41 protein-coding genes, 2 tRNA genes and 3 pseudogenes (2 of these 46 only partly in view) are annotated in these 57,671 nt (G+C 32.2%); 23 read left to right on the top strand and 23 right to left on the bottom strand.

Features of this window, described 5'->3' with window-relative positions; genetic code table 11:
* A protein-coding gene (locus tag EAG08_RS07800; protein ID WP_129534954.1) for a SusD/RagB family nutrient-binding outer membrane lipoprotein crosses the window boundary here: on the top strand, positions 1 to 419 show its 3' end. It extends 1,069 nt beyond the left edge of the window; only the last 419 of its 1,488 coding nucleotides appear in the window; its start codon lies beyond the left edge, outside the window; it ends in the stop codon at positions 417 to 419.
* An 85-nt stretch (positions 420 to 504) separates the two neighbouring features.
* Positions 505 to 2,622, top strand: coding sequence for an arginine--tRNA ligase (argS, locus tag EAG08_RS07795; protein WP_129534953.1), 2,118 nt, complete (start codon positions 505 to 507; stop codon positions 2,620 to 2,622).
* A 41-nt stretch (positions 2,623 to 2,663) separates the two neighbouring features.
* Here argS and EAG08_RS07790 read toward each other — a convergent pair whose 3' ends face one another.
* The 4 genes and pseudogenes from EAG08_RS07790 to EAG08_RS07775 all read right to left on the bottom strand — a co-directional run bounded on the left by EAG08_RS07790 (position 2,664) and on the right by EAG08_RS07775 (position 11,717).
* Complete coding sequence (locus tag EAG08_RS07790; RefSeq protein ID WP_129534952.1) at positions 2,664 to 3,596, bottom strand: YihY/virulence factor BrkB family protein; 933 nt, start codon at positions 3,594 to 3,596, stop codon at positions 2,664 to 2,666.
* Positions 3,597 to 3,862: 266 nt separating this feature from the next.
* Positions 3,863 to 6,213: pseudogene (locus EAG08_RS07785) on the bottom strand (BamA/TamA family outer membrane protein).
* A complete protein-coding gene (locus tag EAG08_RS07780; protein WP_129534951.1) occupies positions 6,213 to 11,246 on the bottom strand; it encodes a translocation/assembly module TamB domain-containing protein in 5,034 nt (1,677 codons plus the stop codon). Before EAG08_RS07780 ends, EAG08_RS07785 begins: the two are co-directional and overlap by 1 nt.
* A 400-nt stretch (positions 11,247 to 11,646) precedes the next feature.
* Positions 11,647 to 11,717 (bottom strand) — tRNA-Gln (locus tag EAG08_RS07775).
* A gap of 388 nt (positions 11,718 to 12,105) precedes the next feature.
* On the opposite strand from EAG08_RS07775, the gene EAG08_RS07770 reads away from it, so the two are divergent.
* From EAG08_RS07770 to EAG08_RS07735, 8 genes are all read left to right on the top strand, one after another.
* On the top strand, positions 12,106 to 13,197 hold the full coding sequence (locus EAG08_RS07770) for an AAA family ATPase (protein ID WP_129534950.1): 1,092 nt from the start codon (positions 12,106 to 12,108) through the stop codon (positions 13,195 to 13,197).
* A gap of 229 nt (positions 13,198 to 13,426) precedes the next feature.
* Entirely contained in the window at positions 13,427 to 14,224 is a 798-nt protein-coding gene (locus EAG08_RS07765) for a DUF4435 domain-containing protein (RefSeq protein ID WP_129534949.1), read from the top strand.
* Positions 14,211 to 16,100 (top strand): DUF262 domain-containing protein, encoded by a 1,890-nt coding sequence (locus EAG08_RS07760; RefSeq protein WP_129534948.1) that lies wholly within the window; start codon positions 14,211 to 14,213, stop codon positions 16,098 to 16,100. Before EAG08_RS07765 ends, EAG08_RS07760 begins: the two co-directional genes overlap by 14 nt.
* A gap of 422 nt (positions 16,101 to 16,522) precedes the next feature.
* Complete coding sequence (locus EAG08_RS07755; protein ID WP_129534947.1) at positions 16,523 to 17,332, top strand: hypothetical protein; 810 nt, start codon at positions 16,523 to 16,525, stop codon at positions 17,330 to 17,332.
* A gap of 250 nt (positions 17,333 to 17,582) precedes the next feature.
* Positions 17,583 to 18,566 carry a hypothetical protein gene (locus EAG08_RS07750; RefSeq protein WP_129534946.1) on the top strand — a complete coding sequence of 328 codons (984 nt, stop codon included), beginning with the start codon at positions 17,583 to 17,585 and terminating at the stop codon, positions 18,564 to 18,566.
* Between the two features lie 200 nt (positions 18,567 to 18,766).
* Positions 18,767 to 19,372 carry a hypothetical protein gene (locus EAG08_RS07745; RefSeq protein WP_129534945.1) on the top strand — a complete coding sequence of 202 codons (606 nt, stop codon included), beginning with the start codon at positions 18,767 to 18,769 and terminating at the stop codon, positions 19,370 to 19,372.
* Between the two features lie 21 nt (positions 19,373 to 19,393).
* On the top strand, positions 19,394 to 21,274 hold the full coding sequence (locus EAG08_RS07740) for a hypothetical protein (protein WP_129534944.1): 1,881 nt from the start codon (positions 19,394 to 19,396) through the stop codon (positions 21,272 to 21,274).
* A complete protein-coding gene (locus EAG08_RS07735) occupies positions 21,274 to 22,956 on the top strand; it encodes a hypothetical protein (RefSeq protein WP_228446822.1) in 1,683 nt (560 codons plus the stop codon). The genes EAG08_RS07740 and EAG08_RS07735 overlap by 1 nt, the downstream gene beginning before the upstream one ends.
* 354 nt (positions 22,957 to 23,310) lie before the next feature.
* Here EAG08_RS07735 and EAG08_RS07730 read toward each other — a convergent pair whose 3' ends face one another.
* Positions 23,311 to 23,622, bottom strand: a complete 312-nt coding sequence (locus EAG08_RS07730) for a DUF6922 domain-containing protein (protein WP_129534943.1) — start codon at positions 23,620 to 23,622, stop codon at positions 23,311 to 23,313.
* Positions 23,623 to 23,662: 40 nt separating this feature from the next.
* Entirely contained in the window at positions 23,663 to 24,346 is a 684-nt protein-coding gene (locus tag EAG08_RS07725) for a nucleotidyl transferase AbiEii/AbiGii toxin family protein (RefSeq protein WP_129534942.1), read from the bottom strand.
* Positions 24,347 to 25,082: 736 nt separating this feature from the next.
* Here EAG08_RS07725 and EAG08_RS07720 point away from each other — a divergent pair.
* Positions 25,083 to 28,265 carry a P-loop NTPase fold protein gene (locus EAG08_RS07720; protein WP_164998543.1) on the top strand — a complete coding sequence of 1,061 codons (3,183 nt, stop codon included), beginning with the start codon at positions 25,083 to 25,085 and terminating at the stop codon, positions 28,263 to 28,265.
* A gap of 38 nt (positions 28,266 to 28,303) precedes the next feature.
* Positions 28,304 to 30,136, top strand: a complete 1,833-nt coding sequence (locus EAG08_RS07715) for an NERD domain-containing protein (protein ID WP_129534940.1) — start codon at positions 28,304 to 28,306, stop codon at positions 30,134 to 30,136.
* A gap of 83 nt (positions 30,137 to 30,219) precedes the next feature.
* Here EAG08_RS07715 and EAG08_RS07710 read toward each other — a convergent pair whose 3' ends face one another.
* Both EAG08_RS07710 and EAG08_RS07705 read right to left on the bottom strand, forming a co-directional pair.
* A complete protein-coding gene (locus EAG08_RS07710) occupies positions 30,220 to 31,167 on the bottom strand; it encodes a restriction endonuclease (RefSeq protein ID WP_129534939.1) in 948 nt (315 codons plus the stop codon).
* A gap of 117 nt (positions 31,168 to 31,284) precedes the next feature.
* Positions 31,285 to 31,689, bottom strand: a complete 405-nt coding sequence (locus EAG08_RS07705) for a helix-turn-helix domain-containing protein (RefSeq protein WP_129534938.1) — start codon at positions 31,687 to 31,689, stop codon at positions 31,285 to 31,287.
* Positions 31,690 to 31,868: 179 nt separating this feature from the next.
* On the opposite strand from EAG08_RS07705, the gene EAG08_RS07700 reads away from it, so the two are divergent.
* The 6 genes and pseudogenes from EAG08_RS07700 to EAG08_RS21970 form a co-directional block, all read left to right on the top strand.
* On the top strand, positions 31,869 to 32,408 hold the full coding sequence (locus tag EAG08_RS07700) for a hypothetical protein (RefSeq protein WP_129534937.1): 540 nt from the start codon (positions 31,869 to 31,871) through the stop codon (positions 32,406 to 32,408).
* An 84-nt stretch (positions 32,409 to 32,492) separates the two neighbouring features.
* The gene (locus EAG08_RS07695) at positions 32,493 to 33,137 is read left to right on the top strand and encodes a hypothetical protein (RefSeq protein WP_129534936.1); all 645 of its coding nucleotides are present in this window, start codon (positions 32,493 to 32,495) and stop codon (positions 33,135 to 33,137) included.
* Positions 33,134 to 34,783: a hypothetical protein gene (locus tag EAG08_RS07690; RefSeq protein WP_129534935.1), complete on the top strand. Its 1,650-nt coding sequence runs from the start codon at positions 33,134 to 33,136 to the stop codon at positions 34,781 to 34,783. The genes EAG08_RS07695 and EAG08_RS07690 overlap by 4 nt, the downstream gene beginning before the upstream one ends.
* An 85-nt stretch (positions 34,784 to 34,868) precedes the next feature.
* Positions 34,869 to 35,132 (top strand): helix-turn-helix domain-containing protein, encoded by a 264-nt coding sequence (locus tag EAG08_RS07685; RefSeq protein WP_129534934.1) that lies wholly within the window; start codon positions 34,869 to 34,871, stop codon positions 35,130 to 35,132.
* 521 nt (positions 35,133 to 35,653) lie between these two features.
* Complete coding sequence (locus EAG08_RS07675) at positions 35,654 to 35,821, top strand: DUF2624 family protein (RefSeq protein ID WP_129534933.1); 168 nt, start codon at positions 35,654 to 35,656, stop codon at positions 35,819 to 35,821.
* 110 nt (positions 35,822 to 35,931) lie between these two features.
* Positions 35,932 to 36,837: pseudogene (locus EAG08_RS21970) on the top strand (recombinase family protein); the annotation flags it as partial.
* A gap of 619 nt (positions 36,838 to 37,456) precedes the next feature.
* Here the strand turns inward: EAG08_RS21970 and EAG08_RS07665 are convergent.
* Positions 37,457 to 37,527: transfer RNA gene (locus tag EAG08_RS07665), tRNA-Gln, on the bottom strand.
* Positions 37,528 to 37,625: 98 nt separating this feature from the next.
* Here EAG08_RS07665 and EAG08_RS07660 point away from each other — a divergent pair.
* The 4 genes and pseudogenes from EAG08_RS07660 (at position 37,626) to EAG08_RS07645 (ending at position 40,851) form a co-directional block, all read left to right on the top strand.
* Positions 37,626 to 38,655: pseudogene (locus EAG08_RS07660) on the top strand (AMP-binding protein).
* 89 nt (positions 38,656 to 38,744) lie between these two features.
* Positions 38,745 to 38,891 carry a peptide chain release factor family protein gene (locus tag EAG08_RS21965; protein WP_228446821.1) on the top strand — a complete coding sequence of 49 codons (147 nt, stop codon included), beginning with the start codon at positions 38,745 to 38,747 and terminating at the stop codon, positions 38,889 to 38,891.
* Positions 38,892 to 39,183: 292 nt separating this feature from the next.
* Positions 39,184 to 39,852, top strand: coding sequence for a hypothetical protein (locus tag EAG08_RS07650; RefSeq protein ID WP_129534931.1), 669 nt, complete (start codon positions 39,184 to 39,186; stop codon positions 39,850 to 39,852).
* A 27-nt stretch (positions 39,853 to 39,879) separates the two neighbouring features.
* Positions 39,880 to 40,851: a deoxyhypusine synthase family protein gene (locus tag EAG08_RS07645; protein WP_047444737.1), complete on the top strand. Its 972-nt coding sequence runs from the start codon at positions 39,880 to 39,882 to the stop codon at positions 40,849 to 40,851.
* Positions 40,852 to 41,113: 262 nt separating this feature from the next.
* Here EAG08_RS07645 and EAG08_RS21335 read toward each other — a convergent pair whose 3' ends face one another.
* Positions 41,114 to 41,260 carry a hypothetical protein gene (locus EAG08_RS21335; protein WP_164998542.1) on the bottom strand — a complete coding sequence of 49 codons (147 nt, stop codon included), beginning with the start codon at positions 41,258 to 41,260 and terminating at the stop codon, positions 41,114 to 41,116.
* Positions 41,261 to 41,504: 244 nt separating this feature from the next.
* On the opposite strand from EAG08_RS21335, the gene EAG08_RS07640 reads away from it, so the two are divergent.
* Positions 41,505 to 41,801 carry an MGMT family protein gene (locus EAG08_RS07640; RefSeq protein ID WP_129534930.1) on the top strand — a complete coding sequence of 99 codons (297 nt, stop codon included), beginning with the start codon at positions 41,505 to 41,507 and terminating at the stop codon, positions 41,799 to 41,801.
* Positions 41,802 to 41,986: 185 nt separating this feature from the next.
* On the opposite strand, the gene EAG08_RS07635 is transcribed toward EAG08_RS07640, so the two are convergent.
* From EAG08_RS07635 to EAG08_RS07575, 13 genes are all read right to left on the bottom strand, one after another.
* Positions 41,987 to 42,235, bottom strand: coding sequence for a tetratricopeptide repeat protein (locus tag EAG08_RS07635; protein ID WP_164998541.1), 249 nt, complete (start codon positions 42,233 to 42,235; stop codon positions 41,987 to 41,989).
* The gene (locus tag EAG08_RS07630) at positions 42,232 to 43,494 is read right to left on the bottom strand and encodes a serine hydrolase domain-containing protein (protein WP_129534928.1); all 1,263 of its coding nucleotides are present in this window, start codon (positions 43,492 to 43,494) and stop codon (positions 42,232 to 42,234) included. The genes EAG08_RS07635 and EAG08_RS07630 overlap by 4 nt, the downstream gene beginning before the upstream one ends.
* Positions 43,495 to 43,560: 66 nt before the next feature.
* A complete protein-coding gene (locus EAG08_RS07625) occupies positions 43,561 to 45,012 on the bottom strand; it encodes a serine hydrolase domain-containing protein (RefSeq protein WP_129534927.1) in 1,452 nt (483 codons plus the stop codon).
* Positions 45,013 to 45,078: 66 nt separating this feature from the next.
* A complete protein-coding gene (locus EAG08_RS07620) occupies positions 45,079 to 46,515 on the bottom strand; it encodes a serine hydrolase domain-containing protein (RefSeq protein WP_129534926.1) in 1,437 nt (478 codons plus the stop codon).
* Positions 46,516 to 46,609: 94 nt separating this feature from the next.
* Positions 46,610 to 47,746 (bottom strand): helix-turn-helix domain-containing protein, encoded by a 1,137-nt coding sequence (locus EAG08_RS07615; protein WP_129534925.1) that lies wholly within the window; start codon positions 47,744 to 47,746, stop codon positions 46,610 to 46,612.
* 103 nt (positions 47,747 to 47,849) lie between these two features.
* Positions 47,850 to 49,745 carry a molecular chaperone HtpG gene (htpG, locus tag EAG08_RS07610; RefSeq protein WP_129534924.1) on the bottom strand — a complete coding sequence of 632 codons (1,896 nt, stop codon included), beginning with the start codon at positions 49,743 to 49,745 and terminating at the stop codon, positions 47,850 to 47,852.
* Positions 49,746 to 49,994: 249 nt separating this feature from the next.
* Positions 49,995 to 51,002: a recombinase RecA gene (recA, locus tag EAG08_RS07605; RefSeq protein ID WP_129534923.1), complete on the bottom strand. Its 1,008-nt coding sequence runs from the start codon at positions 51,000 to 51,002 to the stop codon at positions 49,995 to 49,997.
* Positions 51,003 to 51,328: 326 nt separating this feature from the next.
* Entirely contained in the window at positions 51,329 to 52,528 is a 1,200-nt protein-coding gene (locus EAG08_RS07600) for an oxygenase MpaB family protein (protein WP_228446820.1), read from the bottom strand.
* A gap of 67 nt (positions 52,529 to 52,595) precedes the next feature.
* Complete coding sequence (locus EAG08_RS07595) at positions 52,596 to 53,258, bottom strand: response regulator transcription factor (protein WP_228446819.1); 663 nt, start codon at positions 53,256 to 53,258, stop codon at positions 52,596 to 52,598.
* Positions 53,259 to 53,719: 461 nt separating this feature from the next.
* On the bottom strand, positions 53,720 to 54,910 hold the full coding sequence (gene sucC / locus EAG08_RS07590) for an ADP-forming succinate--CoA ligase subunit beta (RefSeq protein ID WP_129534921.1): 1,191 nt from the start codon (positions 54,908 to 54,910) through the stop codon (positions 53,720 to 53,722).
* A gap of 332 nt (positions 54,911 to 55,242) precedes the next feature.
* Complete coding sequence (locus EAG08_RS07585) at positions 55,243 to 56,520, bottom strand: chloride channel protein (protein ID WP_129534920.1); 1,278 nt, start codon at positions 56,518 to 56,520, stop codon at positions 55,243 to 55,245.
* Positions 56,521 to 56,695: 175 nt separating this feature from the next.
* A complete protein-coding gene (locus EAG08_RS07580) occupies positions 56,696 to 57,082 on the bottom strand; it encodes a DUF423 domain-containing protein (protein WP_129534919.1) in 387 nt (128 codons plus the stop codon).
* A 1-nt stretch (position 57,083) separates the two neighbouring features.
* Positions 57,084 to 57,671: the 3' portion of a hypothetical protein gene (locus tag EAG08_RS07575; protein ID WP_129534918.1), read on the bottom strand. The gene runs 483 nt beyond the window's last position; only the last 588 of its 1,071 coding nucleotides appear in the window; the start codon falls outside the window, past its right edge; its stop codon occupies positions 57,084 to 57,086.

Raw genomic sequence — 57,671 nt, 5'->3', positions numbered from 1 at the left:
TATTGGCAGAGGCTGCTGAAAGAGGCTATACCGTAGGTTCTGCCGCCACACATTATGAGAATGCTGTGAAAGCTTCACTTACTTTTTGGGGAGTGAATAGCGCAGATGCTACGACCTACTATAATCAGGCTGCTGTTAATTACAACACTGCAACCGGGAATTGGAAGGAGAAAATAGGAAATCAGGCGTGGGTTGCTATGTATAATAGAGGTTTTGAATCTTGGACGTTTTTCAGACGTTTAGATTTTCCAAATATTGTTGCACCTGCAAGTGCATATCCTGTTGCAGAAGGAAAAATTCCTGTGAGATTAACGTATCCATCTACAGAACCTAACATCAACGGAGCTAATTATCAATCGGCTTCTTCTGCAATAGGTGGAGATAAATTGACAACAAAGGTATTTTGGGACCTCAATTAATACTTAATCACTTTTAACATTCATATTAAGAACCGCCTTAGTGCGGTTTTTTTATTTCCGTATATTTGTACTTCAAATTAGAATAATGAATATTAAAGATATCATAGAACAGAAACTGGCAGAGGTTATCCTTAATGTCTATCAGTTAAAAGATATACAACTCGAGATTCAGGAGAATAAAACTGAGTTTGAAGGCGATTTTACCATCGTTACTTTTCCTCTGGTGAAACAATTAAAGAAAAATCCTGAAAGCATTGGAGTAGAATTGGGGCAGGCTTTAACTGAACAAACTGAATTGCTTGAAAGTTTCAAGGTGATTAAAGGATTTTTAAATGTAAAAGTTAAAAATCAATTTTTTGTAGATCAATTTAGAACAGTTTCAGAACAATTTTCAAACATTGAAAAGAAAAATGAAACCGTAATGGTGGAATATTCTTCTCCGAATACTAATAAACCGCTTCACTTAGGACATGTTAGAAATAATTTATTGGGTTTTTCTGTGGCTCAGATTTTAAAGGAAGCTGGTTACGATGTGATTAAAAGTCAGATTATCAACGATAGAGGAATTCATATATGTAAATCGATGTTGGCTTGGGAGAAATTTGGTAAAGGAGAAACACCCGAAACTGAAAATATAAAAGGAGATAAATTCGTAGGAAACTATTATGTAAAATTCGATCAGGAATTAAAAAAACAATTAAAGACTCAAGTTAATATAGAACTTGGGGATTTTTTTACTAAAGCTTTTGAAAATAATACGTTGGGATTGCTTAACATAGAGAATGAGCCTATAAGTAAAATAATTCACGATGCACAGGAGAAAGCTTTAAGAATTTGGATAAAAGAGACTTTGAATCTTGATCCGAAATATATTAATAGTAAAGTTTTTCTTTTAAGTAATTTTATTTTAAATGAATATGATGAAATTGACTCTCAAATTATAGCTAAAAAAGAAATATTTGGTAAAGTTTTAGAGAAAAATAATAAAAACATATTAAATATAGATAATTATAACGATGGTGAAGAAAGTATAGCTAATATTCTTAATAAAGAATATGACAATGCAAGAAAAGAACTGGAGAATGATAAAAATATAATTTCTAAGGTATCTATTTTAAAGGAAGCTCAACAAATGCTTCTCGATTGGGAAAATGGTGACGAAAAAGTGAGAAATCTTTGGAACGAAATGAACTCATGGGTTTATAAAGGTTTCGGTGAAACTTACAAGAGACTTGGAGTAAATTTCGATCAGGTTCAGTACGAAAGCAATACCTATATTTTAGGAAAAGATCTTATTCAGGAAGGTTTAGATAAAGGTGTTTTGTATCAGAAAGAAGATGGTTCGGTGTGGTGTGATTTGACGGATGAAGGTTTAGATCAGAAACTTTTGCTTCGTTCAGACGGAACTTCTGTGTACATGACGCAGGATTTGGGAACGGCTGTGCAACGTTTTAAAGAAAATAATCTTCAGAAATTAATCTACACGGTAGGAAACGAACAGGATTATCATTTCCAGGTTTTATTTAAAGTTTTAAAAAAGCTGGGTTACGAATGGGCAGATCAGTTGTTCCATTTATCTTATGGAATGGTTGAGCTTCCGAATGGGAAAATGAAATCGCGTGAAGGAACTGTGGTAGATGCGGATGAGTTGATGCAGGATATGTTTGATATTGCTAAATCTAAATCTGAAGAGCTGGGAAAACTGGAAAACTTTACAGAAGAAGAAAAGAATATCAATTACGAAAGCATCGGGATTGGAGCGTTAAAATATTTTATGCTGAAAGTTGATCCTAAGAAAAAAATGCTTTTCAATCCTGAAGAAAGTATTGATTTTAACGGAAATACAGGACCTTTTATTCAGTACACTTATGCACGTATTCAATCTTTGTTGGCGAAAGCAAATTTTGTAGCAAAAGAAACTGAAGCTATCGAATTAAGCCAATCTGAAAAGGAATTAATCATGCAGCTTTCCAATTATAAAGCAGTTGTAGCTAGAGCGGCAGAAAGTTTAAGTCCGGCATTGGTTGCTAATTACCTATATGATTTGGTTAAATCATATAATTCGTTTTATCAGAATAATCCAATATTGATTCAGGAAGATGAAAATATAAAACAGTATCGCTTAAATCTGTCTGATTTAACCGGAAAAACAATACAAAAATCATTACAATTACTCGGAATACAAACGGTAAACAGAATGTAAAACAAAAGCCTCTCAGGATTTCTGAGAGGCCTTTTTATGGTTTAAACTTGAGGAGTTTCAGTTTTAATCTGACTTTCCCTATATAATTTTGCACTGCTCCATTTGGCATGTTTTGAAGGAACAATTCTGTAACCTTTTCTTAAGGTATATACTTTTGTAAATTCGGCTCCAAAGAATACCAGCATGCAGGAATAATTAATCCACATCATAATCAAAATCACTGTTCCGGCGGTTCCGAATGCTGAGGTTGGTTTAAATTGTCCAAAGTAAAGACTTAATAAAAATTTACCTAAAGTAAATAATCCTGCGGTCAATAGCGCACCTTTCCAAACTGATTTCCAGCTGATTTCAACGTCTGGTAAAACTTTAAACATCAAAGCAAAAAGCACGACTACAATCCCGAAACCGATGGCAAAGTTAATAAGCTCTACAATGATATAGGTTTCCAAACCAAAATATCTGGTGATTAAATCATTAAATAACCCAATTAATGAAGATAAAACCATTGTAATCATTAATAAAAATCCTAAAATCAGAATCATTCCCAATGAATTGGCTCGGTCTAAAAGAAATTTAACCAAAGCTTTTTTAGGCGCAGCTTCTACATCCCAAAGGTTGTTCAAAGACTTCTGTAACTGAAAAAATAGGGTAGTAGAACCATACACCAAAGATCCGATTCCTACGACTTTCATAAAAATATTTTCTTTATCGATTAAAGCTCCGGCAATCATATCCTGAATACTTTTGGCAACATCCTGTCCCATCAATCCGCTGATCTGACTGCTGATCTGGCCACGAATAGCTTCTTCACCAAAGAAATATCCGGCAATCCAGATGATGATAATCAGCAAACCTGGAATCGAAAAAATGGCATAATACGCCAAACTCGCAGAATCATTGGATGCGGAAGAATTGTTCCATTCCGTAAATGTTTCTTTGACAGTTTCCCAGAAAAATTTTAGTTCCTTTAGCATAATTCAATATTAATAAGTGTGATTTGGTCGTTGATATTTATCCTTAAAAGAATACAAGATAATTTCTTGTATTAACGCAAAGACTATTCCTTTAAATAAGTTTTTACGATTTTTTAAAAGAACTTCCGCATATAAATTTTGGCTAAAGCCTAATGAATTGTATTAAATTAAAAACGGGCTAAAGCCCGTTCCTATTGATATTTTATTGTATTATTTTATACATGCTTGCATAAGCCAAAAGCTATTCGCTAGTTTCCATCCGCCTTTTAGAATGGATAACCAATTGCAATATTCAAAATCAAATTATCTCTTCTCCAGCTTGAATCTCCAAAGTTGATTCTGTCAAATGCCCATCTTTCGCCCTTTTCATAGTAAGGTACTCGCAAAGGCATTGCCAAATCAAGTCTTAGTACAAGAATAGAAAAATCAAGTCTTAAACCTACACCAGCACCTACTGCAATCTCGCTCAAGAATTCTTTAGAAAATTTCCCCCCAGGTCTAGTATTAATACCATTTTTATCGATCTCATCATTAATTAACCATATATTTCCGGCATCAACAAATACGGCAACATTTAAGAACTTATAAAGATTTGCTCTGTATTCTGCATTCAGTTCTAATTTTACATCACCTGCCTGATCAAAAGCAAAACCACCATTTTGTTGCTGGGTTCTTGGATCAAAACTTCCTGGTCCTAATGTCCTAGCGCGAAAAGCTCTGATACTGTTACTTCCACCCACAAAAAACTGTCTGGAAAAAGGTATGTGCTCCGAATTTCCATAAGGAACGGCGACTCCGGCAATAAATCTTGATGCAAAAGATGTTTTCTCTGTAAATTTGTGATAGAATCTTACATCATTTTCAATTTTTGCATATTGGCTAAAAGGAACTCCGAAAATTGTTTTTTCTTTTCCTTCTTTCGCATTAGCTCCGGTAACAAGACCTGTAATATTTCCTGCTAAATCAAGCATTCCTTTATAATAGAATGTATTTTTTCGAGGAAGCATCGTTGTCGAGTAAGTGTAAGAATAAGTTGGTCCGAAAATAAGTTGTTGCTGAGTAATTCTTTGCTGATAAGGATTATTTCGTGAAATTGAATCAAACTTTGCAGTCACATCAGCTGGACGAATCAAAGAAACATCAATGATATTGAGCTCATGTTCCTTCCTTACATTTTCTTTCCATTGGTAGCCAAATGAAGCATTAAAAGTATTTAAAGAATATAATGTGGTTCTGTTTTGAAATTCATAACCCAATTTAACATTGGTTCTCGGTACAAATGCACTCGAAGAATTAAAACGGAACGGCGCCACAATTCTAGGAATGGATAGCTGTGCATTTGCTCCTGCTCTGAAAATATTTTCAGCATCTGCAGGCCCACCGATCTGAACATCAAAAGCTCCATAAACAGAAGCTTTAAATTGTTCTGCGCCACGGAAAAAGTTTCTCTGTGTCCAATTTAAATTTAATTCACTTCCTGCATAATTGGCAGAATTGGTTCTACCTAAAGCTTCCAGACGTAGTGACTGTAGTTCTCTCGGAGTTAAAACGTAATATGCATCAAACTTATGATTCAAAGAATCTGAAACAACAAATTCATTTTTTACAAATTTAAAAACACCCAAACTGATCAATCGGTTCAGTGATAAATTGTGATCTTTTCTGTTGTAAATGTCTCCTCTGTCAAAATATAATGCACGGTCAAACATTCTTGGTTTAAATTTCTTTTAGGATCAACTACGTAAATATCATTGTACTCATAACCTTTCAGTGAATCAGGATTCATTGGAATATTATACAATCCTTTTTTTGCATCACGAAGATTATAATTAGGAAAAACTACCACTTTGTCAATCGTAAACTGCTCGGTCGCAAGCTTCGGCGTGTTGTCTTTTAACTTGACAATCATCTCTACTTTATGATCTTTGCTAACTGTGCTGTCGGCCTGAACGATAATATTATCAGGATTGAAATAATAAAAACCTTTATCTTTCAAACCGTCATCAATTCTCTGTCTTTCAGCTTTAATGACATCTAAATCAAACGGGTTTCCCGGTTTTAATAAAGTTTTGTCTTTGAAACTTTGAATTTCACGATTAACTAAAGTAGAATCTTCTACAAAATTGACATTGCTGATCAAATACTGAGCTCCGGGATTTAAAGTATAAATAACCTGTGCTTTTTTATTTTTCGAAACCGTATCATACTTCGCTTTTGCATTGAAGTAACCTTTGTTTTCAGAATAATTTACGATGATATCTTTGTTAAACTCTCTGTCAACATCGCCCAACAAAACAGGTTCCTCACCAAATTTATATTTCAGCCAATATCTTAAACCTTTTTCTTTTTTTGGCTCTTTTGTAACATTATACGCATACAGTTTTGGTCTTAAACCAAGAAATGATGAATTGGGTTTTGGCGTTAAATTTTCTTCAAGAGCAGCTTTCAGTTCGTTCTTTTTCTTTTTTGGAAGCGTATCATTTTCAATCTTTACTTCGGCTCCCGTGTAGAGCATCTGTCCGTCTTTCAGAAACTTCGTATTGCTGCAAGAAACCACAGCCGCCGTCATTCCCGATGCCAAAAAATATTTATAATATGTATTTAAATTGATTTTCATTACTTAAATTCTACGACTTGGTTATCTTGTTTTTTCTTATTCTCTCTGTTTTCCTTGTTTCGATTATTTCTCGATTTTCGGAAAATATCTCTGAACTGATTATAATCTAATGTGATGATAAATCCAACCCCAGTTTCTACAATCTGTCCTTGCAACGCAACTTGGTAATCATTTTTACGGTACGCACGAAGCATGTATCTTCCGTCTCTTGAAAGACTGTAATCCACAGTCACATCACCTGCGATATTGGTCGTGTTTTCATTTTGTCTGGCTTCACCTTCCAGTCCGAAATTACTTCCTACGGAAACTTTTAACCTATCATTCAGTAATTTTTTACTTAAACCGATATTAAGATCAGTTCTCGTATTTTGTGTGCCGGTAGAGTAGTCTTCCGTAGATTCCAAATCGAAATTTAAATCAACTCCTTTGATTAAATCTGATGCTAAATTATTCAGCTGCTGAGAAAGAATTTTACTCACACTCTGTCTCGCCATCGTCTCTGCAGATACTCCCGAATTACTTTGGAAAGGATTTTCACCAATGAAACGGTTTAATAGAAGCAATGCAAAAACCTGCTTGTTCATCTCATTCGGATCTTGTCTTAGCTGAGCTAATTTTCCATCGATGGTTTCTGTAACAGCAGAAGAAACAGCATTATTTTTCTCGTCTGTTGTAATATCAAACGAAATTTCAGGCTTCAGCAATTCACCTTTCAGAATCAATAAAGTATTGAAAGGAATTCTCTGTTTATATTGATTCAAATCTGCATCGCCAACTTGCTGTTCGACAAGGTCAATTGGTGCAGTTTCGGTTTTGTAAATTGCCGTAATATCAAGATTGGCAGTCGTCGGTTCGCCTGTCCAGGTAATTGTACTTCCTTTTTGAATGTCGAATTTTCTTTTCAGAACACTTACCGACATTTCGTAGCTTCCTTTTTCAACCTGGTAAACACCTACCAAAGTGGTTTTCCCTGATGGATCAATTCCTCCTGTCAGATCAGCTTCACCCTGAAGTTTTACAAAATCTCCGGCAGCTTTATCAATGACGATAGACATTTTTGCTTCTTTATCAACCTCAATATTTACATTGACATCTAATCCTTTGATCGGACTTTGACTGTCAATAGAATCTGCTTTAATGGTTTTACTTAAAGCTACCTGATCCTGATCAATAAATTCTACAATTCCGTCTCTTTCCTGTAATGAAGGGCTCGATTGTGGAAGTACAAATGTAAAATCTGTTGTTTTTGAAACGGCTAATCTTCCGTCAACTTTTGGTAAATCTAAATTTCCTCTTACTTTTAAAGCTGCATCAATCGCCAAGATTCCGTACATCATCGCATCGTTGGATTTCTCTGAATTCACAACTTTAAAATCTTTCGCATCCAAATCAAGATTAAATGCAAAATCTCTATAAGTTTGAGTTAAAACCTGTCCATCGATGTTTAAAGAATTTCCGTCTTTGTCTTTGATTTTGAAATCGTCAAACTCAATTCCTCGGTTAGTAAATCCTATTTTATCATTAATCCCTCTGAAATCACTTCCGGTCTGGGAAATCATTAGTCCGACATTATTCATTTTAATATCTCCAAGAATCTTTGGAGCAGTCGTCGTTCCGCTAATTTTTAAATCTCCCGAAAGATAACCTTCAGTATTTGTAATCGCATTCATCGAGAAGCCTTGGAGCGTCTTCATTTGAAGCTGATTCATATTTAAATCTAAATCAAATGTGCTGGAAGAAGTATTGTAATTTCCTAAAATTTTCACATCATTACTGTTCCCCGAAAGTGCAATATCTGCATTCAGAAGATTCGCAGATTGGTTATTAACTTTAATGTCTAAATTTCCAACCGGACTTCCATAAACAATCAAATCAGAAACATTGATGTCTGACGTAAAGGTCATATTTTGGGTTAAATCCCTAAGCTGCGCGGTTCCGTTAATGGTTCCTTTGGCTAAAAGAGAATCTTTTTTAATGATTTCAGTAATGGTTTCAATTTTAAAATCTTTCAAAGAAACATTCAGCGGACTGCTTGGAGAATTGCTTTCAGATTGTAAAGAAATTTCCGCTCCCGAATTGGAAAGGGTGAAATTATCCGCTACAATTCCCTGACTGAAAATGGATATTTTGTTGTTTTCAGCAACCGTCCAATCCATATAATTCAGTTTTAAACCATTTGGATTTAAAGAAATTTCTGTGATGTCATTCATCGACTTGGCATTTCCGGCAATTAGGAACTGCGTTTCGTCTTTATCGTCTTTTGTTGTGATATTGTAATTGATGATATTTTGTGCAACATCACCATTGATATTTACTTTTTTAAGCGCAAAACTTTCGCTGGCTAATGACGCAACACTCAAGTCATATTGTAATGCCTGATTTTCGTTGGTGATTTTTAAACTTGTATTTTCCAGCGTATTGGTTCCATATAAAACCTGAGGTATCTGCGCATCTAAAAGGATTTGCTGAGAATCTGCATTATAATTTCCGTTTATGTTGATCGTTTCAAAACTTTTCAGTTCGGGAACAAATTTTCTGATCAGATCATCATTTTTTATTTTAGCATTGAAAGTAAAAAACTGTCCGGCATCAATTTTCTGAGCAGCACCAGGCTTTTGAAACTGATAATATTGATTGACGGTTTGCATTAACGCACCAAAAATCTGAGTCAGTTTATATTTTCCGTTCAGCTCGACATCGGCAATCTGGGAATTGAATTTAATTTGAGTAGAATCTGCCGTTGAAACCGCCAGCAAATTCACTTCCTGAATTGGGTAAACTTCTTTTGTATCTGAAATTGCAAAGTCTTTTAAATTCAAATATCCATTCAGATTATCCGGATCTAAAGTTTTAAAATCACCATCGATTACTCCTGCGATAATCATCGGCGAGCTGTAGAATCCGAGTTTGTTTAAATCTAATTTGTTGATATTTCCATTGACTTTTACCGTCGGGTTATCGTTGAAAACACCCGAAGCAGCAAGATGTAAATTTGCATTCGGATCTTTTGAGTTCAAATCTATATCGTAAGCACCACGGTTGATTTTCCCTTTCAGATTCATATTCTGATAGGTGTAGCCCTTGTAGGTCGCCGATCTCACGTCGCCTGAAAGAACCGCAGACATTGTTTTCGGACCAAAACCTTGTCCTTTGGCATTGATTTGAGCTGTAATACTTCCCAAATCTTTATTCTGAATCAGTTTTCCGATTTGCAGCCCCTGAAGATTGGCTTTTACATCGAAAGTTTCTCTATTTTTTCTACGTAAATCAGCTTTTGCGATAATCGCCGCATTTCCTAAAGTGGAAGTCAGGCGTAAATTGGTGTCAATTAATTGCGTTGTCCCTTTTGCCGTTCCACGAATCGTGAAGAAAGAAGGCAAGGTTATGTTTTTCGGAATGGTATTTTTAGGAACTAAATTGTAGATCGTTTTGGATGACGAAGAAAGTTCTGCAACTTTCAAATCATAATACAACTGGTCCGGATTCATCGCATTCTTGATTTTCCCTGAAGCTAAAACTTTCAATTGATCTAAACCTGAAACTTTCAGATTCTGAATTGCCAGATCATTGACTGTTCCTCTGATAAATGCGTTGACATTTAAAGTAGCATTCGGATATTTGTTGAAAGGTGCTGTGTTTCTTAAGGTCGGAACTAAATTTAAAATATCAGAAAACCCGATTTTAGAATCTCTAATGTCAGCTGAAATTTTCACCGCTCCCAAATTGGAAGATAATTGCTCAATGGAATTGTAATTTAAAACAACTTCATCTCTTAAAATCGTTTTCGGAGTCTGCAGATAAAGGTTTTTTAAATACGCTTCTTTTTGAGCGTAAACAAAATCGGTATTGAATTTTTGCACATTCAAGCCTCTCGCTTCCTGAATTTCCGCTGATTTTACAGATCCTGCAAAACCGTTGTTTTCCATTTTAAAATTTCGGACGTCTAGATTTAATTTAGCAAAATTGAGATGATTAAAATCCATTCCTGAGCGGGTAGGAGCAACAGCCGTGTTGTTGTACGCAACTTTTACATCATCCAAAAATAATTTACCTAAAATCACTTTCATCGCTTTTTCTTTCGCAGAAACCGTAGAAACTTCAGGCTTTTCATCCTTTTTCGCATTGGCATTTTCTGTCGGTAGGAATAAGTTGGCATTGATGTCGGCGCCTCTCAAATAAAGATTTCCAACATTGTAGTCATTGTTTTCAAGGTCGATGCTGTTGACTTTTGTGCTTAATTCTTTAAACAAAACTTTTGCGAAAGTTTTAGAATTGTCATCACCGTAATCGATATTGAAATTAGTTAGCTTGATTCCGTTTAAGCCTAATTTCATAGGCTTTTTCTGATTCAGGGAATCTACTTTTTCTTCAACATTTTTGGCCACTTCTTCTACTAAATCCTGTTTCAGCTTTAATCTTAATCCGTCCAAATTAATGTCATTAACTGCGTAGGAATTATTTTGAAGGTCAAACGTTTTTACTCTCGTATCAAATGAATTAAAATAAACTTTAATATCGTTTCTGGATTGTTGATCATTGAAAGTTAGCCCAATATCCTTTAATTTAATTTTATCTAAAGAAATGATGAACGGTTTTGAAGTGCTTTCTTCTTTATCCGAGGTCGCAAAGGCATCAATGATATAATCGAAATTGAATTTTCCTTTTGGATCTCTAACCACATTGGCACGTACACCCTCCAAATCTATCGACGTGATATCAGCTTTTGAACTCATCAATTGCCACATATCTAAACCGACATCGAATTTTTTTACCGCTAAAAGGGTATCTATATTCTGACCTTTTAAGTATAGATTTTCCATCACTAAACTGTTTGGAAATCCTATGTAAACTTTGTCGAGACTTACTTTGGTTTTGATTTTTTTCTCTAAATAAACAATCAGTTTATCTTTTACGTAATTCTGTACTGCGGGAAGTCGTAAACTTAAAATCAGCAGGATAATTAAAATGACAATAGAGATCATTGTAATAACAATACCTCTGAGAATTTTTCTTTTGTTGAATTTCAGTTTCAAAATTTTCTGATTTAGACCAATATACAATATTTAATGGAGGTAAATTTTAGTTTTTACCGCTGTTTAATTTTATAATAAAGTCCTATATCTTGAAAATCTGAAGCTTAATAAGTGTTACCATGGTGATTTTGTTTGTAATGGCTTATTAATAATAGCTTTGTTTGATTTTACGAGCAATATGTTTGCCAACCGTTCCTTTTTGTGTGAATTTATGTTAAATGTGGTATGTTAAATGTGGTATGTTTAATTGAACAGATATGACACTCTGAAAGAATGTTGATGTATTAAATTAGCAATGAGTGAAGAATTTTTACCAGTTATTTCTAGTAGAGCAAGATAAAGATATTTGGTTATTTTAATTATAGACATAAAAAAACCATCCTTAGAAAAGGATGGTTTGTAGACCCACAGGGATTCGAACCCCAACTGATGGTACCAAAAACCAGAGTGCTACCGTTACACCATGGGTCTCTTTATTTTAGTGGTGCAAATGTATCTATTTTTTTCTTTACCGACAAAAAAATATTGAAGAAATTTTAAAATTTTCTTATTTCCATAAAAAACAAAAACCATCCTTAGAAAAGGATGGTTTGTAGACATAAATGAGCAAATGTCGAAACATATTGTAAATGATATAATACTCATTAACTCAATTAATTTTCTAGAAATAATTACTACTTAATAAACAGAGTTGCTATCAATTAAGAGTTCTAGTTAGCGAGCTTTAAAATCTCAAAATTTTTCTAATATAAATACTTATATTTGATATATATTAAATACTAATGAATATAAAATCATTTACAGTTTTTAAACTTTTTGGTAAAAAAAATTTGACCTTCATTTTGAGGATAATAAATTAATTATCGTTGCTGAAAATGGGTCAGGAAAAACAATATTATTAAGGTTGTTTTTTTTATTTTTTTCCAAGCAATGGAATGAACTAGCAAAGTATGACTTCGAAGAAATAATTGCTTTTGTTAATGATAAAGAATACTCTTTTAAGAAGAATGAATATAGATCGTCTGAAATCCCTAATTATGTAATAGAAAGGCTATGTGATCTATATCCTACTTACAGAGATTTCATTCGTAAAGGATTGATAAATTATAAGGTTGACGAAATCTTAAATGATGAATTTTTGTTAGGAGATATTGAAGCTAAATATGATGTTCCACAAAGCCTACTTCTATCAATTTTAAATGAAGTCTCGTCAAATAATATAAGTGATAATAAGTACGATTGGTTAGGATCATTTCTTTATCTTCCAACTTATCGCAGAATAGAACGAAGTTATCGTGATTTGTACGGTGATATGGCGAAAAGATTAGAGCAACATTTAAGACAATTAATTCCAGAAATTGACTTGAGAATTAATGATGAAAAGATGTTTAATAAAAGTTCTTTTAGCGAAACTGAAAATGATTTACAAAAGGTTTTTGATACTATTTGGTCTAATAGAGATTACGAAAGATGGGCTTTTAGGAAAGAATATTTTAGTATGGAATTGGTCGAATTCGATATGTTTGATATTGAATTTAGAATTTCAAAACTTTTAGAAGATAAGACCTTTTCATCCTCAGAAGTGTTCCAAAGATTTATTAAAAAATCTAATAAATATCTTAGCAATGATAAAACGGTTATTTTATCAAAAGATGGAAAATCTATTAGAATAAGTATTGATAATAAGTCTCTACCTTTAACAATCTTATCAGCGGGGGAAAAACATATAATATCTCTTTTTAGTTATTTACTATATAATCCTCAAAACGTTTGGTTAATTATTGATGAACCAGAAATCTCTCTTTCAATGGGCTGGCAAGAAAATTTGATTAATGATATAATGGACTTTCATATTGATGGTATTATCGCGGCAACACATTCTCCTTTTATAGTTCCTGAAAATTTCAACAATTACACCTATGGACTTAATGAGTTCAAAGAAATTTTATGACTAAGGACTTATTTTTTGCTAAGAAGGAAGCGATAATTCCAAAAGCACGATATTTTAACCTTAAGCAAAACTATATGTCATCAGCGAAAGATGTGCATATATTTACAGAGGATGATGATGATTATGAATTTTATAGAACATCTATAACTAAAATTTATACTGATTACAAACATCATAAATATTTAATGAAGGGTAAAAGTAACTTATTAGAAGTTTATGAACTGATTGATTGGACAAGATATTCAAATCTAAACTATTATTTTTCGCTGATAAGGATTATGATGATATTGTCGGAGTGAGAATGATAACAGAGCCTAATCTGTTTTACACTAAATATTACTCTATTGAAAATTATTTAGTTACGGAGGAAGTATTTTTAATAATCTTAGATAGATTTTATGTTAATGATATTGCAGAAGAATTGCGAAACAAACTTCTAGATTTATATCGATTATCATATAAAAAGTTTATTATAAAACTTAGAACTTTGACCTGGTTCATTTTGATAGATAGATTATCGTCAAAAAAAGCAGTTTTAGAAGAATTAAAACCTCAACATCTAATTTATTTCGACAAGATGCAGCTCTTTGAAAAAAAGCTTGTCTCAAAAGAAAGGTATGAAAGAATTATGCGTTCTAATGATAGCTTAAGAAAATTACAGATTCGTGATATGACATTGAAGGATATATTGGTTAATAAATGTGGAGCAGTAGAAAATGAATATCATTTCGAAAATATTATGCACACTAGACAATTAATTATGCCTATATCTAATCACAAATTGTTTCTAAGAGGGAAATATGATTTATGGTTTCTTCTTGAAATTTTGAAAACTGTTGATAAAACTATTGAGAATATTTTTATTACTGAAAGTATTGAGCGATCACCTGAAAACCCTATGCCAAGAAAGAAGTTCGATATTACTACTCTAAATATATTTGATTTAGTAAGCTCAAAAATAACACAACCTACTGATTTATTGAATTTTTTAACCACTAATTATACTGCTTTAAATGCAAACAATTAAAACAATATTTAATAATAAAATATTTAGAATACCTGATTACCAGAGGGGTTACTCGTGGGAGAATAATAATTTGGATGATTTTTGGCAAGATCTTAATAATCTTCAGCACAAAAAAGTCCATTACACGGGTATGATTAGTGTCGAAGAAGTTAGCGAAGAAGAATATTCTAATTGGAGCGATGATCAATGGTTAATAATAGGAAAGGGTGAAAAGCCATATTTTATTGTAGATGGTCAACAGAGGATAACGACAATAATTATTTTGATTTGGGTAATCTGTCAAAAAATGCCTGAGGGGAGTCAGATTAATTTTAGTAGCAAAGAGGAAATTATTAACAAATACATATATACCGAAAATAAACAGCGACAGGAAAAAAGTTACTTATTCGGCTATCATCGGGATAATCCAAGCTACGAGTTTTTAAAACGCGAAATATTCGAGCAAAATGATAACTCAGATAATGATATAGAAGAAACTGTTTACACTAACAATCTTCTTAATGCAAAACGTTATTTTATTGATAAGGTTAAAAAAATGTCTTTAAATGATTTGGAGATACTATTTAGCAAAATAACACAACAACTTAAGTTTGATTTTAAAGAGTTGGAAAAAGAGCTTGATATATTTATTGTCTTCGAAACTATGAATAATAGAGGAAAGCCTCTTTCAAATCTAGAAAAGCTTAAAAATAGACTTATATATTTATCAACGCTTTTGAAAGATGAAAGTATTGAGAGAAAAGTGGATCTCAGAGATAAAATTAATGAGAGTTGGAAAACAATTTATAAATATTTAGGTCTTAATAAGGAACGAAAATTAGACGATGATGCTTTTTTGCAAAATCATTGGATCATGTATAAAAGATATGATAGAAGAGAACCTGAATTTTATGCCAATGATGTTTTCGACAGGTTCTTTACATCTCATAATATTCTAAATGGAAAAGAAGGTTATGAATCAATACAAAGGTATATTAAGAGTTTAACAGAAAGTGTTAAACAATGGTTTTTAATGAACAGTCCAAAACACCCACAAGCAAATGAGATTTGTAGATCAAAGATTGTAATTACTTGGCTAACGAAACTAAATCAGCTGGGTTTCAAATCCTTTGCTCCTTTGATAATGGGTGCTTTAGTTACAGAAAACGATAAAGAAAAAACTATAAAGCTATTACAATTAGTTGAATCCTATATATTTTTAATTTTTTCCGTTTCATTCAGACGTTCTAATACTGGAACATATCATTTTTTTGCTAAAGCGAGCGAACTATACAATGGTGAAATCGAAATTGAAGATATACTTACAGATCTTGAACTATGGATATATGGGAAACCAGACTATAATGGTTATTACGAAATTAGTGGGTTTTATTCATTCTTGAGAGATTTATTTTTGCGAGAAAATGCAAAGGGTTATTATGACTGGAAATTTTTAAGATATTTTTTATATGAGTATGATGTCTACATCGCCCAACAAAATAATTTAGAACATGCTTCATATGACGACTTGACTAGTGTACAATACATATTTCCTGAGAAGCCATTACTAATGTGTTGGAAAAACATGGAAGTAAAAGATTTCTCTTATCAAGAAATAAAGTATGTCGTAGGAAGTCTAGGAAATTTTGTTTTGGTAAGAAAGAACTCACATGAGCAAGATTGCTTCATTGACAAATTATCTACTTATAAAAATTACAATAATGCTAAAAATGTAGTTAGTTTAAATGAATGGAATGAAAGAACAATATTAAATCGTGGGCTTGAATTATTGAGTTTTATGGAGAAAAGATGGAATATAACAATTGGTTCTAAAGAAGAGAAGAAAAAATTATTGTTTTTAGATTTCTTAGAATTTGACAATTATATAGAAAAATAAAAAGACTAATTAAGAAAAATATATGGCATCAAAAATATTTCAATAAAACGCAAAAGCTTTCTGTTTTATAAAAGATTTGACATAATCTAACTAGTATTAAAACTGGTTGGGTTATTTTGTTTTATGCAGTTTTATTAAAAAATTGGATAAATTTTGCCATTCTTTTCTTGAATCCCATAAATTACAGAATGTTGACTGTTTCTTTTTTTCCTCATAATAGATCAAGCAGAAACTACACAGAGAAATTAGGAACGCATTAGCAACTTTGAAGGTCGTGCCTCAACACAAACTTTTTAATTATCTTAGCTATGCTATCAATTAGTTGGAAAAAAAGATTTGATTTTGTAGATTAACATATCAAAAACAATTTTTTTTCCAAGACAAACTTCAAAAATTAAAAACTAAAAACCAATTGATAACCTATGAGTTTAATTGCCAATATTAAATCAGATGCTAAACAGAAATTTCCACTCATTTATTCTGCAAATAATAACTTAGTAAAAACTTTTTTATTTAGACTTTACTCGTTTAATTTCAAAATGTTATTCTTTGTTTATTGTCTAATTATTATAATAATAATATTTTACACGCTATTTATAGATTTTGGTTTTCTAAAAATTTTAAATATAAATTTTGAAGATGCTATTAAAACCTTTACAACCACTGTTATTACTTTAGTGTCGATGAATTTATTTGTTACTAATCTTTTATTAACCCATCTGAAAGATGAGAGGGACGATTTACAATCAATTATTGATAAAAGAGTTAATTTTAAATTCATAACTTATTTAGGTTTTTCAATAATTATTAGCATATTGATTTTGTATTTTTTATCTCCTTCAATTACTAACCCAGAAATAAAATCAAATATTTTAATATTTATCTTCTCTACATTCATAATTTATATAATTTTCCTGATTTCATTATATAACAACGTTTTTAATTTTATTCATAAATCAAAAAGGAACGAGATAATTAAATCAGAATTAGAATTAGAATTTGATAGAGCATTTTATAATAATTTCCTTAAGAAAGAATTTAAAACGAGATACATAGAATTTATTCAAAATAGTGGATTTGTTAGATACAATAGTTTTGCTCCCTTAAATGATAATTTAGTGGCAATATACAAAGCAGGAAAAAATGATAGATTTTTATGCGATATTAATACAGATAAACTAAAAAACATGCTGGTCAAAATAGTTGATGAAAAAAATATTATGAAACTTTAGAACTTAATAAAAAATTAGAAAAAAATAATTCATATAGATTTCTTTTATTTTCTAAAAAGCATCCGAAAAATTTTCTAAAGTGCTTTACTTTAACTAAAACACCAATTTTAAAAGAGACTTTAGGAAATGAGAATCTGGAAAAATTATTAAAGAAAGTCAACAATAACACACTAAGCAATAAACATATAGATTTAAAAGAAAATCTCAAAAACTTAGAAGACATTTACACAAAATATATAGATTTAAATTCATGAATTGGGGATTAATTAAATATACTGAAACTATCTCTTTCGATTATATTAATGAGATCTTTTATTCAGTACAAAGAAATATTATTTTATCAGCTTCAAATAATTATCAGGAATCTTTTAATGAGCTTCTTGATTTCACTTTATCATCACTTGTTAGTAAATCATTCGGAAAATCAGAAGCATCCTTTTCTAAATCGGCTACTTTTTTAATAAACATTTATTCAAATTTACCTCAACAATACAAAGAAATTTTTGTTGAAAGGTCTGTTTCTCGATTATCTCACATGATAACTATAGCCAACTATTCAGAAGAAATCAAAAATGAATACGCCAGTTTGAGTTATTTATCCTTAATAAACATTTTAAAAGTTGCATTGGAAGAAGATAATCATACTGTATTTAATATAATATCCAAATCTATTGGAGATGACCTACAGAACTTAAATTTTGATCAAAACAATTCTGCAGAAGATTTGCTATTCAATTTTAATGTTACTTTATTATCTTGGATGTATTACTTAAGATTTAGCAATGTGATTGACTATTCTAAATATGATGTACGCTATTTAGAAGCATATTTCGATGAACTTTATTTTAACAGCAACGATAGTTTCATTAGTCGATTCTATAAGCTTTATGATGAAATAGATAAAGGATTGTGGGCTATAAATGAATGGGAAATCAATAAACCTCCTACTGATCAGGCATATTTTACTTTAATGACTAGCCAATGGCTACCATTTGGATTATTAATAATTCTTCTAAAATATGATGGGCTAATTAGTACAAATAATGATTATTCAGATATCCCATTAAATCCTAGATTTAAATATCAATTAAATAATATTAAAGAAAATCTTGATATAATTAATAATAATAAAGATATTACTAGATTTTTATCAGAGCAAAATTTTGATGAAAAAGAATTAAATAATGAATTAAATTACAGGAAAGAAAAAATTATAGAATTATTTACTTTTTAAAGAAAAGAGAAGAGATTGAGAATTATAAAATTATCAAGTCTATTCCTCTTTCACAAAAGAAAATTGAAAAATTTAGAGAGAATGTTGGGAGGTTATGGGAGGGTAATATTAAAATAATATCAATTTTAAAACACTTTGGAAATATTAAATATATCGAAAATCTGACAGAGAAAGATGGGTTAGGATATTTTAGAACTCTTTTGAAGTCAAAATTTGCATTTATTGATGGCGAAAACTTTCAAGAAATTGGAGGATTAAGTTCTTTTGGAACTCAGTTAGCAAGAGTAGTTGATACTCAATTTTTCAAAGAGGCTTTACAGATTAGTAAAGCAGTACAAGTTGAAAATATTAGTCAAAGTATTAGGGATTTCATTGATAAAGTACAGGATAGAAGCAAGATTGTAATATTTGCTGGCATACATTCTCAAAGAAAATTAGAAGATGTGAAATATTCCAATAGTGGAATCTTACCTTACTCTTATAATACTTTTTACAATATACCGATAATCAATTCATTCAATAAAAATCATATTTTCGTAATTGACTTTAATAAAGTCAAAGTGAACATTTATACAAGTAATTCAAAAAAATGGTATAATGGACAACTCTTAGTAGATATTACTGAATATCAAAAAGAAATTATAACAAATGATATAATTACCAAATGGAATGAAAACGATGGTTATGATTATAATATTGAGGAGATCGATATTTTGGAAAGTAATAATGTCAATATGAAGATTTTGTTTAAAGGCGACTATGTTTTGAAGATTCTAAAAATATTTTGGTTATTGATTGTGGTCTAAGTAGCGAGACACTTTAAGCTTATGGAAAAATACTTTGATGAATTATTTAGTTTAATATTTAAATTTGACAAATTACAGTTTAATTTTAAAGACATTCAATATACGAATGAGCTAATTAAGGAAAACATACTAACCCAAGAGGGAAATCTCCTAAACGTTAATCTTGAAACGGATTTACTTTTTGAATATTTAATTAGTTATGCTGAAAATATTCTAAACATGCCGCTTCCTCAAGAAATTTCTGATTCACTTCTATTTCATGAAAATTTTCACAACGAAATAAAAAGGCTTAATAATGCTCCTTTTTCAAATTCCTACCATGCAATTATTGATAATTTAGGTGCTTTTATTTTAGTTAAACGAAATCGTGATGGAAAAGATATTACAGAATTTTTGTTAAATCTAAATGATGAGATAAGACAAACAAACAGACATCTCTACAGCTATGAAAAACATTATTACAATGCATTAGTTAAACTAAATGTAGATCTTGAATTGGTAAGTGATGCTATACAATATTCTTTAAATGATGAGATCCATAGACATTACTCTAAAACCTACTGTAAAAAAATATCTGTTAAAAATCCGGTTTTCGCAAATAAACTTGTTGAATACTGGAGCAACGAAAAATTCGACCTGTCATTTAAATATTTGCAAAAAGACATCTTAGTAAATTTATATAGACAAGACAAAAAAGCTTTCAAAAGAGCATTTAAAGTTTTCAAAAATTCGCCTAAAATCCTGATAGACTTTCTTGTAGAAATAGATTATCAGAATGATGATGACTTACAAATTGCAATAAGAGCTGTTGAAAACATAGAATCAGATGGCAATTTCTATGGTTCTGAAATAGTTCAGTTTTATGCTAAATTATTAGAAGTAAAACCCGATTCATTAGAAATAATAAATAAAGTTTTTGATAAATTTTATGAATATTATGAGAAAGAAGATGAAGAAATCAGAGGTTGGATTGTTCATATCATATCAAGAGGAATTGATGGATTCGAGGATGAACGTTATAACTTTTTACATCACATATTGAATAAAACAGGAAACATTAGAGTAATAAAATATTTTTTTGAAAACTTTAAAGAACCTAAGTATTACTTTCATTTTTTTGAATTTGCATATACTAAATTAGAATTTAGGACTAATTTATCATTGTTTGAAGGTGGAATAAAACATTTCTGGAAAAGTAATAAAAGTGAAACTGAAGAATTTATTTTGAAATTTTTATCAAATGAAAATATTAAAAAGAGAATTGGAGGTATTCATTTGATTCTAATGGGTGTATTTGCAATAGATGTTTTACATATCGACTCTGAAATAGGTCAATTACGCTCAATAGAAGCATTTGAGAGATTTCCACACAGCATCGATAAAATAGTACCATTATTATTACAATTTAGAAGCTCCAAATATAAAGCTGTTAAAGAAGAATGCAAACTGACATTAAGTCGGCTAATTTTTGAAGCTTATCACGAACACATTTATAAAATTATTTTAAATCATCTATCCAATTCAAAAGCAGATAAAAGTCTAAAAGAATTTTTCACTAAAACTTTAGACAGCTACAATGAAATGTGTGTATTTAAAAGCAAAATCAATGACCTTTCTCCCAATCAAAATGAATATAATTTAATGGAATTGTATTACAGATTGGAGCACGAAAATCAAGCAAAAATGATGGAAGAAGTAAAAGAGGGCAAGGGAACTTTTTTAGAACATTTAGGAAAAACATCTGTAATTGTAAGGGGTAATGCCTGGAAATTGGATGGGCAAGATGAAATAAGAAAATTAGATAGTCATCAACATTCTATTCTTGTAGATGGTAGGATTTACAAAAACCCCGACCTATATGAGCACTTATTAAATTCTAATAAAAGTAAATACGATAATTAATGGATATTAAGCCAATCATTGTTAGAGAGTATTTGGAATCATTGACTGAAAGTGACGAGTTAGATTTACTTTTTCCAATGCTGCTAGAATCTAAGGGATTTACTATACTTTCAAAGCCTAAAGAATATAAGGGTTTCCCTCAATATGGAAAGGATATTGTCGCTGTAGGAAAAGATGAAGATGGTATATTAAAAAGATTTTATTATGAATTAAAAGGCGGTGAAGATAGGCATATAACCACTACAAATTTTAACAAAAAAGATGATGGTATTGTAGAATCAATAAGAGAAGCTAAGTATAAAGATTTTAAATCATCTTATAGGAATTTTGACAATCTACCATTAAAAATTATTTTAGTACACAATGGAGAGATAAAAGCAAATATTAGTGAAACATTTGCAGGATTTATTGAAAAAGAATTTCCAAAAACAGATGAAATTGAGTTTGAAAGATGGGGTATTTCAGAATTAACAAAATTATTTTCAGAAGATTTATTCGGTGTCAATTTACTAACCAATAAAAGAACTACAAAACTTTTCAATAAAGTTTTAATTAATCTAAACATCGATGATGGAATACAAAATGAATTCGAATTGCTTATTGATGCCCTTTTATTTGAAGAAGAAGTATGGATTGGATATAAAAGATCAATTCCAAGAAAATGGAAACTTATATTTGAGTCTTTAAAATTAATTTCATTTATAATATATACAGAATCAAAAGAACATAATAATTTAGAAATTGCAAAACGATATATTTCTTATTTGGTATTAAGATTTTGGTATTGGATTTTGAAAAATAGATTAGAAAAGGATAAAAAAATACTACATTATTACAATCAAGTATTTTTCTTTTATTTCAATCTTTTAACAGAGTACTTTGGAAGGACACTGCCAATAGCAAAACTAAACAATGGATTAAGCTCTGAAATTGCAGGGCGATATGAGCAAATTGGATACACAGTTAGAACATTTGATTATCTTTTTCATTTGACATTTTTTCTTAAAACGAGTATATTGTTTGACCCAAATTTTGATAAAAGAATTACACAGGACATACTAACAGGAATTATAAAAGCCAACAATGTTTCGGCTCGTCCGTTAATTGATATTCATTCATTAACAATAGTAAATGTATTGAATTTACTTATTGATATAGGGGATTTGGAGTCTGCAAAAAATTATTTGATAGAAGTTTTTGGATATGTCACTTTACGACATAAGGATTATAAAATTTTGCCTGATGCAAATAATAGTATTTCAAATGTCATAAAATTTACAGAATCAAGGATAAAACCAATTTATTACTCTGATTCGACCTCTCCACTTCTTAACGTATTAATGGAATATCTGGTTATCTTAGGAATTGAAGATAGATTTTTGTTTATGAAAAAATTCATTAATGATAATAAAATTGATTTAGGATTATTTATACCTCATCTCAATAAACACTCAACCTCTTTGGATTTGATTGAAGAAAAAGAATTGGATCTAGATGAACAACTATTTTCAAAATCTTTAAAAGATGGGTATCAATCGGAATTAAAGGTTTCAAAAGTTGATTATGAAAATATGGACTTAAATGCAGATATAAATTTTGAAGAGTTCAAGCAGAAATTATTAAAAGAAAAAATGAATTTGAATATAATTATAGAACTGACGAAGCAGGATATGGCTTCCTAAGAGATCTTGCCCATTTTCATTTCCAGACACCCTATTTTCCTGACGCTTGGCGGAAATTATTACATTTAAACTTATAATTATTTATATGTAAAATCTTCAATCTTTCTATGAAGACAAATGGGTCGCCGAGTATAAAACTTTGAAGGAGATAATATTCATATAGCTTATAATATTTAAAATGTAAGAAGTCCGCTAAAAAGCGGACACCTTATATTTTTTTCAATAGGAAAAAGAAGCTAATTTCCCCGAGTAAAGCCTCACGAAAATTAGCACCTTTTAATTTTTATTTTGAGAACCTTTATTCTCAATATTATTATTGGTTTAAATTTAGTTGAGATTAGAAAACTTCCAAAACTAAATCCAATGATAAGGTTTATCTTTTCTATTTAAATAACAATGCATCTCCTCTTTTTTAAGTTCCGGAAAAAAGTCGATTGATCGGTCAATTGCATAATCAGGCAGAAAATAAATTTCGTTTTGAATTGTATTTACAACTTTCTCATGACCATAGTATTTTATAATTTCATCAATTTCATTTTGACCTCCTCTTTCGATAATTCGAGAAATGACAGGAACATAGGCTGTCTCCCAATCTAATAAGCTAAAATCGGTGTCCCAAAAGAATTTTGGATGAATATTTGGTAAGACTTTATCTTTTATTCTCATACTATAAATATAAGGTTTTTATCTCTTTTTCGCAACAAAATCACCTTCTAAATCCTTTCCCTTTATTAATGGGAATGGCTTTTTTTGAAAGTGAACTTCCAAATTTGAGATTGGGATTTAAAACAGCTTTTTTGAGTCTTTCCTGCATTGTCTTCCAATTATTCTCTTTCCCTTGAATCATTGAAACATCATATTGTTTTCTAATACCATCAAAGTAGATTAATGAACGTGCTACTAAATTTGAATTTCCGTTATATTTTTGTTGGTAGCTATCGAGATATGACTTTAAAGGATTTTCTTCAAGAAGAAAATACATATCTACGAAATCCTTTAACCTTGCTCCACTTTGAAATATTGCGTGAAGTTTCATAGCACCAATATCATCATTTGAAATCATTCTAACATTTTCTGAAATTTTATCCATTGCTATAAGAGGATATTTGTGAGCTAAAAGGTCAACTTTTATATCTTCAATATAGGTCATAACGGTATTTTCAAAAACAATCTCATCTGTTGCCTTATATTCTTTTTGCAGGTAGCTAATTAAATCTTTTGAGTTAAAGTCTTTTGTAGTGAACAGATCAATGTCAATGGAAAATCTATGCCCTAATTTCAAGGCTAATGCGGTACCGCCAACCAAGATGAAGTCTTTTAGCATTTCATCTTTCATCAGTTTTTGAAGAATTTCCCACATTTCCCTGCTGACCGTTTCTTTGTGTAGCATAATTTCATTTTTCAGAAAATTAATCCTGAAAATGATGGCCATCTCTGAAATGGTACTAAAAGAGAGTGTTTGTCACTGATTATCGTAATACCTCAAATATGTCTATAGTAATTTAAGTTCCTAATACAATATCGACTTACAAATTCCTCTACTTTGGTAATTACATAAATACATATCTACATAGTTTCAATGTACATTATCTACATAAATAATTTAGTTTTATTGGTTTTTTATTACTAAATAATATACAGCAAATTATGTGTTCGAAGGAACACGGCAAGTTGTGTTTTGAGCATCTCGAAACGTTTCGAGATGCTCAAAACAACTTGCTCTTGCAGAGGGCTGAAATTTTCTCCGAAGTCGAAAATTTTGATTGGAAATGTAATTATTACTAGAAAGATTGTAGTTGGTAGTAAAAAATAATAAAAAGAAAACAAAGGAATAGTTTCAGATTATTAAACACAAGTTCAAGCCTGTCGGTATAAAGAAAAATCTCCACCCTTCAGGTAGTATTTTGCTTTATAAACTTGTTTATTAAAATCTGCAACAATGATGGAAGGGCTTTCTTTTTTTTCCTTTTTTCTTTTAGATTAATTTTTAAGGAAGAGATTACCACATCTTAATTTTATTCATTAAACTCATTCCATTTTCGTATTTTTGAAATATTACGAAAGCATATATTAACAATATGCTGCACGTAAAACATTCAAAAACTAAAACCACTGGAAAACTAAATATGGAAGAAAATTCTAAAAAACACCAAGAAAAAAAATATAATTTTTTAACTAATCACCCTTTAGGTGAAGATTTATTTAAGAACAAATCCCAAGATAAAATTGCCACAGTCATAAGTGAAAAAATTATTAATGAGAAAGATTTTAAAATTATCGGAATAGATGGTGCTTGGGGTTCGGGAAAAAGTAATCTGGTACATTTGATAGAGAAGAAGGTAGAAAAAACGCATAAATTCTTTATTTATGATGTGTGGGGACATCAAGAAGATGAACAAAGAAGAGCAATTTTAGTCGAGTTAACAGAGTTTATTAAAAATGAAAAAGACCTTTTAAAGAAGAATGAGAAAGATATTTGGGACGATAAATTAAAAATATTACTCGCTAATTCCAAAGAAACAGTCACAATCAATCAACCCTACTTAAGTGTGGGTTTCATTTTTAGTTTATTATCAATTATTTACATTCCAACAGTAAACGTTTTTAAAGATTCTCTTAAAGATTTTTTTGAAATAGAATCCTGGTTTTGGAAGTTAGTATTAGTTGCTTTTCCATTGTTTATTGTAATTGGTATTTACATCTACAATCTGTTTAGAAATTGGATTGATAAGAAGGGATTTAGTAAATCTTTCCGATATGCCGCCGAAGAAACTTTTCAAGTGTATACTAATAAACAAAAGGAGGAAACTAAAATTGAGACAATTTCTGAAAATCAACCTTCGGTTCGTGACTTTCAAAAATGGATGAAGGAAATCGATGATGATTTGAATAAAAAAATAGTTTTAGTGTTTGACAATTTCGATAGATTACCTAAAAAACACATTCTAAACATTTGGTCATCTATTCATATTTTTTTTGCAGAGAAAGAATATAAAAATATTAAAGTAATACTTCCTTTTGATAGAGAACATATTCAAAATGCATTTAAGGAGCTAAATAGCGATGGTACCAACAAAACCTTTGGAGATGATTATGTCAATAAAACTTTTGATATCGTTTTTAGAGTTACATTGCCAATTATGTCTGACTGGAAACAATTCTTTCAAAATCAGTGGAGCAAAGCATTTATAAATTACGATGAGGATGAACTAAGGTTAGTAATACAGGTTTACGAGTTTCTTAGCAAAAGAATTACACCTAGGGAAATCATAGCTTTCGTAAACGAGATTTTAACCATAAAACTTTTAGATGAAAATTTCAGAGAAAGGTATATAGCAATTTTTGTTTTAAAGAAAGATGAAATTCTTGCAAACCCTTTAAAATCAGTTACAGAATTTGATTATTTAGATGGTTTAAAATCAATTTATTACAGTGATCCAGATTTTGCTAAGCATTTGACAGCGGTGATTTATCATATTGATGTCGATGAAGCAGTTGAATTAATTTATACTCAGGAATTAAAAGACTCATTAAACAAAAATGATGTTGAAAAATTTAATTCTATTTGCAAGTCTGATTTTGCAGATTCTATCTTTAGTTCTGCAATTGTTGATATTGATGTTCTAGAAAATCCTATCAAAACCTTATCACAAATTGAAAGTGAGAGCAAAATTCCAAAATTACAAATTGCTCAAGCTTGGAAAACATTTTACCATAAAGTATTGAATAGTGATCCAGTAATTGATAAACTTGAAGTAGAGGATTGGCAACTTATCTTAATAGAAAATTACGCAGATGACCAGTACTTAAAATTGTTGACGGATGAATATATTAAAATATTGAATGATTCGAATACTATGGAATACGTTGCTCTAGTTGATAAATTAACAGAGCATTTAACAGAAGAAAGAGTGTTTCCTCTCATTAGTGCCAAAACTTTAGAAGCAAAAAACAGCATTGCTTTAATTGAAAATAAAGGAGATAAATTTAATCAATATAAATTAACTACTGATGTAAAAGATTTGGACAATTACATTTCTAATCTCTTAATTGATGATATTTTACAAGTAAAAAACACCGATATACTATGTGAAAATTTCGAATTACCTAATTATATTAAACATTTAAAAACAAATCTTAGTACTGCAGTTGACGAAGATGATCTACAAAAAGCCAACGACATTCTTTCGAAGATTAAGGAAACTACAAGAAAATCTGGTGAAGTTATAAAAGACATAATTAAAGATGCTAAAATTGCTACCCTTTACAACTCTAATACATCCTCAAAATTACCACTGATAAATGATTTGATAGCTATGAGAATCGCTAAAGGAGAAAAATTCAACACTACATATAGAGATTATTTTCAAGAGGTTTTAGACGGCGATGATGTCTCTAGAGCAAAAGATATTAGTAATACAATCCTTAGATATATATCTTACGATGATCTAATGGTAAGCTCAGAGTATTTTTCAGATTCATTATTATTTAAGCAGGTAATTTTAAGTGTATTTTCAGATTCTACGCTAGATAAAAGGTCAGATATCATCAAACTTATTAAGAGATATAATAAAATTAAAGTTGCGGTAGAATTAAAAGATGATCAGCTACTCACCGAATTAAACAAGTGGGAAGTCGACCAATCTAAATTGTTATTAGAAAATTTAGATGATGAATTTATTCAAGATTGTTTCGCCTATAAGGATTTGCAAATTTCAAAAATTTTCATTGCGCAATTTAATATGGAATTTCAAAATTTAGATCAAGAGAGCATTAAGACTGCTTTTGAAAAGGATAGCAATATCCATTTTAGGTATTTTGAATTTTTGAATGATGAATCATTAACTCAATCTTCGCTTGATGCATTTACAGCACAATTGCTAGAGAGATTGTTAAATGGTTTAGCTGACAATCAATGGTGGAAAATCCTTTATAAATATGAGGCAAACCATTCTCGACTTCCAATTGCGAATGCCTTAAAAGATATTAGAGATCAATTTCTAAATAATCATATAGAGCTTAATGTTGAAACCTCTAAAAAAATCTTACCATTTTTCATTAAATATAATTTGCTAGAACCGTCTACAGATGTCTTCAGAACTATTATTAAAAACGTCTTTTTAGGTGATACAGAGTTTAAAGAAATTTTATTAAACAATGTGAGTTTTGTAAAAGATCTCTATCAAATGACTTCACAATCTCAAAAAGATGGATTTAGAAATATAATTAATGAGAAAAGAGATTCTGATAACAAAATAGAGCAACTGGCTAAACAGATTGGTATAAGAAAAACAAAAGAGCAATCGTAACAAACATTTGAAAAATATCTAGAATCTAACTAATTACAATGTCAATAGATCCTAAAATTAAGCAAGAACTACAAGATAATTTAGATTCATTGCTAAAATATCGTAAAAGCAGACGAACTCAGGAAGAGATTATCGAAGATATCTATATGCTCTTAAATAATATAAAGAAAGATACGTTTCTTCCCTTCGTACTGCAAATGATGAATGCTATACAGTTTAGAGATTCTTTGGATGCTTTTAAAAATCTAAAATCTCCGCTTCAGCAGTTTGCATATTTAATCGACTTATTTTTTTCTAAACATCATACAGAAACCGAAGATGCTCCAGATGAAAAAGAATGGAATAAATTAACAGAGCTTCTTGATGAGGTAGAAATGAATTATTTCGGGGAAATTGGTTTTTTCGATGAAAATACAGGAGATTTACAATTAGATAAAATCACTGTATCATTAAAATCTTTCTTTGACTACTACGCAAATGGACAATTATCTTTTGACGAGCAAACTATCTACCGAATAAGAACGAATTTTTCAAGATTTGATGAGGTTATTTTCGGAGAATACGGTTTTGAAACGGAGGATATAATTAAATTTTCACTATCTGTAAATATAATACTGCAAGAAAAAGCTAATAGCTGTTTCTTTTACCACCAGCATCCGGAAAAGTGGCAAGAGTTAACATCCACTTTTGTTAATAAAGGTTTAGTGGATCCTAAAGATTGGGCAGTTCAACCTGAATTAAATGATTTGTTCGAGTTCATGACTAGACCAGGATATATTTTTATATTGAAAAAAGAAAATCTTAGATCTATAGAATTACCTGATGAGAGAATATCTAACTTGATTAAATTCTTAATTTATGATGATAGTACGATAAAGGATCATACTATTTATTATGATAATAAGAGACAATATTTTGATACGCCATTGATAGCACTGAGCAACAATGAAATTCTTTTCCCTAATGGAAAGTTCTTATTAGAAGCCTTTTATAACAGAATCAGTTCGAAGTTGGCAGAACTTAAAAAGGAAAAGTACACTCAATTCAAGAATAAAATGTTAGAAAAAAAATGTTTAGAAATTTTTAAACATTTATTCAAAGAAGATGCAAGGATTTTTACTTCTTTCTACTTCGACAAAACTACAAAAGCGGAGCAAGATTTAGCTATTTTTTATAAGGGTACATTTTTAATAATTGAGATTAAAGATTTTAAGTTTAGAGCTCCGCTAAGAAATCCTCTGAAAGCTTTTGATAAAATCAGATCAGATTTTAAAAATGGAATACAAAAAGCTTATGATCAATGTAAAAGACTCGAAAGTAAAATAGAAGAGGGAAAAGAGTTTAAAATATATGATTTAAAAACTTCAAAAGAGTTATTTGAAATACGACCTGAAAAAATTAAGTCACTTTATTCCATAATTATAACACAGCATAAATATGGAGGAATTCAAACAAACTTAGAAGAATTGTTAGAAAAAGAGCATTCAGATTTATATCCTTGGTCAATATGTGTTGATGACTTAGAAATATTTTTATTGACTTTACTAAAAATTAGAAAAGAATCGGCAGAGAAAGTGTTTTTTGATTACCTCGATTACAGAGAAGCTTTTCACGAGAGACTTGTTTGTAGTGATGAACTTGAAATGTGTGGTTTATTTCTAACCTCAGCTTTAATGTTTAAAAAATTAGCATCTCAAGAAGAAATGATCACAACAAATATTAAAATGTCGGATATTTTTGACGCTCACTATTTTAATGGATTAGGTTTCGACAATGAAATAAATGTTGATCAAAAGCGGAAAACAAAGTTAAGGGACTATGCGAAAAATTTTAATTTCGATATCGTTTCAGGAGATGATTTACAATTATAAATCCAAGTTTTTTATAATAAAAAATAGATATATGCTGAAGATAGAACAGAGAATAATTTGAAGTCAGTGCAAGTTAATATTTATTACTTTTTTGGATATTCAATCTTATCAGTTTTAGGATCATAGCTGAATAGCAATCCTAGCTTGTGAGATTGGTTATCAGTAGTATCAAAAATGTGCAAATCATTATTTTTGTCAACTACAATACTACCTTCTGCTTTGTCATTTAATGTAAAGCTTAATGTTTTTGCCTTAGTTTTGTTTGTTTTGAGATTTAAAATTTCTCTCACATTTGTTTTAACTTCCACAAAATCAAATTTCACAACTGCACTCCAAGAAATACTGTCAATTTTTATGTTTTCTTTTTTATAGATTAAAAACAGATTTTCATATTTAATCTCCAAAGTAATCTCATTTTCTTCCGTTTTTTCTTTCATCCAACTGAACATTGCGTGCTTCATTATCATACCCCAATTTGGCTTTGCATACAGCTGAAAGGTTTGAAAAAAGTCTAAATCCAGACCATCGAGTTCTGTTCTAAAAATAGAATTGCTGTCAATAATTGTTTCTTGATTTAGAGGCTTTTCAAATTTAATGCCTGTCAAGTTATATTTTGCAAGTCTCGGTTTTAATTGTTTAATAGCAAATCCCAGTATTTCGAATGAATTGGCTTCGATCTCTGAAAATGAATACAATTCAATCCCAAAAACATTTGCAGCAGCAATCGCATCTTTCTGAAAACCTTTTTCTGAGATTAATATTTTTTTATTAATGTTAGGAATACGAAGACATTTTGAGTTAAAAGCTTCAATTTTTTCTACAGATACTTTTCTAGAATATTCTTTACATTCTATCGCAATTATAATTTCGAAATCATTAACCACAGATTTGATAAGTAGATCTATCTCCCTCAGATTTTCATCAAGATTTTCAATTTTATGGTTACTCAAAATTTGTGTGTTTGAATCTGTTTGATAAACTTCTTCTACGATTCGAACTAGCTTTTCTAAATTTTTTCCTGATTTTTTCATACAATTGACTTCTACTGACAATCCAATCTAAGTTTTTAAAATGCAAAATCCCAACTTTTGTTGGGATTATAATCTAGTTATGATTTATTCAATATTGAATAAATACTTTTATGGTTTTTATTTATTGATAAGCTTCTCCAGCCTATCCATCATTTCGTCTTTCTCTTTCAACATTCTTTCGTACAATGCAATCTTTTCCTCGTGAAGTTTTAAAATTTGCTCAACTGGATGAAACGTAGGATTGTCATTTCTTTGAAATCCAATGCTATGATCCCCGAACGTATTAGCAATAACATTAACAGCTAGTTCCTCATCAAAGTTCTGAAAAGCCTCTACAGGAATTTTAAGAGCATTTGAAATTGCTTTCAAAAGATCATCTTCTATAATATCCTTTTGCTCCAACAAAGAAATTTTCTTTTGATTCCATTCTTCGCCCAAGTCAAAAGCTAAAGCCTCCTGCTTGATTCCAAGCATTTCTCTAAAGCGTTTCACGTTTCTTCCCTGATGTATTTTCTGTTCCATAGCGGTTATCAAAATTTTAAAGGCTTAAAGATAAAGCCATTTCTGTTAATTCGTCTGAATTGTAAAGTTAAAAAATTATCCTGTAAAATATCCCTTCCAACGGATATTTTATTCACTAAAAGAATAGATTAGTCGACGGCAACAACAGAATTTAGTTCTCTATATTAAATCCTTTTCCTATGAAAAATTCTAAAATATCCTTGGAATCTTTTTTCTGGTCAGCAGAAGAGATTGAGGATCCTTTTGCACTGATCGACTCCTTTTTTGATTATGCAGATCTGGATTCACACAAGCAAATCTTGGCAGGAGCAATGCTGTTTGTCCAAAAGAAAGAAGTCTACAATAGTGATTATCCGGGACAGCTATTTGTCTTTTACACTGCTTTCCGCTCTTTCCTGAAAGCCTGTGTAAGGATACAGCGAAAAGACAAAAAATGGAAGATCAAAAAAGCACCCGAAAGCTGGTCTTACCTGCATCAAGCTTCTTTATTAAAGGACGAATATCTTAATCCTTTCCTTGTATTTCAAAGAGCATTTACCGAAAAAACCATTGCCGAATTTGATTTTTTTCTTTGTGAGATCTTACATCTATCAGCGTCTCCTTTCGTCGAAGAGTTTGTTGACATTGATTTAATAACACCGTATATCCATGTGGTCAAAATGCTTGATGCAGCACAGTTGATGCGCGAGCGTGGAATAGAAAAGATCAAAAATACGTGACGGGTAATTCTGAATAATATATCCCTTTCTAGAATAGAATATCCTTCACTCCTTCGTCAACTTTACTAAAGCAAAATTATTGAAATGAAAAAGAACACACCCTTTAGTAAAGAGAAACAGCTTGTACAAACAAGAGAGCAAGCTGAGATCGCATTAAGTATTCTGGTTCAGAATTCTCAAGGAGAAGATCTTGAATTAGGTATATTCTGCCTGCGTGACCAACTGAATAATCCCACACTTACAGAACTGCTCGATAGCTATCCTGATTTGATTCAAGAATACGAATTGGAGAAATTATTATCAGGAGAGATTGAGATCAAAGATGCAAGCAGGCGGGATGTCAAGACGGCAGGACTGCTGTCCTGCCTGTTATTACTCATTCATTTTTACTTTGACAAGGATAAGGGTAATTTGAGTAAATCCAAGGTCGATGATGTGACTCAATTTGATAGCATAAATTATATAATGAATGCAATCACTTCCGAGGAATGTATTAATGAGCTATTCCTCCTAATATTATCAATAGTAGGAATTGATTACTTTAAGAAATATCAAGAAAATATTAAAGACCCTGATTTTGTTTTGAAACAGACTTTGGGATTTGACAGCGATCCCGAAATGGGTGTACATATCGATATGATGGTATGGTTTGCCTTGGTTCGCTTATTTATTGAGGCTATCTTTATATACTACGATAGTGATTATGAAACAAAAAACGATCAGCTATGAAAACGCCAAATAAATCTCCGTTTTCAGTTCTCGCCAACGAGTTCTTGGAAAATACATTGAATTATCTTGTACACGACTATTCAATTGTTGAGATATTCCACAAGCAGGAAAAGAACTCAACGAAATCACACCTACTGATCTCCGTTTCTAAAAATGCAGATGCTTTAAAATTGCAGTCAAAAAGATGGGTTGCCGAAGTCAGAGAACAATATCAGATCTATATTTATTTCATTGATTATTCCAGAATCGAATACCAATTCTCAAAAGGTCATCCATTCATAGAATACTATTGTCAGCAATCATCAATGATTTATCAGAAAGAAGACTCTCGTTCTTCAGTTTTGATCAATAGAAACTGGAAAAAATATCACAAAAAGTTTAATCATTACGAAGATACTTTTCACCACGACCACGAGATCCATCAGTTGCAGGTCGAAAGACTGATCGCTGAGAATTCCTACAATAGTGTCTTTACTTCTTATGAAAAACTGATAGAATATGATCTTGAATATTTGGAAGAATTATTTACCGGAAACAGGACATTCAACATTGATCTGAACAAAAGGATAAATAAACTGCTGATCTACATTCCAGAACTCAAGCTTCATTTTGTCAAAAAAAATCAGCACGAATATTTTATCACTGAAATTTTTGAAGAAACAAAGAATTTAATTGAAGAGGATGATATAATCTACAATTCAGAAATGTTTGATTCGTTGCGCATCATTTCGGATTCATTATATACATTTATTACAGTTAGATTCTACAATTTGAAATATCTTATCAAAAAGCAATACGAGAAGATATGTAATGCTGGTGAAAGTCTATTTCCAATCGAGGACTCTCCAAAAGATGAAATTCTCGAGAAGGCTATTGACAGAATATTGACCTTCGCAGAATTGGAACAGATCTATTTTTTTCATCAAACAACGTATGGAGATGTCAAAACTTACTATTTCCTGCTAATTGGTCTGAATGTAAACAATGAAAAAATTAAAGCCATCACGCATTCTTTGATGAGCCTTTTTGGAACTCAATACAGGTTTTTATTGGTGGGTCACGATCGTTACTGGATTCAAAAGAATCTCCGTGAGTACCAGAGCTTCTTTGTTTTCATTATGCAAGGTAAACATCTCGTCTATTCCTCAGATCAGTATCATCCGGAACCACATTGGGAAACGCCCCATCATCCACAGCACAATGACCTGTATTTTTATTACAAAAGCACATTGGGAAGTTCATTGCAGTTTTATAAACTGATTGATGGAGAAAAAGAAAATTATCAAGGGGTAGATAATATCTTTGCTTTATTTCTCTTGTCCTTTTGTAGAACATACATCTATGCAAAAACCTACTATCTGCCAAATTATATGACCACAGAAGCCCTTTGGCAACTATGTATCTACGCAGATATGGACATACATAAGTACCACTATCTATTTGATCAATTCTCTAATAACATATTTTCTTTTACTGATTATAATATGAGCGTACATCACAGTATAGCAAAAGTTAACACTGAGAAAGCAGATCACATGAAAATGATTGTAGACAAGTTGATGGATGAGCTCAAGGAAACTGTGCTCGGCGGTAAATTAATACTGAGTTTTGAGATAGACTCTTTATATGAAAAAACTATTAATTGAAATGTACGTTCTTTATAATTCAGGACTCTATTTCTCACTTTTCCTCAGTTTCAGATGATCGATGAATAAAATCAAATTTACACTTATGAAAATAGATATCATTACAAAAGAAGATTTACAAATATTCAAGACAGAATTACTGGAAGAAATTAAGAACCTGCTTCAAGTCAAAAATTCAGAAAAGAAATTGTGGCTAAGATCAACGGAGGTCAAAGAACTTCTAAAAATTTCCACTGGAACATTACAGAACCTTCGTGTTAATGGAACTTTGTCTTACACCCGCATTGGAGGAACTTTATATTACAATTACAAAGATATCGAGCAGTTATTAAATAATAAACCTTCATAATTATTTCATCTTTCTCAAGCTTTTCACTGCGAGATATTTCAATTGGATATCAGCAAATTACTATCAAGCAAATGAATTACATCAAACATTTAACAGCCTTCTTTGGGAAAGTAACACAAGAAAACTCATTAAATCCCACGCATATCAGCCTGTATATGGCTTTATTTCAATTCTGGAACTTCAATCGCTTTAAGAATCCGATCCATATCTCTAGGGATGAGGTTATGCGAATTAGTAAAATACACTCAAGAGCTACTTATCATAAGTGTATAAAGGAACTACATTCTTCAGGTTATTTCGATTACCAGCCTTCTTACAATCCATTCGAAGGAAGTCAAGTTAATATGTTTGATTTTTCAGGTGAATTGAAGCCTATTCCGAAGAGAAAAAGGAAATAAAATAAGATTATATTATTGAGATAACAATGAGTAGGCAGACTAATAAAGACTATTGATGCCAATACATATCAAAGATCTAATGTTGGAATTTCTCTGAATTATATTTAGGGAAATTCTGTATTTATGTCTCAGCCAAAAGAAATCAAAAGGATTCCTATAGAGGAAGTAATGGAATACTTCAAAAGCGAAGGTATGGAAGTAACGCAGGAGGAAGCCGAAGCGATAATGGAATTTCTCTACAGTCTTACATTGATCGTTATCAAAAAGTATTTTGACAACGATGAAGAGTGACATACTTCTCGGCATAGCGTCATTTATGAAACGGGAATACAGTTAATTACACCTCTCTCTTCTTTGATCATACAGTCAACATTACGCACAAAATTTAAATATTTATCATTATGAAAACAGCAGACCTATATATTCGTGTTTCTACAGACGAACAAGCAGACAAAGGCTATTCCCAAAGGGATCAGGAAGAGCGATTACGTCGCTTTTGCTCACAAAATAATATTACCGTTGGAAGAGTTATCTACGAAGACCATTCTGCAAAATCCTTCAACCGTCCCGAATGGACAAAATTGTTGGTTGAGCTTAAAAAGAAAGGTTCTAAAACCAATCTGATCTTATTTACCAAATGGGACAGGTTCAGCAGAAACGCAGGCGATGCCTATCAGATGATAAGCATCCTTACCAAATTGGGAATAGATCCGCAAGCGGTTGAACAACCCCTTGATCTTTCTATTCCGGAAAATAAAATGATGCTGGCAATCTATCTGGCTGCGCCCGAGGTCGAGAACGACCGACGAGCATTGAATGTATTTTATGGAATGAGAAGAGCTGTAAAAGAAGGTCGTGTAATGGGAAAAGCACCATTCGGATATGCCAACAAAACAACTGAAAACGGCAAAAAGTACATCGCACTCAGCGAACCAGAGGCATCAAAAATGAAATGGGCATTCGAAGAAATATCGAAGGGAATCTATGCTTCTAATCAGATAAGATTAAAAATGAACGAATCACTTCGGAAGAAAATTAGCAGAACGTCTTTTCATATCGCCATCAGAAATCCTGTCTATTGTGGAAAGGTCTTTATCCCCAAATTTAAAGAAGAAGATGCTTATTTTATTATTGGTCAACATCAGCCTTTGATCACAGAGTCTCTATTTTATAGGGTGCAGGATATTTTAGATGGGAAAAAGAGAATACAAAGACCTAACACCAAGATATTATCAGATGAATATTTTCCATTGAGAGGCTTTTTGATCTGTCCTAATTGCGGAAAGAATATTACTGCAAGTGCATCGAAAGGCAGAAATAACAGATACTATTATTATCATTGCAACGCTACCTGCGGTTTTCGCCACAGAGCTGAGATTGTCAATTCTGTTTTTGAGGATGGATTAAAGGCGTTGCAAATGACAGAAACTGTAAAGAAATTGGTCAGAAAGGTATTCTTAAATTCTTATGAGAGATTCATTAAAACACCTAGAATTGAAAAGAAAACACTATCAGATGAGATCGATAAATTAAATTCCAGATTGTCCGTAGCAAGAAATAAATTGCTTGCAGAAACGATTGATGATGATGAATATATTGAGATAAAAAAGGACTGTAAAGAGCAAATTGAAAAACTGGAAATTCAGTTGAATATACTACCCGAGCAATCAAAAGTTGACATTCCAAAACTCATCGATCAGGCTATTGAAAGTCTTACAAATATCTGGAAAACGTACTCGGAAGGGGGAATTGCTGTCAAAAGGAAAATTATCGGTTCGATTTTTCCCGAAAAACTGGAATTTGACGGAAATCATTATCGAACCACCCGAATTAATACCATCGTAAATCTTATTTTCCAGATTAACAAGGAGTTGCCAAAAAAAGAAAACAGGAGAAACGATAATAATAATCATTTCTCCTGCTATGTAGACCCACAGGGATTCGAACCCCAACTGATGGTACCAAAAACCAGAGTGCTACCGTTACACCATGGGTCTGTTTGTTTTAGTGATGCAAATTTAAAGCTTTTTTCTTTATTCACAAATCATTTTTTAATTTTTCTTTAAATTTACATAACATTTAAACGGTCGGAAATATGTTGCTCAAGTTCAATAATCTCGAAATTAATAATTTACAACCTCAAACAGATTTTGAAAAAAAGTATTTTTTTTCTTGAAGAATGGCTTTCGGATTCTGAAACGGTAAAAGTACAGACTTCAGGTTCTACCGGAACTCCAAAAATATTTGAAATCGAGAAAAAGAAAATGCTTAATTCTGCAAAAATGACGTGTGATTTTTTAGGATTAAAAGGAAATGATTCCGCCTTAGTCTGTCTTCCCGTAGAATATATTTCAGGAAAAATGATGGTGGTGCGGGCTTTTGAAAGAAAATTAAATCTTATCATAACCGAACCGTCAATAAAACCTTTGGAAGATTTAGATATTGAAATTGATTTTTGTGCAATGACTCCTTTGCAGGTTGAAAATTCTTTGGATAGAATTCATCTCATTAAAAATCTGATCATCGGTGGAGCTGCTGTTTCGGAATCTTTAAAAGCGAAAATCACACAAATACTTCAACACTCTAATACCTCAACGAAAGTTTACGAGACCTACGGAATGTCTGAAACGCTTTCTCATATTGCGTTGAAAGAGATTTATCCCAATCAGGATGATTATTTTACCGTTTTTGAGGGTGTTTCTATTTCTTTGGACGAAAAAGGTTGTCTGAAAATTTTTGCACCTAATTTGAATAATGAAAAATTACAGACTAATGATTTAGTTGAAATATTTAATCAAAATCGATTCAGGTTTTTAGGAAGAGTAGATAACATTATCAATTCGGGAGGAGCCAAAATATTTCCTGAAGAACTGGAAGCTTTAGTTAAAAAAGAAATTCCGAATGAAGTTGTTTTTTTAGGGTTGAAGGACGAAAGTCTCGGGCAAAGATTGATAGCTGTAATTGAAGGAGAAGAATCTGAATCTTTAATACATCAATTATCAGCTATTAACTATCAACAAAAATTTCATAAACCGAAGGAAATTATCTTTGTGAATGAAATTCCAAGAACGCCGAATGGAAAGGTTAATAGAATTGAACTTCGCCAAATGATTGAGAGCAATTGATTTATTATATAATTCAAAGACCACCCCGTCTCAATTTTCTTTTGAAAATTGATCCACCCCTCCAGAGGAGGGGAATTAAAATGCAAAATATGAAAGATTTTACCAAAGAGCTGAATTTCAAAACTTCCCGAAGTAGTGGGGCAGGAGGGCAAAATGTGAATAAAGTGGAAACTGCTGTTACCGTTACTTGGAAAGTTTCAGAGTCTGAATTTTTAATGAGAGGCAGAAAGATTTAATCTCAGAAAAACTGAAAAATAGAATTAATCTGGATGGATTTTTATTTCTGAGTGTTTCCGAAAGCCGAACGCAGCTTCAAAACAAGAAAATTGCAATAGAGAAAATCTTAGAGTTGGTGGATAAAGCTTTAATTATTCCAAAATTCAGGGCAAAAACAAAACCGACGAGATCTTCGGTGGAGAAAAGGATTGAGCAGAAAAAGCAGCATTCCAATAAAAAAGAAAACAGACGGTTTAAATTTTAATTCTCCGCATTTAGAAAAAATAGTATTTTTGCGGAAAATCGATGACCATGTTTAAAAAACTTTTAATGTCGGGAGCATTCGCAATCCCGTTGTTATTTTCAGCACAAGAAGAAACTCCAAAATCAGAACCCAGAATTTCGATAATTCCCTCTGTTGGTTATGCGTGGCGATTGGCAAAAATGCCTTCAGGAATTCCTAAAGAAACAAAAGATTATATCAAAGGACTGAAAACTGGTTTAAATGTGGATGTTTCTGCATATTATCATTTAAAAGGAAATGGTGCTATCGGTATAAAGTACTCAAATTATATGGCATCCAGCGATGGAAGACTGACTGTGCAAGATATTAACGGAGGTACTGTTTCCGGATTTGTAAGCACTAAAGATAACATCAGTTTTGTTGGTCCGGCTTTTATGTTTTCGAACTTTAAAGAGGATACAAAACACAAATTGTATTACGATATCGCACTGGGTGTGATTACTTACACCACCAAAACAGGTTCTGTAAAAGGAACAGGTTCTAATCTAGGTTTGGAGGCGAATTTTGCTTATCAATATGCGATTACCAATCAAATTTTTATTGGTCCAAAATTGGGATTAACAGGCGGAACGCTTAGCAAGATGAAATACAATGGTACGACGGTGAATTTCGGTGAAGACGAAAGAGAAGGTTTAAGCAGACTTTCTTTAAGTGCAGCTGCGACTTTCCGTTTTTAAATTTTATCTTTGTAAAAAAATAAAAAAATGAGCAAACCGATTACTGAGTTCATAGAAAAATATTACCTGCACTTCAATGCAGCGGCTTTGGTAGACGCGTCAAAAGGATACGTTGCCCACCTGAAAGAAGGCGGAAAAATGATGATTACTTTGGCTGGAGCAATGTCTACCGCTGAATTAGGAAAGATTTTGGCTGAAATGATCCGTCAGGATAAAGTTGATTTTATCTCTTGTACAGGAGCAAACCTTGAAGAAGATTTGATGAACTTGGTGGCGCATTCTCACTACGAAAGAGTTCCTCATTATAGAGATTTAACTGCTCAGGATGAGTGGGATTTGCTGGAAAGAGGCTTAAACAGAGTGACAGATACTTGTATTCCTGAAGAAGAAGCTTTCAGAAGATTGCAGAAGCACATCGTAGAAATCTGGAAAGATGCTGAGGCTAAAGGTGAAAGATATTTCCCGCACGAATTCATGTACAAAATGATTCTTTCTGGAGTGTTGGAGCAGTATTACGAAATTCCGAGAGAAAATTCTTGGATGATTGCGGCGGCTGAGAAAAACTTGCCAATCGTTGTTCCGGGATGGGAAGATTCTACCATGGGTAATATTTTTGCTTCTTACTGTATTAAAGGTGAGCTGACGGCAACGACAATGAAATCTGGTATCGAATACATGACGTATTTGGCAGATTGGTACACGAAAAACTCGGCAGGAAAAGGAGTTGGTTTCTTCCAGATTGGTGGAGGTATTGCAGGAGATTTCCCGATCTGTGTAGTTCCGATGTTGTATCAGGATATGGAAATGCATGATATTCCGTTCTGGTCTTATTTCTGTCAGATTTCAGATTCGACGACTTCTTATGGTTCTTATTCAGGAGCAGTTCCGAACGAGAAAATTACTTGGGGTAAATTAGATATCACAACACCGAAATTTATCGTTGAAAGTGATGCGACGATTTGTGCTCCATTGATGTTCTCTTACATCTTAGAAAATTAATAGAGCGGGAAGACGGAAGTCTGAAGCTTGAAGTTATAGAAAACGTTCCAAATTTTGGGACGTTTTTTTTACGCCACGAATGAGCAAAAATGTGTTGTCTATCAGTGAAAAAGATAAGTGTAAAATTAGAGTTTTGAATAATGGCGTGCCCCTCTCCAAAGCAATCCCTATGCTCGGGTCGGGCTTCTACAGGCTCCACTTCGTTCCGGTGCTTTGCACCGCGGTCTTCGCCGCGCCCTCCATATCCCTCACGCAAAGCTTATCAATCCAAAGAATTAGTCAACACAAAATAACGGTACGCAAGAATTCCTTTCTGCACTTTAGTCAGTTTTGTCGGGTCTTTATCACTTAACTTCGGTAAGACGGCTTTATTGATTTTATTCAGAATTCTAAAAATGGACTTTTTCATAGCTTTTAGATTTAGATAGAAGGTTATTCAAAAATTATGCAACAGTTGTATTAGGGGCTAGAAATTAGATTTTAGAAGTTAGTTTAGCCAAACTTACTAGAGTTACTTTTTACAACAATCCTTTAGTTATTAAACGATGCATTTTTTTGTCATTTATAAACTTTGTCAAGGTTTTCTATACAAGATTGTTGTATAGAGTAAGATGATTTATTTCTTACATTTGAATATCCATTTAAATCAGAAAATGAACGAAATCTTCAAACAACAAGTCTGGGAAATTACCAAATTAGTTCCTAAAGGAAGAGTAACAAGTTACGGAGCAATTGCCAAAGCAGTTGGTTTCCCAAATCATTCCCGTCACGTGGGAAAAGCGATGGGCGGTTGTCCGAAAGATGTTCCTGCGCATCGTGTGATTTCGAGCTCTGGAACTTTATCGGTTCCTGAATTTCAAGAAAGATTGGAAGCGGAAGGAATTGAAGTGGAAAATTTCAGAATAAAAAATTTCAAAAAACTATTTTGGAATCCATTGGAAGAATTGTAATTTCATTTAGAATGCATTATTACGGTTCAGAATAAAAAAGTAACAATTCATAACAGAAAAAACTGGCTGACTTTGTGAAGCGGTTGAAAGTTTCATTGAGTAAATTTTTTCTAAAGATAAGATAGTATCGGCGGCACCTTTGGTGCCGCCGATACTTTTTTTAACGTTGAAAATTTCAACGACTATTATTTCTTTTTCAAAATTTCTTCAATCTTTGAAAGCATTTCCTTAGCATTTTGGTTTGTAGGTTCAAGCTCTAAAACCTTTTGATAATCTTTTCTCGAAGTCAAATATTCTTTTTTATTAAAATAAGCTTCACCACGACTGTCGTAAACATTTGCTGAATTTGGAAATTCAGAAATATTCAAACTGAAAATCTTGATGGCAGAATCTATTTTATGGTTTTGTAAAAACTTGTAGCCTAAAGAATTCAATTCACCTTCATTAGAGAAATTATATTGATTGAGTTGAGTTTTCTTAAGATTTTTGTAGAGTTGAATACCTTTATCGATATTTTTTCACATTCTTTTTTGATAGCCAAGGCAATAGATTCTTTAATCGGTTCCAAAGGATAATTTTTCCATTGATTCAAACTTGCAATACTTGAAACGATTTCTTCAACAAGCTTCATATTGCTTCCATTTGTCATTACGACGATCCCGTTTCCATCCTCAAGGCTTCCAACATAATGACAAACAAAACCTTCATTTCCACCGCTGTGACCGAAATATTTTGTGCCTTTAAAATCATTCAAAAATACGCCAAGATTATGATCTACTCTTTTTACGGATAGTTCTTTAGACAAAATTTTATTTGATTTCCCTAATAAAGACAATTGGGTTTCGATAATGTAATTGGCCAAATCTGTTGGGTTTGTCCATAATCCGGCTGCCGCTTTTTCAGGGTAAATATGGTATTTTCCTTTCACTTCTTTTCCGTTATCATAAGCTGTTGCAAGCAAGTTTTCTTTGTCTTTAGAAGGTGGTTGATTGTAAGAACTGTTGTTCATTCCCAGTGGAATCAAAACGTTTTTCAGCATATAATCTTCGTACTTTTCTCCTGTCGTATTTTCAAGGATTAATTGAGAAATCGTAGTTCCACCGCCGGAATATTGAAACTTTGTAGAAGGCTCAAAAATAGAACGAACTGCGCTAGAATTAGAAGGTTTCAGTCCATCAAGAATCTGTATTGTCGTAGGCAATTCTTCCCCTTTTTTGTAACCACCAAATCCGTGTACAGACAATCCAGCTTTATGAGATAGCAAATTAGCAATTGTAATTTTTTTACCATTTGAAGTTGCATCATACGGGAATTTCCAGGTTTTAAGATAATTATTAACGTCATCATCTAAACTTAAATTTCCTTCCTGAACCAATTTTAAAATTCCAAGACTATTGATAGATTTACTAATGGAAGCTGCTTGAAAAAGTGTTTGAGGCGTTGCAACTCTTTTTTCAGAAACGTCTGCAAAACCGTAGGCTTTCACCCATTCAATTTTGTAATCTTTGATGACGGCAATGCTTACAGCGTTTGCGTTGTAGAAAGCCATTCTGTCTTTTAAAGGTGCTTTTTTTGTTTTCGATTTGTCCCAATAATTGAGATTGTTTTCTAAAATTTTGATTTTATCATTTACACTTTGCGCAAAAGTGTTGAGTGATAGAGATAGCAGAATGATTAAGCTTAGTTTTTTCATTTGGAAATAATTGATTTCTAATTAATAAGACAACTCAGAAAAATGTTTGTTACATTGGAGAAGGTTTTATTTCCCAATTTCCTTTTCAATTTTCAAAATCATTTTTTTGCCATTTTCATTTTTAGGATTCAGCTCAACAGATTTTTTATACATTTCGACTGCCTTATTTTTATTTCCTGTTTTTAATAATACTTCGCCATAACTATCATAAGCGTTCCAACTATTGGGAAACAAATGGACATTAAGCTTGAAAATTTCTAAAGCTTCAGTTTGTTGATTATTTGCCATCATTCTGTAAGCCCAATTATTCAATTCTACTTCTTGTGGATCAAATTCGGGATTTTTCTTTTTCTTCTTTTCTGTAAAATCAATCGCTTTATCAAATCCAATTTCTCGCAGGTTTTTCCTCAAAAAAGTTAAAGGATCAGCTTCTAAAATATCCGCATTGTAACATCCTGCAATCTCTTCCAGAAAATCTTCGGGAGCACTTCCTCCTAAGTTGGTCAAAACAATTATTGCCAATTGATCATCCGGATAAATCAACAAAGCAGATCTATTTCCGCCAGACATTCCTATTGCTTTGTGGTTTTTTCTAAATTTTGCAATTCCCCAACCTCGTGTCCAGTTGGTCGGATTTCCATTGTTGAATTTGCTTGGCGACCACATCAAATCTAATGTTGCAGATTTTTGAAATAATTTACCACTTTGCAAAGCAATTACCCAGTTTGCCATATCTTCAGCTGTACTGTTGATTCCCGCTCCGGTTCTTGTAAAATCAGGAAATTCAGTATAATTATTTACCAATTTATCATCAGTTTTTTTACCATCAAATAAATTTCTGTAACGATAAGTAGGCGCAAATTGCGGAATCAAATCTCTGGAATCTCCAAATAATGTGTGTTTCATCCCAACAACTTCAAACTGCTTCTTTTCGAAATTATCCGAAAATGATTGATGACTAACTTTTTCGATAATCTTTCCTAATAAATAATAATTGGTTTGATTATAACTGAATTGTTCGCCTGTTTTAAATTCTAAAGGAAGTGTTTTCAGTTTTTCCCAAATGGCTTGTTCGGTTTTTAACGGACCTATGCTACCGGTGAGAGGGTCAAGAAGTTGTAGGATTTCTGGCAAACCAGAAATGTGTGTCAACAATTGGTCAACCGTTATATTTTGCCATTCTGAAGGTAAATCATTTAGATATTTTTTGATAGGCGCATTGAGTTCTATTTTGCCTTGTTCTACCAGTTGCATTACAGAAACACCAGTGAAAATTTTTGTATTTGAATTGATTGGAAAAATGGTCGTGTTTTTGACAGAAATATGGTCTTGAATATTTGCGTATCCGTACGATTTGCTTAATACGATTTTGCCATTTTGAACAACAGCTAATTGTAATCCAGGAATTCGTCTTTCTTTCATTTCACGATTGATAATTTCATCAACTTTTGAATTTACATTTTGTGCAAAAGTGTTGAGCGATAAAAAGAGTATGATTATGAAGCTTAGTTTTTTCATTTGGGAATAATTGATTTCTAATTAATAAGACAACTCAGAAAAATGTTTTTTACATTCGGGTAGGTTTTATTTACCTATTTCCTTCCCGATTTTTTCTATCATTTTTTCTGCATTACCATTGGTTCCACCAAGACTTATTGCTTTTTTATAACTATCTAATGCTAAATTGTATTGCTTATTTGTAAAATAGGCTTCTCCTAAACTATCGAATAGATTGGCATCTTTAGGAAATTCTTTTGTAGCCAATTTAAATATTTCTATTGACTCATTGTTTTTTCCAAGTCTTAAGAGTTCATATCCTAATTTATTCAGTTCGTTTGGGTTTTCAAAGCTGTATTCCTTTTCAGAATTTTTCTTGAGTAAATAGTATGTTTCTATCGCTGTATTTACGTTATCGAGAGATTCCTTTCTTATCGCTTGATAAACAGATTTTTTAGGAATTTCGTACTCTTTCCCTAACATTAAATTGTGAATAGTATATCCTAAATCCCAAACTCTATTTAGATTATTAGACACTAGAATTATTGTAATATTATTTTTAAAATCGTTTAAAAAGATGGATTCAAATTTATACGATACACCATTGTGTCTCTGTAGTTCTTCTTTTTCAAAGTATCTGCCAAGTGAACCACCTTCATCTTTTGCGTATGGATTATTCAACAAAGTTTGAAAGGATTCTTTAGATATTAAACGATTAGAATTCATAGCCTCAATCCATTTATAGAAATCATTGATATCTACCCAAAGCCATCCACTAATGAAATTCATTTCTGGACATCTGACTTTGTCAAAATCAAAACAGGACGTCCGGTTTTTAAAACCCGATTTTGGGTCAAAAATTGAATTTGTCATTTTCAAAGGTTTAACAATGTTTTTAATGACAAATTGCTGGAATGACATTCCTGTTACTTTTTCAATAATTCTTCTTTGCAAAAACACATTGCCGTTATCGTATTTGTAACTTGTTCCAGGTTCAAACAATAAATTATCACTGCTTCTCAAAATCTTCCACGCATCTGCATCACTTACCGGATTTAGCCCTGACTCTATTTTAGGAATTCCGCTGGCGTAATTTATCAAATGTCGAATGGTGACTTTTTCTGCCCATTTCGGCAAACCCAAATTAAATTTGGAAATCGAGTCATCCAGATTGAGAAGACCGCGCTCAACTAAAATCATTATGGCGACAGCATTAAACTCTTTTGCAATAGAGCCAATGTTAAATATTGACTTGTTGTTTAGCTTAGTTTGTTTGGTTTCATCGGTAAAACCAAATGATTTTTGATAGATGATTTTATTATTTTTAGCGATAAGAACATTTCCATTGAATAAACCTCTTTCGTAAGATTTTGTCATTAAGGAATCAATTTGATTGATTTCTGATTTTTGTTCAGTGGAATTTTGATGTATCTTCTTTGTTTCTTTGGGATTATTTAATTCTTGGGCAGAAAGCGTATTTGTAAATAAAAAAATTAGTACTAATAAGAAAAATCGGTTTTTCATTTTGATTTTATAATTTGATGCAAAGATGCTTCAGAACGCATTAATACGCGACCGATTAAAAAAAGTCGAACTGATTTTTCAATAATTTCAATACTTAAAATGAATTTTTCCGAAATTCCGTGGGCGTTTTCCCTGTGTGTTTTTTAAAAGAAGTACTAAATGAAGATTTAGAATTGAAACCAACCTGATAGAGAATTTCCAGAATTGTCAGGTCTTTTTGTGAAGAATCTTTCAATATTTCTTTGGCTTTTTCGATTCGATATTCATTAATAAAATCAAAAAAGTGTTTATTCATATACAGATTAATCAAAGCGGATAAATCTTTGACCGGCATTTTCACCTGCTCTGCCAAATCCTGAATCGTCAGCGATGAATCCAAATAAGGCTCTTTTTCAGTCATAAATTTTTGCAACATTTCTATTTCTCTGTTCTTTTCGTCATCAATTAAGGGAGAAGATTTTTGTTTCGGGATAATTGCTTCGATTACTTTTAACTGTGAATTTACACCTCGAAAAAATTCCGGATTATTTAATGCTACAAATAAATACCAACAAGTACAAATTAAAAATGCAAACCCATCAAGTGTTACAACCCATATCCGAATTTCGCCTGAACCGAAGATAAAAGTGACCAACCATCTTACAAGAACTATGAAATGCAGAAAGTAGTAGAGAATTGTTATTTTATGTAGAGCATTGAGTACAGAAATATTTGGATTTGTATAATTTTGAAGATAAACCGTTTTAGATTTTCTAATCACCAAAAATGACGCAATGAAATAAACTTGAAACATAAATTCAAAAAGAAACTGAAAAAACTGCATCAAAGGAATATCATTCATGCCATTAATGAACTGTATTTTAGAAGGTCTATCTACAAAATAAATTCCCCACATCAGAAACAAATTGTACGCAACGAATGGAATTGCATGGAGTAAATGTTTCTTTTTTAAACGGAAATTAGAATAGCAGACGGATAATGTATAAAGGTAAAACAATGCAGGAACCAAATACACAAAACTCCACCGAAATGCTTCGAGATTGATATAATTAACCGGAAATTCTCGCATCAAAAATTTTAATGCATCTATGGCATTTCCGATAAGAAAAAAAGCGAAAAGTTGGTTTCGTAATTTATGTTCCGTTTTCACGGTCAGCAAAAACAAGGCAAGAAATAGGATTACGAAAATTCCTATACAAGCAGTGATTTCTAAAAAGCTGAACTTATCCATGTTTTATTAAGCAAAGCCAAATTTACTATTTCTATGATTAATTTTTCATAAAAAAGCTCGAAACGATTTAGTCGTTCCGAGCTTCAATATAAATTAGTTTAATTTACTTTTCCAATTGCTTGTAACTTCTCTGGATGAAGTCTGTCAGCTCTTTTCCTTTCAATAAATTCTGAGAAAGTTTAGCCAAATCTAAAGCATATTTAATCTGAGAACTTTTCTCTTCAGCATTTTCATTAGCCAAAATTTTCGTTGCAAATTCACTGTTAGAATTCACCACCAGATTATACATTTCAGGGAAACCGCCCATTCCGAACATTCCGCCACCACCGGTTGCCTGCATATCTTTCATTCTACGCATAAATTCCGGTTGGGTAATCGTGAAGGGTGCATCTGTAATGTCTAAATCTTCAAGTTGAACGGTGAATTTCTTGTCATTAATCGACTCTTCAACGTTTTTCTTTAAGGTTTCTTTTTCAGTTTCATTTAATTTAGAAATTGCAGGTTCGTCTTTTTTAATCAAATTATTAATGTGATCTGCATCAACTCTTGCAAAAGAAATTTTCTCTTTTGAAGTTTCTAATTTTTGAATTAAATGAGGAACAATTGGAGAATCTAAAAGAATAACTTCGTACCCTTTATCTTTCGCAGATTGGATGTAAGAGTGCTGTTCATCGGCATTAGTAGCGTAAAGAATTACTAAATTTCCGTCTTTGTCTGTTTGATTTAATTTGATTTTTTCTTCCAATTCGTTCCAAAGGAAATATTTTCCGTCAGTAGTTGGATACAATGCAAATTTGTCAGACTTTTCGAAGAACTTATCTTCAGAAATCATTCCGTATTCGATAACGATTTTGATGTCGTTCCATTTTTTGTCGTAATCTTCGCGGTTTTCGTTGATTAATGACGCCATTTTGTCGCCCACTTTTTTCGTGATATAAGAAGAGATTTTCTTCACCGCACCGTCCGCCTGCAAATAAGAACGAGAAACATTCAACGGAATATCCGGAGAATCAATCACACCTCTCAACAACATCAAAAAGTCAGGAACAATTCCTTTCACCTCATCAGTTACGAAAACCTGATTTTGATATAATTGAATTTTATCTTTTTCGATATTTAAATTATTCGCCAATTTCGGGAAATATAAAACTCCCGTCAGATTGAACGGATAATCAACATTCAGGTGAATATTAAACAATGGCTCCTCAAATTGCATCGGGTACAATTCGTGGTAGAACGCTTTGTAATCTTCGTCTTTTAATTCGCTCGGAGATTTTGTCCAAGCTGGAGTTGGGTTATTAACAATATTATCTACCTCAACCGTTTCTGCAACTGCATCTTCCGCAGCACCTTCAGGTAAAGGAAGTGTTTCAGTTTTTGTTCCGAATTTGATAGGAACAGGCATGAATTTGTTGTATTTCGTCAACAATTCACGGATTCTATTTTCTTCTAAAAATTCTAACGAATCTTCTGCAATGTGAAGAATAATTTCCGTTCCTCTGTCAGTTTTGTCACTAGTTTCTTCTAAACTAAATTCAGGACTTCCGTCGCATATCCAACGAACTGCGAGATTTTCGTCACGATAAGATTTAGTAAGGATTTCAACTTGTTCAGCCACCATAAAAGCAGAGTAGAAACCTAAACCGAAATGGCCTATAATTCCTGAATCTTTAGCAGAGTCTTTATACTTGTCCAGAAATTCTTCGGCTCCGGAAAACGCCACCTGATTGATGTATTTTTCAACCTCTTCGCCAGTCATTCCCAGACCTTGGTCGATGATGTAAAGCTTCTTGTTTTCTTTATCGATTTTCACCTCGATTTTCGGATTTCCGTAATCTACCTTTGCTTCACCGATGTTGGTCAAGTGTTTCAATTTCAAAGTTGCATCGGTTGCGTTTGAAATGAGTTCTCTTAAAAAGATTTCGTGATCGCTGTACAAAAATTTCTTAATCAACGGAAAAATATTTTCCACCGAAACATTGATATTTCCTTTTGTCATTGTATTTAATTTTTAAATTTGATTATTAATTCTCAAAAAAATACCATTGAACAGAAAGTGACAGATTGGCATTTTTTTATCATCAATTTCTCCGAATAAAACGTATTCAATAGTTCAGTTCAATATACGTTACGAAATAAAGAATACTGCATAATCGTAGTCAAAGGCTATACAAGTTTTCTTTAAACCTTCTTTATAAAACAAAAAAGACAGCCTCTCAGCTGTCTTTACTATTTAAATCAAAACAAATTATTTTTTGTTTTTGATGATTTCTTCTTTTACTTTGTTTTCAAGTTCTTCGGCCAGTTCAGGATTATCTTTCAACAAATCTCTTACACCGTCACGACCTTGGCCCAATTTAGTTTCGCCGTAGCTGAACCAAGAACCGCTTTTCTTTACAATTCCCAAATCAACCGCTGCATCTAAGATTTCACCGGTTTTAGAAACTCCTTCACCGTACATGATGTCAAATTCTGCCATTTTGAAAGGTGGAGCTACTTTGTTCTTCACAATTTTCACTTTCACACGGCTACCAACTGCTTCGTCACCATTTTTGATTGGTGCACTAGCTTTTCTGATGTCAACTCTTACTGAAGCATAAAACTTCAAGGCGTTACCACCAGTTGTTGTTTCAGGATTTCCGAACATCACACCGATTTTTTCTCTCAATTGGTTGATAAAAATCACGGTACATTTTGTTCTTGAAATAGTTGCTGTCAGTTTTCTCAAAGCCTGAGACATCAATCTTGCATGAAGACCCATTTTAGAATCTCCCATTTCACCTTCAATCTCTGCTTTTGGAGTCAATGCTGCTACCGAGTCAATCACAACGATATCAATTGCGCCTGAACGAATTAAGTTATCTGCGATTTCCAAAGCCTGCTCACCGTTGTCCGGCTGAGAAATAATCAGGTTTTCAAGATCGATTCCTAATTTTCCTGCGTACCCTCTGTCGAAAGCGTGCTCAGCATCAATGAAAGCTGCAATTCCGCCTGCTTTTTGAGCTTCTGCGATTGCATGTAAAGTTAATGTTGTTTTACCTGAAGATTCTGGTCCGTAGATCTCAATGATTCTTCCTCTTGGATATCCGCCAACGCCTAAAGCGATGTCTAATCCTAATGATCCGGAAGGAATAACTTCGATGGTTGTGTCAATCGCACTGTCTCCCAACGTCATTACCGTTCCTTTCCCGTATGTTTTATCTAGCTTATCAAGCACTAATGCCAATGCTTTTTTCTTATCTTCTAAGTTGCTCATTTCGTATTGTAATAATTTATCAAAATTACATAATTTTAATTTCAAAAGCTAATATTATTTGTTTTTGGAAATTGTTTTTAGCGTTAAAAAATGATAAAGTTTTTGCTTTAAATTAAATACTAAATGAAGAAATTATAATCACAGATTGCTTATGATAGAGGATCCCTTTTCTTGGAGGTGGTGGTTCGGCCTTCGACCGAAGACGGTTGGTTTTTAGCCCCGATTGAACGGCCTGTTTGAGCTCTTTCTCTGTTTCGGCGGCGGCTTTGCCGCCGCCGAAACAGAGAAAAGCGAGTAGTGAAAGCGGGATTAAGCTACTGAAAAAATTAATGAAAATTAGAATTCTGGGTGATGCTCAGATAATCCGCCAAAACTTTCGTCTGATCTTTGTTTCCTTTTTTAATTCTGACTTCACGGCTTACGGTAGAATCGTATATTTTATTGATAATTCTTTTCGTAATAGGGAAACCTTTTTTGAACGGGACATCAGGAATCTGAAGCCGTTTGCAAACTTCGTCACCCAGCAAAAACCATGTGCAGCAGATATGCAGATAACGCAAGTTTTTTCTCTGAAATTTATATTTTAAAATAGGATTTTCAAGCGATTCATTCAACAGAGAATGTGCCAGCAACACTGAATCTTTATCAGATGATAGCTGAATGGAAGTCCATAAATAAAAATATTCTGTTGCTTCTTTTTTATTGTTTGGTAAAAGCGCTTCGGGAATTCCTAAAAGGTAGCCAACGTATTTCCAAAGGTGAAAATGACCTTTTTCTTCCTCTTCGGATATGGTATTTCCTAATTTATGAAGACTGTGCTGAAATACCAAGCTGAAACCAATATAAGTCGCCATCATATCCCAGGAATTGATGGGCTCACCCCAGTTTTGGGTATCCCAGTTTTTATAATGTTTTTTGATAGAAAGTCTAGCATAGGAATGAATGAGTCTTGTCTTAATTGCAAATTCATAACCTTTTTTATGAATTTCTAAAGCATCATATCTTGTCACATTGACCCAAAAATCCAACGTTTCCGAAAGTCTTTTTACTGCACCTTTTTTCAATGCTTCTGTGACAATTAACGGTTTGTTGAGGTAAGCGTAATCATAGCCGCCAATCAGACAGTAATCGCGAAGGGAAATCAAAGAATCCAGATTGCAGCGCATGCAAAGCTCGGCACCTTTTTTAATTAAATTTAAATCAAGCCAATCGGGTAGGGTTTGCGTTTGCTGAAAAAGTTTTTTTACACTTTCCGGAACATCATCGTTGTCTGAAACTCCGTTTCGGATGTAGTTTTCAATCTCTCTTGAAGCTTCGCTGTATTTTTTAGTAAAATAAACGTCTTTTACAACCTCATCACCAATTTCGTCTACATGATAAAAGAAATAAGAGAATTTATCAAAGTCTTTGAAGCTGACTTCTGCTCCTGAAAGATCAATCAGCTGCTTTCCGTTTCCTGTCGTCCAAAAATCTTTGAAATGTTGTGAATCTTTAAATCTTGGTTGTAAAATATGCTCTTCCATCATTGATAAAGGTACAAGTTTTACGCCGAAATAATATCGTGAGATTTGTCAGTTTTAAATTTAAAGTAGATTAAATCAATCCAAAATCAAAAGCTTTTTTCACCAGTTCTTTACTGTTCCTGCAATTAGTTTTGCTTAAAATATTTCTTCTGTGGGTACGAATGGTATGTTCTGAAAGTATTAAGATAGAGGAAATTTCTTTTCCTGAATAGCCTTTGGCAATGAAAGATAAAACCTCGGTTTCTCGTTTGGTGAGATTGTTTTCTTGCGTTGAAGATGAAAGCAAATTTTGATTAATTTTAATCTGATGGAAATCTTTTCTAGGCTCAATTCCTGTAATCAAAACGGTATAAGAATTCTCACTCGTAATGTGCTGGATGTTGGTGTGTATGTTGATGGACTGTACCAAATGTTGATTTTCATCTTCAAAAGTATGAATCGCCTGATGATGAAAAAGCTCATAATTTCCTTTTGCCGTTTTCATTCTGAAGCAGTAGCTTGGTTTTAAATAGAGTTGAAATTCTTTACCAATTTCCAGAATTTTATTGACTACAGTTTGTTCTGCTTTTATCACAAAAGGAATATCGTCCGGATGAATAAGATCAATGAGTTCTTTGAGATGTAAGGGATAGTTTTTTAGCCCATGAATTTTGAGAATGCTTTCGTGATGATTCGTAACAGTACTGTTGTTGAGATTTAAAACGTAATAATAGTATTCTCCGATAGCAAACATCTCTCCGATAATACGCTCTATGGAAGGTTTCTCTAATATTTTATCGCTTCTTCGGTTTCCGGGATAAATATTCCAGACGTCTATGAGCGGATGTTTTTCCTCGGTTTTTTCATGATGGTGATTGAGTAATTGAATTTAGTTAATTTTTCTTAAAAATACGCCTTAAGTGGTATTTTTTTATATTAAATAATTTAGAATCTTTGTACAAACTAATAACCATGAAAACTTATTATTTAAATATTTTTTCTTCGTTTTTATTTTAATTTTTGTCTCTACACTACTAATACGATATACCGAGTTTTGAAATGATTGAGAAACACATTTCATGACTTAATGATGAGAAGTTATGTTCCAATGTGCCATTTAAATCTTATTTAAATGGTTTTTTTATGAAAGTTTTGACCAAAAAAATCCGCTTTCTTTCGAAAACGGATTCTGTATTTATAAAGTTTACTTAAATATTAAGCTAAAACTTCTTTTACTTTGTTTGCAGCTTCTTCTAAAGTAATTGCAGAGTGTACCGGAAGACCAGACTCGTCAATTAATCTTTTAGCTTCTACAGCGTTAGTTCCCTGTAATCTTACGATCAATGGAACAGGAAGGCTTCCCATAGCGTGGTAAGCGTCTACAACACCCTGAGCAACTCTGTCACATCTTACGATACCTCCGAAGATGTTGATCAAGATTGCTTTCACGTTCTGATCTCTCAAGATAATTTCAAAAGCAGTCTGTACTCTCGCAGCATCAGCAGTACCTCCTACGTCAAGGAAGTTAGCAGGGTTACCACCAGATAATTTGATGATATCCATAGTAGCCATTGCAAGACCAGCACCGTTTACCATACAAGCAACGTTACCATCCAATTTTACGAAGTTAAGACCAGCTTCACCAGCTTCAACATCTAAAGGATCTTCTTCTCTTGTATCTCTAAGAGCTTCAAGATCTTTGTGACGGAACAATGAGTTACCATCCAAAGTTACTTTAGCATCTACAGCGATAATTTTGTTATCAGAAGTTTTCAAAACCGGGTTGATTTCGAATAAAGAAGCATCAATTCCTACATACGCATTGTATAAAGAAGTGATGAATTTTGTGAATTCTTTGAACGCATTTCCTTCAAGACCTAGGTTGAAAGCAATTTTTCTAGCCTGGAAACCTTGAAGACCCAAAGTAGGATCGATCAATTCGTTGTGGATCAAGTGAGGTGTTACTTCAGCAACGTGCTCAATGTCCATACCACCTTCAGTAGAATATACGATTGTATTTTTACCTTCAGCTCTGTCTAAAAGAATAGAAACATAAAATTCTTTAGTTTCAGATTCTCCCGGATAATATACATCCTCTGCAACCAATACAGAATTCACCAATTTACCTTCAGCAGAAGTCTGAGGCGTAATCAATTGCATTCCGATGATGTTTTGAGCGTTTTCTTTCAATTTATCCATGTTCGGAGAAAACTTTACACCGCCACCTTTACCACGACCACCTGCGTGAATTTGTGCTTTTACAACCCAAGCCTGAGCTCCGGTTTCAGCAGTCAATTTTTCAGCAGCAGCTACAGCTTCGTCTACGTTGTTTGCAACGTAACCACGTTGTATTGCTACTCCGTACTTTGATAAAATCTCTTTTGATTGATACTCGTGAAGATTCATATTATTTTTATTATTATATTTTAATTTTTAAAGGTTGACAAATTTAATAAAAAGACACGGAAGTTCAAGATTATTAGCACAAAAATTAAAAGTCTATTCGTCTTTTTAAATATTCTTATGATTAAAGCTTAAACTTTAACGAAGTTTTTTAGAAAAATTGAGTTTAAACCAAATAAAATCAGACTTAATTTTTGTGAACCATTAAGAAGATTTAAGGAGTTAAGTTTTATTAAGAAAAATAGGATAAATTTTTAATAAATAATCTGCTTAAGCGAAGCTCAACTTAATTATTCTCAACTTCTTAATATCCGTTAATGGTTTAATTCCCGTAATTATTCCTCAGACAATTTCTCAGATTGTGAGCCGATAAACGGAATTTTTGGAGCCAGAAAATATCCTGTCAGACTCGCAAAAAGTATCGGAACGAAATAGGTAAAACCCGTTAAAGTTCCCAGGATAATTGTTGTACTCATCGGCGTTCTCGTAACACAAGCATTAATTGCAGCCATACAACTTACAATCGCTAAAGTCGTATCAACTGTCGGAAATAAATGATGAATGATTAATCCTAAAGTTGTTCCTACAAAGAACAACGGAATGATAAAACCACCTCTCCAGCCTGAAGTTACGGTAATGGCAATCGCTAAAATTTTGAAAACTAAAATAATGATTAAAAAGTTCAATGTGTAGTTTCCGTTGATCAGTTCATTCACTTCATGATGCCCGAAATATCTTGTCAATGGAAAATAGAAAGCGATAATCCCCAATAAAATTCCACCTACCAAAGTTTTGATGTAGATTGGGAATTTTCTGTATTCGAAAGCTTTTTTGAAAAACTTAACAATAAAAATAAAAATCCAGCCAAATAAGGTTCCTACAATTCCAAAAGCGGTTGCGTGTGCAAAATCATAAACTCCGGTGTAATGATAGGCTTTCAAATCCCACGTCGCCCCGATTCCCAAATGGATAATCAAAGCAAACATCAGATAACTGAAACAGCTCGCTACCAATGCCGGAATAATCGCTTTATAATACTCAACGGCGTGTTTATGATGAAGAATTTCCAAAGAAAATAAACTTCCGCCAAGCGGAGCACCAAAAAGAGCTGTGAAACCTGAAGCCATTCCGGCAATACTCAACGAACGAAGTTCTTCACCTTTCAGTCTAAAAAGCTTTCCCAAATAAGTTCCTGTTGAACCTGTCACCTGAACCAAAGGTGCTTCCGGACCTAAACTTCCACCCGATGCTACACAAAAAAGTGATGACAAAATCATCGAAGGATTGTTTTTTGGGTCGAGTTTTCCTTTATTGAATCTGATGTTATTAACGATCAAATGGATTTCGCCAGGATCTCCAATAAAGTGGATCACTAAACCTGCTAATAAACCACAAATCGCCATTGTTGGAATGACCATCCAGCCGTGAAATTGATGTAAAAATTCTGTGAAATGTTCCAAGACAATCCAATATAATCCGGCAATAATTCCACCGACCAAACCTGTGATAGCCCACATGAAAAAAGTACGACTGAATACAAACGGATTGAATTTAATCGGCTGATCTAAAAGATTAAAAGTTCGTAGTAAGCGACGTCGTCTGTTGATTTTCATTTTAATTTATTTTAAAATTACGATCATCATTTGTTGAAAGTGTGTTTTGATATTTTCTAAGCGAAATTTTGTTGAAAAATTAACGGATGCTTCGACAAGCTCAGCATGACATCGCTAATACTACTTGCTAGCGATTGACGTGTCAGTCTGAGCTTGTCGAAGACTTTTATAATAATTACATTCTATTCTTTACAAAATAAAAAATCAGCATTCCCCAACTCAAAATCATAAATAATCCTCCAAGCGGAGTAATTGGACCTAAAAATTTAAGATTTAAACCAAAATGATCCTGTAAGCTCAAGCCGTAAATACTGAAAGAAAACAGCATTGTTCCTGCAATCATCAAAATAGAAATCCATTTTTGAGATGAGGTATCAAATTTTAAAATATAGCCTGCAATCAACAAAAAGAATGCGGCATACATTTGATATCTTACACCTGTTTCAAAACTTTCAAGTCTTTCTACAGATAATATTTTCTTTAAAGCGTGTGCTCCAAATGCTCCCAAAATAACGGATAGCATACCATAAGCGGCACCAAAGACTAAAGTAATTGTTTTCATTTTATAATTCTTCTAATTCTAGTTTTAAATATTTTTTTGTTTTATAATCCTGCCAGGTTCCTATAATTTTATTTCCCTGTACATCTGCTTCAACCAAAGCTTTGAAAATCCATTGATTCGTTTCTTCGCTGTAATAATCGTTTTCTATGATGGAGATGTGATTGCCTTTCAGTTTTCCATCCCATTGGATGAGTTTTTTATTCTTATCGTACCAATATTTTGCAGAAAAAGAACCGTCTGCATACACCTGATTAATCAAAACCGTGATTGGATACTTTCCGTCAATTTTTCCTTTATACAATTTGTTGTCAAAACTGGTTTTATCAATTTTTTCTGAGTCTGATAACAGGTTTTTTGCGTAAGAACTCCAGTGTTTTTCTAATTGTTTGTACGAAAATTCAACAACATGGCTGCCGAGATCATCCAATGCTCTCATTGCGTGATTAGAACATCTTCCGGCAATAAATCTGATTTTATCTTTTGCAAAATAATATTCAATTCCTTCTAAGGTATAATCGGTAAAACAATCTTCATACATAGAAATTTGCTCTGAAACTTCTTCCGATGGGTTTTTCTCCGATTTTAACTG

Source organism: Chryseobacterium sp. 3008163 (assembly GCF_003669035.1).
Classification (GTDB): Bacteria; Bacteroidota; Bacteroidia; order Flavobacteriales; family Weeksellaceae; genus Chryseobacterium.
Note: the sequence above shows the minus strand (reverse complement) of the source record. Positions and strands in the feature narration are given on the sequence as shown.

What these genes read in the sequence shown, in the direction of transcription:
- EAG08_RS07690 (WP_129534935.1), top strand. Translation starts at nt 33,134, where the DNA reads ATGAAAACGCCAAATAAATCTCCGTTTTCAGTTCTCGCCAACGAGTTC.
- EAG08_RS07580 (WP_129534919.1), bottom strand. Translation starts at nt 57,082, where the DNA reads ATGAAAACAATTACTTTAGTCTTTGGTGCCGCTTATGGTATGCTATCC.
- EAG08_RS07695 (WP_129534936.1), top strand. Translation starts at nt 32,493, where the DNA reads ATGAAAAAGAACACACCCTTTAGTAAAGAGAAACAGCTTGTACAAACA.
- EAG08_RS07705 (WP_129534938.1), bottom strand. Translation starts at nt 31,689, where the DNA reads ATGGAACAGAAAATACATCAGGGAAGAAACGTGAAACGCTTTAGAGAA.
- EAG08_RS07620 (WP_129534926.1), bottom strand. Translation starts at nt 46,515, where the DNA reads ATGAAAAACCGATTTTTCTTATTAGTACTAATTTTTTTATTTACAAAT.
- EAG08_RS07645 (WP_047444737.1), top strand. Translation starts at nt 39,880, where the DNA reads ATGAGCAAACCGATTACTGAGTTCATAGAAAAATATTACCTGCACTTC.
- EAG08_RS21335 (WP_164998542.1), bottom strand. Translation starts at nt 41,260, where the DNA reads ATGAAAAAGTCCATTTTTAGAATTCTGAATAAAATCAATAAAGCCGTC.
- EAG08_RS07685 (WP_129534934.1), top strand. Translation starts at nt 34,869, where the DNA reads ATGAAAATAGATATCATTACAAAAGAAGATTTACAAATATTCAAGACA.
- EAG08_RS07720 (WP_164998543.1), top strand. Translation starts at nt 25,083, where the DNA reads ATGGAAGAAAATTCTAAAAAACACCAAGAAAAAAAATATAATTTTTTA.
- EAG08_RS07760 (WP_129534948.1), top strand. Translation starts at nt 14,211, where the DNA reads ATGCAAACAATTAAAACAATATTTAATAATAAAATATTTAGAATACCT.
- EAG08_RS07585 (WP_129534920.1), bottom strand. Translation starts at nt 56,520, where the DNA reads ATGAAAATCAACAGACGACGTCGCTTACTACGAACTTTTAATCTTTTA.
- argS (WP_129534953.1), top strand. Translation starts at nt 505, where the DNA reads ATGAATATTAAAGATATCATAGAACAGAAACTGGCAGAGGTTATCCTT.
- EAG08_RS07735 (WP_228446822.1), top strand. Translation starts at nt 21,274, where the DNA reads ATGGATATTAAGCCAATCATTGTTAGAGAGTATTTGGAATCATTGACT.
- EAG08_RS07600 (WP_228446820.1), bottom strand. Translation starts at nt 52,528, where the DNA reads ATGATGGAAGAGCATATTTTACAACCAAGATTTAAAGATTCACAACAT.
- EAG08_RS07750 (WP_129534946.1), top strand. Translation starts at nt 17,583, where the DNA reads ATGAATTGGGGATTAATTAAATATACTGAAACTATCTCTTTCGATTAT.
- EAG08_RS07595 (WP_228446819.1), bottom strand. Translation starts at nt 53,258, where the DNA reads ATGTTTGCTATCGGAGAATACTATTATTACGTTTTAAATCTCAACAAC.
- EAG08_RS07675 (WP_129534933.1), top strand. Translation starts at nt 35,654, where the DNA reads ATGTCTCAGCCAAAAGAAATCAAAAGGATTCCTATAGAGGAAGTAATG.
- recA (WP_129534923.1), bottom strand. Translation starts at nt 51,002, where the DNA reads ATGAGCAACTTAGAAGATAAGAAAAAAGCATTGGCATTAGTGCTTGAT.
- EAG08_RS07755 (WP_129534947.1), top strand. Translation starts at nt 16,523, where the DNA reads ATGAGTTTAATTGCCAATATTAAATCAGATGCTAAACAGAAATTTCCA.
- EAG08_RS07630 (WP_129534928.1), bottom strand. Translation starts at nt 43,494, where the DNA reads ATGAAAAAACTAAGCTTAATCATTCTGCTATCTCTATCACTCAACACT.
- EAG08_RS21965 (WP_228446821.1), top strand. Translation starts at nt 38,745, where the DNA reads ATGAAAGATTTTACCAAAGAGCTGAATTTCAAAACTTCCCGAAGTAGT.
- sucC (WP_129534921.1), bottom strand. Translation starts at nt 54,910, where the DNA reads ATGAATCTTCACGAGTATCAATCAAAAGAGATTTTATCAAAGTACGGA.
- EAG08_RS07710 (WP_129534939.1), bottom strand. Translation starts at nt 31,167, where the DNA reads ATGAAAAAATCAGGAAAAAATTTAGAAAAGCTAGTTCGAATCGTAGAA.
- EAG08_RS07650 (WP_129534931.1), top strand. Translation starts at nt 39,184, where the DNA reads ATGTTTAAAAAACTTTTAATGTCGGGAGCATTCGCAATCCCGTTGTTA.
- EAG08_RS07615 (WP_129534925.1), bottom strand. Translation starts at nt 47,746, where the DNA reads ATGGATAAGTTCAGCTTTTTAGAAATCACTGCTTGTATAGGAATTTTC.
- EAG08_RS07740 (WP_129534944.1), top strand. Translation starts at nt 19,394, where the DNA reads ATGGAAAAATACTTTGATGAATTATTTAGTTTAATATTTAAATTTGAC.
- EAG08_RS07640 (WP_129534930.1), top strand. Translation starts at nt 41,505, where the DNA reads ATGAACGAAATCTTCAAACAACAAGTCTGGGAAATTACCAAATTAGTT.
- EAG08_RS07730 (WP_129534943.1), bottom strand. Translation starts at nt 23,622, where the DNA reads ATGAGAATAAAAGATAAAGTCTTACCAAATATTCATCCAAAATTCTTT.
- EAG08_RS07625 (WP_129534927.1), bottom strand. Translation starts at nt 45,012, where the DNA reads ATGAAAAAACTAAGCTTCATAATCATACTCTTTTTATCGCTCAACACT.
- htpG (WP_129534924.1), bottom strand. Translation starts at nt 49,745, where the DNA reads ATGACAAAAGGAAATATCAATGTTTCGGTGGAAAATATTTTTCCGTTG.
- EAG08_RS07725 (WP_129534942.1), bottom strand. Translation starts at nt 24,346, where the DNA reads ATGCTACACAAAGAAACGGTCAGCAGGGAAATGTGGGAAATTCTTCAA.
- EAG08_RS07700 (WP_129534937.1), top strand. Translation starts at nt 31,869, where the DNA reads ATGAAAAATTCTAAAATATCCTTGGAATCTTTTTTCTGGTCAGCAGAA.
- EAG08_RS07715 (WP_129534940.1), top strand. Translation starts at nt 28,304, where the DNA reads ATGTCAATAGATCCTAAAATTAAGCAAGAACTACAAGATAATTTAGAT.
- EAG08_RS07790 (WP_129534952.1), bottom strand. Translation starts at nt 3,596, where the DNA reads ATGCTAAAGGAACTAAAATTTTTCTGGGAAACTGTCAAAGAAACATTT.